General features: G+C 36.1%; 47 protein-coding genes and 2 pseudogenes (2 of these 49 running past the window's edge). 21 read left to right on the top strand and 28 right to left on the bottom strand.

The window, feature by feature from the left end; genetic code table 11:
- The 5 genes from pyrG to dgt form a co-directional block, all read right to left on the bottom strand.
- Positions 1–332 carry the beginning of a glutamine hydrolyzing CTP synthase gene (pyrG, locus tag WH390_RS00775; protein WP_032116635.1) on the bottom strand. 1,318 nt of this gene lie to the left of the window's left edge, so 332 of the gene's 1,650 nt are visible here — the first part of the coding sequence; it begins with the start codon at positions 330–332; its stop codon lies beyond the left edge, outside the window.
- 224 nt (positions 333–556) lie between these two features.
- On the bottom strand, positions 557–1,348 hold the full coding sequence (gene mazG / locus WH390_RS00770; RefSeq protein WP_032116634.1) for a nucleoside triphosphate pyrophosphohydrolase: 792 nt from the start codon (positions 1,346–1,348) through the stop codon (positions 557–559).
- Positions 1,349–1,420: 72 nt separating this feature from the next.
- Positions 1,421–3,655 (bottom strand): GTP diphosphokinase, encoded by a 2,235-nt coding sequence (gene relA / locus WH390_RS00765; protein WP_032116633.1) that lies wholly within the window; start codon positions 3,653–3,655, stop codon positions 1,421–1,423.
- Positions 3,656–3,668: 13 nt separating this feature from the next.
- On the bottom strand, positions 3,669–5,009 hold the full coding sequence (gene rlmD / locus WH390_RS00760) for a 23S rRNA (uracil(1939)-C(5))-methyltransferase RlmD (RefSeq protein WP_032116632.1): 1,341 nt from the start codon (positions 5,007–5,009) through the stop codon (positions 3,669–3,671).
- A 520-nt stretch (positions 5,010–5,529) separates the two neighbouring features.
- Positions 5,530–7,056: a dGTPase gene (gene dgt, locus WH390_RS00755; protein WP_032116631.1), complete on the bottom strand. Its 1,527-nt coding sequence runs from the start codon at positions 7,054–7,056 to the stop codon at positions 5,530–5,532.
- 123 nt (positions 7,057–7,179) lie between these two features.
- Here dgt and mtnN point away from each other — a divergent pair, with 123 nt between their 5' ends.
- A complete protein-coding gene (gene mtnN / locus WH390_RS00750; protein ID WP_032116630.1) occupies positions 7,180–7,893 on the top strand; it encodes a 5'-methylthioadenosine/S-adenosylhomocysteine nucleosidase in 714 nt (237 codons plus the stop codon).
- A 69-nt stretch (positions 7,894–7,962) separates the two neighbouring features.
- Here the strand turns inward: mtnN and erpA are convergent, their stop codons facing one another.
- Entirely contained in the window at positions 7,963–8,307 is a 345-nt protein-coding gene (gene erpA, locus WH390_RS00745; RefSeq protein WP_032116700.1) for an iron-sulfur cluster insertion protein ErpA, read from the bottom strand.
- Between the two features lie 218 nt (positions 8,308–8,525).
- Here erpA and hemL point away from each other — a divergent pair, with 218 nt between their 5' ends.
- Positions 8,526–9,809, top strand: coding sequence for a glutamate-1-semialdehyde 2,1-aminomutase (gene hemL / locus WH390_RS00740; protein ID WP_032116629.1), 1,284 nt, complete (start codon positions 8,526–8,528; stop codon positions 9,807–9,809).
- Positions 9,810–9,876: 67 nt separating this feature from the next.
- Here hemL and mrcB read toward each other — a convergent pair whose 3' ends face one another.
- Positions 9,877–12,357, bottom strand: a complete 2,481-nt coding sequence (mrcB, locus tag WH390_RS00735) for a bifunctional glycosyl transferase/transpeptidase (RefSeq protein ID WP_032116628.1) — start codon at positions 12,355–12,357, stop codon at positions 9,877–9,879.
- A 300-nt stretch (positions 12,358–12,657) separates the two neighbouring features.
- On the opposite strand from mrcB, the gene sfsA reads away from it, so the two are divergent.
- From sfsA to folK, 5 genes are all read left to right on the top strand, one after another.
- Positions 12,658–13,362 (top strand): DNA/RNA nuclease SfsA, encoded by a 705-nt coding sequence (gene sfsA / locus WH390_RS00730; RefSeq protein ID WP_032116627.1) that lies wholly within the window; start codon positions 12,658–12,660, stop codon positions 13,360–13,362.
- A 195-nt stretch (positions 13,363–13,557) separates the two neighbouring features.
- Entirely contained in the window at positions 13,558–14,013 is a 456-nt protein-coding gene (gene dksA, locus WH390_RS00725; protein ID WP_032116626.1) for an RNA polymerase-binding protein DksA, read from the top strand.
- A gap of 61 nt (positions 14,014–14,074) precedes the next feature.
- Positions 14,075–14,977 carry a tRNA glutamyl-Q(34) synthetase GluQRS gene (gluQRS, locus tag WH390_RS00720; RefSeq protein ID WP_187290975.1) on the top strand — a complete coding sequence of 301 codons (903 nt, stop codon included), beginning with the start codon at positions 14,075–14,077 and terminating at the stop codon, positions 14,975–14,977.
- 314 nt (positions 14,978–15,291) lie between these two features.
- On the top strand, positions 15,292–16,620 hold the full coding sequence (gene pcnB, locus WH390_RS00715) for a polynucleotide adenylyltransferase PcnB (protein WP_406850714.1): 1,329 nt from the start codon (positions 15,292–15,294) through the stop codon (positions 16,618–16,620).
- Between the two features lie 30 nt (positions 16,621–16,650).
- Complete coding sequence (gene folK, locus WH390_RS00710; RefSeq protein WP_032116624.1) at positions 16,651–17,130, top strand: 2-amino-4-hydroxy-6-hydroxymethyldihydropteridine diphosphokinase; 480 nt, start codon at positions 16,651–16,653, stop codon at positions 17,128–17,130.
- Positions 17,131–17,859: 729 nt separating this feature from the next.
- On the opposite strand, the gene WH390_RS00705 is transcribed toward folK, so the two are convergent.
- Entirely contained in the window at positions 17,860–18,630 is a 771-nt protein-coding gene (locus WH390_RS00705) for an ABC transporter permease (protein WP_032116623.1), read from the bottom strand.
- Complete coding sequence (locus tag WH390_RS00700) at positions 18,627–19,571, bottom strand: ABC transporter ATP-binding protein (RefSeq protein WP_032116622.1); 945 nt, start codon at positions 19,569–19,571, stop codon at positions 18,627–18,629. Before WH390_RS00700 ends, WH390_RS00705 begins: the two co-directional genes overlap by 4 nt.
- A 163-nt stretch (positions 19,572–19,734) precedes the next feature.
- On the opposite strand from WH390_RS00700, the gene can reads away from it, so the two are divergent.
- Positions 19,735–20,388, top strand: coding sequence for a carbonate dehydratase (can, locus tag WH390_RS00695; protein ID WP_032116621.1), 654 nt, complete (start codon positions 19,735–19,737; stop codon positions 20,386–20,388).
- Between the two features lie 58 nt (positions 20,389–20,446).
- On the opposite strand, the gene hpt is transcribed toward can, so the two are convergent.
- Complete coding sequence (gene hpt, locus WH390_RS00690; RefSeq protein ID WP_032116698.1) at positions 20,447–20,983, bottom strand: hypoxanthine phosphoribosyltransferase; 537 nt, start codon at positions 20,981–20,983, stop codon at positions 20,447–20,449.
- A gap of 115 nt (positions 20,984–21,098) precedes the next feature.
- Positions 21,099–22,682, bottom strand: a complete 1,584-nt coding sequence (cueO, locus tag WH390_RS00685; RefSeq protein WP_032116620.1) for a multicopper oxidase CueO — start codon at positions 22,680–22,682, stop codon at positions 21,099–21,101.
- Positions 22,683–22,908: 226 nt separating this feature from the next.
- On the opposite strand from cueO, the gene WH390_RS00680 reads away from it, so the two are divergent.
- From WH390_RS00680 to speD, 3 genes are all read left to right on the top strand, one after another.
- On the top strand, positions 22,909–23,262 hold the full coding sequence (locus WH390_RS00680) for a YacC family pilotin-like protein (RefSeq protein ID WP_032116619.1): 354 nt from the start codon (positions 22,909–22,911) through the stop codon (positions 23,260–23,262).
- A gap of 105 nt (positions 23,263–23,367) precedes the next feature.
- Positions 23,368–24,231 carry a polyamine aminopropyltransferase gene (gene speE, locus WH390_RS00675; RefSeq protein ID WP_032116618.1) on the top strand — a complete coding sequence of 288 codons (864 nt, stop codon included), beginning with the start codon at positions 23,368–23,370 and terminating at the stop codon, positions 24,229–24,231.
- A gap of 26 nt (positions 24,232–24,257) precedes the next feature.
- Positions 24,258–25,058 carry an adenosylmethionine decarboxylase gene (gene speD, locus WH390_RS00670; protein ID WP_032116617.1) on the top strand — a complete coding sequence of 267 codons (801 nt, stop codon included), beginning with the start codon at positions 24,258–24,260 and terminating at the stop codon, positions 25,056–25,058.
- A gap of 131 nt (positions 25,059–25,189) precedes the next feature.
- Here the strand turns inward: speD and WH390_RS00665 are convergent, their stop codons facing one another.
- Complete coding sequence (locus tag WH390_RS00665) at positions 25,190–25,816, bottom strand: TetR/AcrR family transcriptional regulator (RefSeq protein WP_032116616.1); 627 nt, start codon at positions 25,814–25,816, stop codon at positions 25,190–25,192.
- Positions 25,817–26,033: 217 nt separating this feature from the next.
- Between WH390_RS00665 and WH390_RS00660 the strand changes: the two genes are divergently transcribed.
- From WH390_RS00660 to WH390_RS00650, 3 genes are all read left to right on the top strand, one after another.
- Positions 26,034–27,251 (top strand): Tm-1-like ATP-binding domain-containing protein, encoded by a 1,218-nt coding sequence (locus WH390_RS00660; RefSeq protein WP_032116615.1) that lies wholly within the window; start codon positions 26,034–26,036, stop codon positions 27,249–27,251.
- A gap of 15 nt (positions 27,252–27,266) precedes the next feature.
- Positions 27,267–28,097 carry a phosphoenolpyruvate hydrolase family protein gene (locus WH390_RS00655; protein ID WP_032116614.1) on the top strand — a complete coding sequence of 277 codons (831 nt, stop codon included), beginning with the start codon at positions 27,267–27,269 and terminating at the stop codon, positions 28,095–28,097.
- A gap of 401 nt (positions 28,098–28,498) precedes the next feature.
- Positions 28,499–29,839, top strand: a complete 1,341-nt coding sequence (locus tag WH390_RS00650) for an MATE family efflux transporter (RefSeq protein WP_032116613.1) — start codon at positions 28,499–28,501, stop codon at positions 29,837–29,839.
- A 54-nt stretch (positions 29,840–29,893) separates the two neighbouring features.
- On the opposite strand, the gene yjiA is transcribed toward WH390_RS00650, so the two are convergent.
- The 3 genes and pseudogenes from yjiA to WH390_RS00635 form a co-directional block, all read right to left on the bottom strand.
- Positions 29,894–30,862 (bottom strand): GTPase, encoded by a 969-nt coding sequence (gene yjiA, locus WH390_RS00645; protein WP_032116612.1) that lies wholly within the window; start codon positions 30,860–30,862, stop codon positions 29,894–29,896.
- A gap of 35 nt (positions 30,863–30,897) precedes the next feature.
- The gene (locus WH390_RS00640; RefSeq protein WP_032116611.1) at positions 30,898–31,101 is read right to left on the bottom strand and encodes a YbdD/YjiX family protein; all 204 of its coding nucleotides are present in this window, start codon (positions 31,099–31,101) and stop codon (positions 30,898–30,900) included.
- 71 nt (positions 31,102–31,172) lie between these two features.
- A pseudogene (locus tag WH390_RS00635) lies at positions 31,173–33,326 on the bottom strand (carbon starvation CstA family protein).
- A 694-nt stretch (positions 33,327–34,020) separates the two neighbouring features.
- Here WH390_RS00635 and WH390_RS00630 point away from each other — a divergent pair.
- Positions 34,021–35,058 carry an IS5 family transposase gene (locus WH390_RS00630; RefSeq protein WP_032116610.1) on the top strand — a complete coding sequence of 346 codons (1,038 nt, stop codon included), beginning with the start codon at positions 34,021–34,023 and terminating at the stop codon, positions 35,056–35,058.
- Positions 35,059–35,140: 82 nt separating this feature from the next.
- On the opposite strand, the gene WH390_RS00625 is transcribed toward WH390_RS00630, so the two are convergent.
- The 6 genes and pseudogenes from WH390_RS00625 to WH390_RS00600 all read right to left on the bottom strand — a co-directional run bounded on the left by WH390_RS00625 (position 35,141) and on the right by WH390_RS00600 (position 42,222).
- A complete protein-coding gene (locus tag WH390_RS00625; protein ID WP_406850612.1) occupies positions 35,141–35,437 on the bottom strand; it encodes a hypothetical protein in 297 nt (98 codons plus the stop codon).
- Between the two features lie 401 nt (positions 35,438–35,838).
- Complete coding sequence (locus tag WH390_RS00620) at positions 35,839–36,900, bottom strand: hypothetical protein (RefSeq protein ID WP_406850611.1); 1,062 nt, start codon at positions 36,898–36,900, stop codon at positions 35,839–35,841.
- Positions 36,901–37,154: 254 nt separating this feature from the next.
- Entirely contained in the window at positions 37,155–38,213 is a 1,059-nt protein-coding gene (locus WH390_RS00615) for a hypothetical protein (RefSeq protein WP_406850610.1), read from the bottom strand.
- Positions 38,214–38,819: 606 nt separating this feature from the next.
- Positions 38,820–39,856: pseudogene (locus tag WH390_RS00610) on the bottom strand (IS5 family transposase).
- 5 nt (positions 39,857–39,861) lie between these two features.
- A complete protein-coding gene (locus tag WH390_RS00605; RefSeq protein WP_406850609.1) occupies positions 39,862–40,914 on the bottom strand; it encodes a hypothetical protein in 1,053 nt (350 codons plus the stop codon).
- Positions 40,915–41,925: 1,011 nt separating this feature from the next.
- A complete protein-coding gene (locus tag WH390_RS00600; RefSeq protein ID WP_032116439.1) occupies positions 41,926–42,222 on the bottom strand; it encodes a helix-turn-helix domain-containing protein in 297 nt (98 codons plus the stop codon).
- A 925-nt stretch (positions 42,223–43,147) separates the two neighbouring features.
- Here WH390_RS00600 and WH390_RS00595 point away from each other — a divergent pair.
- From WH390_RS00595 to WH390_RS00580, 4 genes are all read left to right on the top strand, one after another.
- Positions 43,148–43,930 (top strand): DUF1460 domain-containing protein, encoded by a 783-nt coding sequence (locus tag WH390_RS00595; RefSeq protein ID WP_032116440.1) that lies wholly within the window; start codon positions 43,148–43,150, stop codon positions 43,928–43,930.
- A 984-nt stretch (positions 43,931–44,914) separates the two neighbouring features.
- A complete protein-coding gene (locus tag WH390_RS00590; RefSeq protein ID WP_032116441.1) occupies positions 44,915–45,898 on the top strand; it encodes a hypothetical protein in 984 nt (327 codons plus the stop codon).
- 124 nt (positions 45,899–46,022) lie between these two features.
- Positions 46,023–47,159 (top strand): DUF4056 domain-containing protein, encoded by a 1,137-nt coding sequence (locus WH390_RS00585; protein WP_238565707.1) that lies wholly within the window; start codon positions 46,023–46,025, stop codon positions 47,157–47,159.
- 241 nt (positions 47,160–47,400) lie between these two features.
- On the top strand, positions 47,401–48,198 hold the full coding sequence (locus WH390_RS00580; protein WP_032116442.1) for a protein bax: 798 nt from the start codon (positions 47,401–47,403) through the stop codon (positions 48,196–48,198).
- Positions 48,199–48,330: 132 nt separating this feature from the next.
- Here WH390_RS00580 and gntU read toward each other — a convergent pair whose 3' ends face one another.
- Together gntU and gntK are read right to left on the bottom strand one after the other, a co-directional pair.
- Positions 48,331–49,692 carry a gluconate transporter gene (gntU, locus tag WH390_RS00575; RefSeq protein ID WP_032116443.1) on the bottom strand — a complete coding sequence of 454 codons (1,362 nt, stop codon included), beginning with the start codon at positions 49,690–49,692 and terminating at the stop codon, positions 48,331–48,333.
- Positions 49,693–50,232, bottom strand: coding sequence for a gluconokinase (gene gntK / locus WH390_RS00570; protein WP_032116444.1), 540 nt, complete (start codon positions 50,230–50,232; stop codon positions 49,693–49,695). It abuts the gene before it with no gap.
- Between the two features lie 383 nt (positions 50,233–50,615).
- On the opposite strand from gntK, the gene zur reads away from it, so the two are divergent.
- Positions 50,616–51,086 carry a zinc uptake transcriptional repressor Zur gene (gene zur / locus WH390_RS00565; RefSeq protein ID WP_032116445.1) on the top strand — a complete coding sequence of 157 codons (471 nt, stop codon included), beginning with the start codon at positions 50,616–50,618 and terminating at the stop codon, positions 51,084–51,086.
- A 204-nt stretch (positions 51,087–51,290) separates the two neighbouring features.
- Here the strand turns inward: zur and lexA are convergent, their stop codons facing one another.
- Positions 51,291–51,905 (bottom strand): transcriptional repressor LexA, encoded by a 615-nt coding sequence (gene lexA, locus WH390_RS00560; protein ID WP_032116446.1) that lies wholly within the window; start codon positions 51,903–51,905, stop codon positions 51,291–51,293.
- A gap of 101 nt (positions 51,906–52,006) precedes the next feature.
- A complete protein-coding gene (locus WH390_RS00555; protein WP_032116447.1) occupies positions 52,007–52,381 on the bottom strand; it encodes a diacylglycerol kinase in 375 nt (124 codons plus the stop codon).
- A gap of 123 nt (positions 52,382–52,504) precedes the next feature.
- Here WH390_RS00555 and plsB point away from each other — a divergent pair, with 123 nt between their 5' ends.
- A complete protein-coding gene (gene plsB / locus WH390_RS00550; protein ID WP_406850608.1) occupies positions 52,505–54,955 on the top strand; it encodes a glycerol-3-phosphate 1-O-acyltransferase PlsB in 2,451 nt (816 codons plus the stop codon).
- 93 nt (positions 54,956–55,048) lie between these two features.
- Here plsB and ubiA read toward each other — a convergent pair whose 3' ends face one another.
- The 3 genes from ubiA to pgi form a co-directional block, all read right to left on the bottom strand.
- Complete coding sequence (gene ubiA / locus WH390_RS00545) at positions 55,049–55,903, bottom strand: 4-hydroxybenzoate octaprenyltransferase (RefSeq protein WP_148305604.1); 855 nt, start codon at positions 55,901–55,903, stop codon at positions 55,049–55,051.
- A 34-nt stretch (positions 55,904–55,937) separates the two neighbouring features.
- Positions 55,938–56,468, bottom strand: coding sequence for a chorismate lyase (ubiC, locus tag WH390_RS00540; RefSeq protein WP_187290967.1), 531 nt, complete (start codon positions 56,466–56,468; stop codon positions 55,938–55,940).
- A 215-nt stretch (positions 56,469–56,683) separates the two neighbouring features.
- On the bottom strand, positions 56,684–57,671 hold the 3' portion of the coding sequence (gene pgi / locus WH390_RS00535) for a glucose-6-phosphate isomerase (RefSeq protein WP_032116450.1). The gene runs 659 nt beyond the window's last position; only the last 988 of its 1,647 coding nucleotides appear in the window; the start codon falls outside the window, past its right edge; the stop codon is at positions 56,684–56,686.

Here is a 57,671-nt window from a genome sequence, read left to right as displayed (position 1 = left end):
TCGCCCAAATAATCACCACGACGCTCTTTACGCAATACTTCAGAGTATACGCGACCGGTCGTGAAATTATTACGGCGTGTCATTTTAGTACGAATAAAACGTTCATAATGGCCCAGATCAAGATCAGTTTCTGCACCATCTTCGGTGACATAAACTTCTCCATGTTGGATTGGGCTCATCGTGCCTGGATCAACATTAATATAAGGATCCAGTTTCATAATAGTAACATTCAGTCCACGCGCTTCAAGTATAGCAGCCAAAGAAGCTGCGGCAATGCCTTTGCCCAGAGAGGATACTACCCCGCCGGTTACAAAAATATAATTTGTTTTCATGCTAAACCTGAAAATTTAGGTGTAAAAGACGATGAATATAACAGGACGGGAAAGCAGTATACCCTAACCTTAAATCTGCTACAAATGTTCTAAACCTATTAAGGTTAACTTTCATCAATAATCTTTCAATATCAAGAATTAGCTTATGCAAATTCCTGTCAATAAATAGCTGCTCGATTATAACATCCTAACTAATACTTAATCCATTCAGCTAAAAATAATAATCACTCTTTTTTAATTTGTTGCCAAAGTTTTTCCATTTCATCTAGTGTAGCATTTTCTAATGAACCGCCTTTGTTTAAGATCAGTTTTTCTACTCGGCGAAAACGGTGTTCAAATTTACGACACGCTTTTTGTAATGCTAATTCAGGTTCATGGCCAAGATGGCGCGATAAATTAACCACCGCAAAAAGTAAATCACCAATTTCTTCTTCAATATGTGATTGGCTCGGTTCAGGTTTATTTATTTCTGCCAAAACCTCTTCAATTTCTTCATGAACTTTGGCTAATACCGGGGCAAATTTGTCCCAATCAAAACCGACAGCCGCACAGCGTTTTTGCATTTTGTTGGCTTTCATTAATGCCGGCAGTACTTGTGGAATATCATCTAAAACTGAATGCTGATTTTTTGCGGCCCGTTCTTTGACTTTATTTTTTTCCCAATCATATATTGCTTTATCGCTATTAATAATCGATTGTTCAGCAAAAATATGAGGATGACGTGATATTAACTTTTGACTGACGATTTGGCAGATTTCATTAAAATCGAATAATTTTTGTTCTTTTGCAATCTGGGCATAAAAGACAATATGAAACAGTAAATCACCCAATTCTTCTTTTAAAGCAGCAAAATCTTGTCGTTCAATAGCATCAACAACTTCATAAGTTTCCTCCAGCGTATAAGGCGCTATTGTGGCAAAAGATTGCACTTTATCCCATGTACAACCATGTTCAGGATCACGTAACTGAGTCATAATCAATAACAATTGTTCTATTGCAGCTGAGTCCGTTTGCATATTATTTCCATCCGAAGTTAATAAAGTTCAAAAACCTATCAATGCGCCGCTTGCTAAAACATGATGTTATAGTTACGACTTAATATAACGTTTAGCCTCAAATACATCAGGGAGTTGATTTAATTTCGCTAAAATACGATCTAAAACAGGTAAATGATTGATTTCAATATTTAAATCGATAGTCGCCAATTGTTGTTTAACATCACTACGACTACTAACACTTAAAACATTTACTTTTTCATTAGCAAGAATAGTCGTAATATCTCTTAATAACCCACTACGATCATTAGCAATAATTCTCAATCCTAATGAATAACCACTAGCGTAGTTTTCACCCCAAATAGCATCGACAATTCTTTCTGGTGCATGCAATTGTAGCTCGATCAGTTGCTCACAATCGATACAATGGATCGAAATACCTCGACCTTTAGTAATAAAACCAACAATATCATCACCAGGAATTGGCTGACAGCAACGAGCAATGTGGTGCATCAAGTTGCCAACCCCTTCTACCACAATTCTACCGCTATCTTTCACTGGCAAGCGGATAGAGGATATTTTAGACTCCAGTGTTTTTAACGCGGCGCGGTCTGCTTCTTCGGCAGTGGTTTGGCTAAACTTATTCTGTAAAAAATTTACTAGTTGATTAATCCGAATATCACCAACACCAATACCTGCCAGCACTTCATCCAATGAGTTAACGTTGTAGCGGGTTAATAACAACTTTTCCGCCTCTTTTATACTTATCGCCAGTTGATTAAGTTCGTTATCTAATATTTGTCGCCCTGCCTGGATATTCTTATCACGATCCTGCTTACGAAACCAATTGTGGATCTTAGCGCGACCGCGGTTTGTCGTAACATAGCCTAAATTTGGATTGAGCCAGTCACGGCTAGGATTGGGATATTTTTGCGTAATAATTTCAATTTGATCTCCCATCTGTAAGTGATAACTAAAAGGAACAATCCGGCCGCTGATCTTAGCGCCAATACAGCGATGACCGACATCACTATGAATATGGTAGGCAAAATCAAGTGGGGTTGAGCCAGCAGGCAAATCAATGACATCACCTTTAGGTGTAAAAACATACACGCGATCATCAAAAACTTGGCTACGAACCTCATCAAGCATTTCCCCTGAATCAGCCATCTCTTCCTGCCAGGCTATCAATTTTCTTAACCAAACAATACGATTTTCATAGCTACTGCCTTTGCCTGTTATTACCGCGCCTTCTTTATATTTCCAATGGGCGGCAATACCTAATTCAGCATTTTCGTGCATTTGGCTGGTCCGGATTTGTACTTCAATCGCTTTACCATTTGGCCCTAACACCACAGTATGAATGGATTGATAGCCATTCGGTTTAGGGTTAGCAACATAATCATCAAATTCATCAGGTAAATGGCGAAAATGAGTGTGCACAATACCTAATGCAGCGTAACAATCCTGTAAACGTTCAACGATAATACGCACAGCGCGCACATCAAACAGTTCATCAAAGGCCAGATATTTTTTTTGCATCTTCCGCCAGATGCTATATATATGTTTCGGGCGGCCATAAATTTCTGCGGTAATACTTTCCTGTAGCATAAAATGTCGCAGTGACGAAACAAAATCATCAATATAGCGTTCACGATCGATACGACGTTCATGGAGTAATTCAGCAATCTTTTTATATTCATCCGGGTGTAAATAATGAAAACAGAAATCTTCTAGCTCCCATTTCAATTGCCCAATGCCTAAACGGTTGGCCAAAGGCGCATATATATTTAAGCACTCTTTTGCTGCTAAGACTCTTTCTTCTTCAGAGCGTTCCCTTACCTCGCGTAAATAGGCAATACGTTCTGCGATCTTAATCACCACACAACGAAAATCTTCCACCATAGCGAGCAACATCCGACGAATATTATCCACCTGAGTAGAACTTTTTTCGCCTAATTTGCTAGCATTCAATTGGCGAATGGCGTCCATCTCCATCACACCTTTAACCAATCCGTGAATCGATTTACCAAATTCAATATTAATAATTTCCTCAGTGACAATTTTGGCATCAACTAAAGGAAACAGCATTGCCGCACGCAGACTATCGAGATCCATGCTTAATGTTGACAGGATTTCTCCCATCTCGATGCCACGCCATAGCAGTAATTGACGATGTTCATGTTGCTGAACTTTGCTATAGCAGTAATGCCAAAGTTCAATTAACTTTTGTTCTGAGTCATTGTTGGTAAGTTTGAGACTGGCAACCCACTTATCAACGGCAAATTCTCCTGCAGATGTCAAATGAGCGCTTCTAATTGCAACCATAATCTTTCCTTGCCTATTTGCTTAAATCGCGACAAAAAAGTGCCATAGACTCTAGATGACTAGTATGCGGGAACATATCTAACATCCTGACACTCATAAGTTGATAACCGGCTGTAAGTAATTGTTGACTATCTTTTACTAATGTCGTTGGGTTACAGGAGATATAGACCACCCGTTCTGGTTTAAATTTGATAATATGTGGCATTACGCCCATAGCACCGGCGCGTGCAGGATCTAATAAGATTTTGTTAAAGCCCATTTTTGCCCAAGGTTGACAGTCTATGTCAAACTCGAGATCAGCTTGATAAAACTCAACGTTGGTTAATTGATTTAAACTAGCGTTAAACCGTCCTTGCGCCACCAATTCAGCGACGCCTTCAACACCAACAACAGCATTAACATGACGTGCAATAGGTAAGGTAAAATTACCCATGCCACAAAATAGATCCAAAACCCTATCTTGCGGCTCAAGCGCTAACCAATCCAACGCTTGAGCAACCATTTTTTTATTAATTTCAGGATTTACTTGAATAAAATTCTGAGGATCAAATGTCAATTTCACATTCTCAATAGAATAATAAGGCTCACTATCATTACTTGCCAAACTAACAAGTTTAAGCCGATTGGCACTATTATCAACCAAATAAACATTGAGATTATAGCGCCTGGCAAAAGCAGTTAATAATATTTTATCATTAGTAGTTAACGGCTTAAGATGACGCAAAATAACACTCACGCCGTTATCTGCATTAACAAGCTCAACATGACCTAAATGTTTAACTGCTGCCAATTTGTTTAAACAGTCAGCAACAGGAAGTAATAATTTTTCTAGTTCTGGCTGTAACACAGGACACATTTTCAGTTCCACTAACACATTTGATTGGCTCTGACGAAAACCCATGCGTAAACGACGCTCTGCATGCTGGTATTGAAGACCAAACCGCGCTCTACGGCGATATCCATACTCACTACCGGTAATAACTGGCAATGATTTTACCGCACTGCCCGTTTCACGTTGAAATAAATATTCTAACCTACTGATTTTCGCAGCACGTTGAAGAGCCGGCGTCACATGTTGTTGTTGACAACCACCACAGATGCCAAAATGACGACAAAAAGGCGCCACCCGATCAAGACTATCAGTCAATCGTTTGCTCACTTTTGCCTTGGCAAATTGCCTTTTCTCTTCTGTAAATTGAATTTGTGCTTGCTCACCAGGAAGTAAATCAGTAATAAAAATTATTTTTCCTTGATAATGCGCAACACCTTGCCCCTTAACATCAAGACTTTCAGCTATTACTGTCAAATTATCGGATTTAACTTTACGCTGCTTTGAAGAATAAAATTGTACCATATCATTAAAGGTATAAAATTTTGTTAGTCTATTAATAAAGAAACTATCATCTCATATATTATCGGAAAATTAAGTTCACTTTATTCATTTTATCAATGAGGATGAAGAATAGTATCACATCTCGAAGCAATTGATGTAGATTATCCACCACTAAATTGTTAATTATTTGTAATTTAAAGAAATAAAGTAATCGATTTATTTATTTTTGTAAAAAAATAAATATAAAAAACAATGAAATAAATTCTCAAAATCAAATAAACCAATATAATATTGCTAAATAATGTTATAACTAAATTGTTATCTAATTTCTAATAATAAATGTTATCAAAATCACTTTAATTATATAAATAGAGTAATTTAGATTACAATGGTTTTTAAATTCAAAACATTTTTCACTTATCAGACCTTAACTCGATATTTAATTAATGTGTTTATTCTAAAGCATTACTTAAAATATTTTCCAATCTATATATTTAAGTAATACTTATTTTCGTTATTTAATTTAATAACATAACATTTTTTAATTTTTCACAGTAAATTTTCGATATTCCTGATAAGCATAATGATCTGTCATACCACTAATATAGTCTTGTATAAGACGAGCGCGGTAATAAAATTCTAATATATCTTTTTCTGTCTCATCAGTAGTGCAAATTCCTTCAATGGCTTCACCATAAGCTAAACAATGTTTAGTAGATAATTTATGCAATAGACGTGTTTCAATGAAATACTTCTTGTGATACTTATCTTGATAAAGCTGGGTAAAATCAGCACGTGGCATTAATAATAATGGGCGATAAAAGTTTAACAAACCGCTAATTATTCGATAACCTTGTAATTCTAATTGTTCAACTTCCGGGTGCGTAAATACATGTTTATAGGCAACTCCTTTCAATACCTCCAAGAGATGATGTTCATCACTTTTATCTTCTAATAAGGCACTATTAAAACTTCCGGCATAAATTTCAGCTAAATGTTTAATAAAACGATGAGCACTATACGACGCCAATTTACTAATAATATTAACTCTAAGATACATAAAAAATTGATCTTGCTTGCTACGTCTTGTTTCATTGTGATTAATACTTTTGTAAGCTTTTTCTACTGTCTGTTCAAATAAATCACCTTTTGCTTTTTTACCTGTTTCCAACCAACCTTGCCGTAAATATTCCAACAGCTTATCAACACTGAAAATACCTTTTTCTACCGCATCATCCAAATCGGCAATGCAATAAGAGATATCATCTGCCGCTTCCATAATGTAGGAAAGCGGGAAACGACAATATGGCTTCATATCCAATCGACGATACAACTCTTTGATAAAACTATCTTCTGACCAATAATAGCCCGGTTTTTTAGTTAAATAATCAAAATCTTTAGGGATTTTATCCAGTTGATAAGCACCTTTAGTATATTTTAAGATTGAGCCAATTTGAGCATAAGTCAGGTTCAATTTTAATAATTGATGGATCATTCTAAGTCCCTGAGCATTACCTTCAAATTGACAAAGATCTATACGTAATTGGCGACGAAGCAAATCCTTGTTAGATTCATTTGTTAGTTGTAGAAAATTAATTTGGCATTGATCTATAGCCTTTGATTTAGTAGAAACAAATTCAGCGTCAAGTAATGTTGAAAACCAGCTCTTAATGGCGGCTTCACCAAAATGACCAAAAGGTGGGTTGCCAATATCATGCATTAAACATGCCATTTCAATCAAACTTTCAAACGCATCAAGGCGCTCAGAGAGACCATAAGTTGCCAGCAATTTCTTTTTTTTCAATTGGCTTATCACAGTCTTTGCAATAAAACGGCCAATTTGCTGCACTTCTAACGAATGCGTCAGACGACTTCGAACCGCCGCATTTTGTTCTAAAGGAAAGACTTGAGTCTTCTGTTGTAAGCGGCGTATTGCGGCAGAATTAATAATGCGCCCTCGATCACTTTCAAATTGACGATTAACTTGTTCCTCATTCTTTGCATCAACATTGTAATCACTATATTTACGAAGAAAATTGAGCTTTTGCCTAAAATCAATCTTGGACATTTCCCCTCCCGATGATGAAATATCCCCAGCTAATGGATCACAGTTAACTTTTTTTCTCTTTTCAATGTTACAATGGCACGGAACTGACAACATGTCTAATTAATCAACTATGAGTATGACACAATGAAAGTTGCAATAATAGGTGCAATGGAGCAAGAGGTGGCATTATTGCGCGAGCAAATCAATGCTCAGTTGACATTATCACGGGCTGGCTGCGAAATTTACTGCGGAAAATTTGATGATCTTGATATCGCATTATTAAAATCAGGCATTGGTAAAGTTTCTGCGGCAATCGGGACAACATTACTAATAGAACATTTTGCCCCTGAATTTATTATTAACACTGGCTCCGCCGGTGGGTTAGTACCTGTTTTGCAGGTTGGTGACATCGTGGTTTCAACTGAAGTTTGCTATCATGATGTCAATATCATCGCCTTTGGTTACCAACCAGGCCAAATGGCACAATGTCCAGCCACATTTAAAGCGGATAAAAAATTACAAGAACTGGCCGAAAAGTGTATTGAAAAATTAGATTTACATGCTGTTCGCGGTTTGATTTGTAGTGGTGATAGCTTTATTAATGGCGCGAAAGAGCTAACCTATATTCGCCAAACTTTTCCTACTGCCATCGCTGTTGAAATGGAAAGCGCCGCAATTGGTCATGTATGTTATCAATTTGATATCCCATTCGTTGTTGTGCGTGCAATTTCTGATGTCGCTGATAAAGAGTCCCATCTCTCTTTTGAGGAATTTTTGCCCGTCGCAGCTCGTCAGTCAAGCCTATTGGTGCAAACTATGCTGGCTAATTTAGCTAACTCAAGCCAAAGCCGTAAATGAGCTATTAACAACCACTTAGGCTAGATCCCTATACTAAGGGTTATTAATTACCCTTAGTAAGTTAAGCGATTAAATACTAAATGAAGAACCGCAACCACAAGTTGTTTTCGCATTTGGATTGGTTACCACAAACCGTGACCCTTCTAATCCTTCAATATAATCAACACAACCGCCAACCAGATACTGTAAACTCATAGGATCAACGATTAGTTCGACGCCTTGCTTTTCAATCGTTAAATCACCTTCATTCATTTTATCATCAAAGGTGAAACCATATTGAAAACCACTACAGCCTCCACCAGTAATATAGACGCGCAAACGCAAATTGGGATTTTCTTCATCCGCAATCAACGCTTTAACTTTATTCGCTGCAGCATCAGTAAACTGTATAGGCAGTGCAGTATCATTACTCATTTCTAACTCCAGGCCGACATGCCAATCAATAGACGCAGGAAGCATCAATACTTCACTGGACAAGGGATGATTATCTAACAGCCGGCCAATTGATTCAAGATCCAGCCGAAATTAACTGATTTAAAAAAATTCTCTCTACATTTGCTATTTGGTTTACTGCCAATACTGCTTTAAGATATGCGCAAAATTTCTGCTGGACCAATGCTTGGAGTTATTTAATGAGTCAATCTGAAACACTTTACCTAAAAGCCAAAAATTTTATTCCTGGCGGTGTCAATTCACCGGTTCGGGCGTTTAATGGTGTTGGCGGCTATCCATTATTTATTCAGCGAGCTGACGGTGCTTATATTTATGATGTTGATGGCAAAGCTTATATCGATTACGTTGGTTCTTGGGGGCCGATGATTTTAGGTCATAATCACCCCACAATTAAGCAAGCGGTCATCCAAGCGGCAGAAAATGGCCTGAGTTTTGGTGCCCCAACCGCCATTGAAGTAACAATGGCAGAAATAATTAGTCAACTTATTCCATCCATCGAAATGGTTCGTATGGTAAATTCAGGCACAGAAGCCACAATGAGTGCCATACGGCTTGCACGCGGTTATACAGGGCGTGACAAGATTATTAAATTTGAAGGCTGTTATCATGGACATGCCGACTGCCTATTAGTTAAAGCAGGCTCAGGCGCTTTAACCTTTGGTCAACCTAATTCTCCTGGCGTTCCCGCTGATGTTGCTAAACATACTCTTACCTGTACATTTAATGATTTAGATTCAGTTCGGCATACTTTTGCCCAATATCCGCAAGAAATCGCTGCTATCATTGTAGAGCCAGTAGCGGGCAATATGAATTGTATTCTACCCGAGGCTGAATTCCTGCCTGGACTACGTACATTATGCGATCAATTTGGCGCGTTATTAATTATCGACGAAGTGATGACCGGCTTTCGGGTTGCCTTAGGTGGAGCACAAGCACATTATCAAGTTAAACCTGATTTGACCTGTTTAGGTAAAATAATCGGCGGTGGTATGCCTGTTGGCGCATTCGGTGGCCGCAGCGAATTGATGGAAAAACTCGCTCCAATAGGGCCAATTTATCAAGCCGGTACCTTATCAGGCAACCCATTAGCGATGGCAGCAGGCCTTGCTTGCCTAACAGAAGTTGCTAAACCCAATACCCATAAACGCTTAGCAGAACTGACGAAAAAACTTGTTACAGGCTTACAAGAAAAAGCGCAACAAGCTGCTATTCCGTTGGTTGTTAATCATGTTGGCGGCATGTTTGGTCTATTTTTTACAGCAGCACCACAAGTTAACTGCTATCAGGATGTCATGCAATGTGATATTGAGAAATTTAAGCAATTCTTCCATTTCATGTTAGACGAAGGCGTTTATTTGGCACCTTCTGCCTTTGAGGCGGGTTTCATGTCCATTGCGCATAGTGATGAAGATATTGATCGCACAATTAAAGCAGCAGAAAATGCTTTTAATAAGATGAACTGATCATTTATTAAGCCATAAAAAAACCGGCGCTAATTTTTTACCATAGCGCTGGTTTACTAGATTTTTATTACTGTCCAAACATCTCTTTCACCCAAGCAGGTGCATCATTACTTTTGCTCTGCTGTTCATTTAAGTTCAGGTTTGGCTTCAATACTTGTACCCCTTGCTGACATAATGCTTGAGGATCCTCTGTCCATACTGGCAAAATACGATCTCCACCACCTGCGCAGTTAAAACTGCCATCGATATTCACTCGCATCTCCATAATTCCATCGGGAGAGCGATTATCCAATGCCAATGGAGTCTGATTTTCTAAATAACGACGATATAGATGTAATGCACCACTTGCACCAGTAAGATTTGTCGGACCATTATTATCACGACCAGCCCAAGCAATTGCCACTTCCTTACCATCGATACCAGCAAACCAACTATCGCGTAGATCATTTGTTGTTCCGGTCTTACCGGCTAAGTGATATTGAGCAAATTTATTCATTAATGAACGAGATGTTCCGCGCTCAACCACTTGTTGCATACCATAAAGTGTTAGATAAGCTGCCTGCGGAGATACTGCCCGCTCTGCAGATGGATAACTTTGATAAAGTTCATTGCCATCACCATCAATCACGGAGCGTAATGCCGATAATGCCGCTCGATTGCCGCCGCCACTAATGGTTTGAAACATTTGCGCCGTTTCCATCGGCGTTAAGTTCAAGGCACCTAATAACATTGCCGGCACTTTTTCTATCGCATCACTTGGCACACCAAGACTTACTAATACTTTACTAACCTGATCCAAGCCAACACTCAAGCCAACATTCACCGTCGGAATATTCAGCGAGCTGGCCAAAGCATCAATCAACATGACCTGTCCCCGAAAACGGCGATCATAATTTCTCGGTTCCCATATTTGATTATCAAATTTGACGCTAATCGGCTCGTCAGGTACCCAAGTATTTAAACGAAAACGGTCTGGTTCACTTAATGCGGTAAGATAAGTTGACGGCTTAGCCAGTGAACCAATTGAGCGGCGAGCATTTAAAGCTCGGTTAAAACCAGAATATTGTGGTTGTGAGCCACCGACCATAGCGCGCACTTCACCATTAATACGGTCAACAACTACCATCGCGCCTTCCAGATCAGGCAACTTACGTGTTTTACGTAAATCAGCTATCCCCTGTTCAACGGCATTTTCAGCCGCTTGCTGCGAGACTGGATCTAAAGTAGTAAAAATTTTAGCTCCAGAAAGGTTATTTACTCTATCGCCCAATTTTTCAACTAATTCTTGCCGAACGAGCTGCATAAAAGCGGGTTGAGGTGTCAAAACACCGCTTCTTGGTTTAACGCCTAAAGGACGAGCACTCAATATATTATACATTTCATGATCGATAATTTCGCGCGTTTCCAATAGCTTTAACACTAAATTACGACGTTCTAGCGCCAATTTAGGATTACGCCATGGGTTATATAGTGATGCTCCCTTCACCATACCAACTAATAACGCTTGTTGATCAATACTCAGCTCATCGATTGGACGACCAAAATAGTAGAGGCTAGCAAGGGGAAAACCCCGAATTTGGTCATCGCCGCTTTGTCCTAAATAAACTTCATTTAAGTAAAGTTCAAGAATACGTTCTTTGCTATAGCGAGAATCCATTAAAATCGCCATATAAGCTTCATTAGCTTTACGTATTAACGTTCTTTCATTACTTAAAAATAAGTTTTTAACTAATTGTTGAGTTAGCGTACTGCCACCCTGAACCGTCTTACCAGCCATTAAATTAGCAATAACCGCACGCCCAATAGAATAAATACTTACCCCATCATGCTCATAAAAATGTCGGTCTTCAGTTTCAAGTAATATTTTGACTAAAGAATCAGGAAAATCTTCTCTCGGCAAGACTAAGCGTTGCTCATTGTTCGCCGATTGCATCATAGTGATAAGTTTAGGATCTAGTCGAAAAAAACCAAACGAACGCCCATTTTCCATATTAGTAATATTGGTGAGCCGAGCATGATCAAAACTTAATTTAGCTAAAATCTGTTCTTCTCTTTGATCAGGAAAGGAAAATGGCCGGCGTAACATTTCTATCGTGTTATCTTTAACAATATACTCACCGGGTAAAGTAATTTTATTTACCTGGCGATATTGCATGCCATCTAATAATCGAATCATCTCTTCTTTACTGTAATTCATCCCCGGTTCAAGATTAACCATTCGGCCATAAATTGCAGCCGGTAGATCCCAAACTTTACCATCAAGACGATCACTGATTTTCTGATATAAATAGATACCATAGACACCAACTAACAATGCCAAGACTATGGCAATTTTGACAAACAACCAAAACCAACGCCATCTATCTTTAGGTGGCCGAGACTTATTGTCTTTACTTGCCATTAGTTCTTCTTCCTCGTTGTCATCAATATCTTCATACTCATAATCATAGTTATCTAACCGATTATTTTGATGAGATTTTGATTTTTTACCAGTGGGCTTTTTCTTAGATCTGCGCCCAATGGGTTCATAATTATCTTTGTCATGCATGGTATAAAATCAATCTTTATTTACTATTAGTTTATTTTTAGCCCAAGAGTTTAATCATAACTTACAGATATTTCTTTCATATATCTCATTAAAATAGCATTTTTATCATAATTAAATAATAAAAATCCGCTAAATAGCAGTTTTATACTCTGATAATAACATTATTACCACTATCTTACTAAATGAACACTATCTATCCATTAATTTATATGAAAAAGCAACAATTATTAACTTTTAGTGCCAAATATTGTAGCATTGCTTTGCCTTTAGCCGTGTCTATCACAACCGGAGTAGCTAGCAATGTATTGGTTCCCGCCACTAGAATCAGCCCAATTAGTAAAGCGTTATAAACGTTTTCTTGCTGATGTTATTACACCAGCAGGTAAATTACTAACCATTCATTGCGCCAATACAGGTGCCATGACAGGCTGTGCAACCCCCGGAGATACAATTTGGTACTCAACATCTAATAATATTAAGCGAAAATATCCACATAGCTGGGAACTGACACAAACACAAACTGGCGATTGGATTTGTGTTAATACTCATCGAGCAAATGATTTAATTAGTCAATTTATAACTGAAAATAAAATTCCGGAATTATCCGATTATGATAACATTAGCCGGGAAGTGAAATATGGCGACGAAAATAGTCGAATCGATCTCCTTCTAAAGAAAAAACAGCAAGTTAATTGCTATATTGAAGTAAAATCAGTCACCTTACTAGAAAACAATATCGGTTATTTTCCTGATGCTGTTACAATAAGAGGGCAAAAACATTTACGTGAACTATCCTTGATAGCCGAACGAGGCGAAAGAGCAGTTTTGTTCTTTGCCGTACTTCATACTGGTATAAAGAAAATGTCCGTTGCAAGCCATATTGATTGTCAATATGCTGCGCTCTTACAGCAAGCAACAAATGTTGGTATTGAAATACTCTGCTATCAGATTAAAATATCAGAAAAAGGGCTAGCAATGGATAAAAAAATACCATTTATTCAATAAACCAAGCTATTATATTCTTTTAGGCAAAATTCGTTTTACATACAAATTAAGGCAGATAACACGCGCATCACCCTGGTACAGTAAAACGAATTGTAAGAACCATTGCCAAGTTTAGAGTGTTCTGTTATTTATAGCGGCCTTAGTTTTTCCCCCTTGAGGGGTTCTTTTGAATATTGCGTGTGTAGGAGAAGCATTATGCAAGAAGGGCAAAAACCTAAAACCTCGTCCTTAAGCATTCTCGCCATCGCTGGGGTAGATCCTTACCAAGAAAAGCCTGGCGAAGAGTACATGAACGATGCCCAATTGGCACATTTTAAGCGCATTCTCGAAACATGGCGCAATCAACTCAGAGATGAAGTCGACCGCACTGTAACTCATATGCAGGATGAAGCGGCAAATTTCCCTGATCCCGTTGATAGAGCGGTACAGGAAGAGGAATTTAGCCTTGAGTTACGTAATCGCGATCGCGAACGTAAGTTGATTAAAAAAATCGAGAAGACGCTAAAAAAAGTTGATGATGAAGATTTTGGTTATTGTGAAAGCTGTGGGATTGAAATTGGTATCCGCCGCTTAGAAGCTCGTCCAACAGCTGATTTATGCATTGATTGCAAAACATTAGCTGAAATGCGTGAAAAACAGATGGCGGGTTAGCCAATAATCTTACACCATAAAAATACGGTACACAAAAGTGTACCGTATCCTTTTGAAATAAATGAGTAATTCAATAATTACTAACATTCCACCTTATATTGGACGCTTTGCTCCGTCACCCACAGGTGATCTCCATTTTGGCTCGTTAGTTACTGCGCTTGGTAGCTACCTACAAGCTAAAAAAAAGCAAGGAAAGTGGTATGTTAGGATCGATGACATCGATACCACTAGAGAAGTGCCGGGTGCAGCTTCTCACATTTTAAAAACTTTAGACCATTATGGCTTACATTGGGATGGTAAAATAATCTATCAATCACAACGCCATGATATTTACTGTGACATTTTAACTCAGCTAAAGCAGTGCCATGGCTGCTATTACTGTCGCTGTACCCGCCAACGTATTAATACTATTGGTGGTTATTACGACGCTCATTGTCGCAATCTTGGTTTATCTTGTTCTGCCGCAGCTTTGAGGATAATACAGTCAAAACCGGTGTATAGTTTTTATGATCAATTACAAGGTGACTATGTAGCGCCTTGCTCTCTGGCAGAAGAAGATTTCATTATTGTTCGAAAAGATAATTTATTTGCTTATAATCTGGTTGTCGTTATTGACGATCACGACCAAGGTATTACCGAAGTTGTTCGTGGTGCGGATCTCATTGCGCCAACCGTTAGACAAATTTCTCTCTATCGCTATCTGGCTTTTCCGCAACCCGATTATGTGCATTTACCACTAGTATTAAATCGTTCTCATAATAAACTTTCTAAACAAAATCATACCCCGCCGCTGCCGATGAACGATCCGAGGCCTATTTTAGTTGATGCACTAAATTTTTTATCACAAACAACTATTATTAATTGGCAAGACCTTAGTACTGAACAATTACTTAGCCAGGCTGTACAAAATTGGCAATTAGATAGCATCCAACCAGGCAGGAGAATTGTTACCTATTATGATTAATTAGTAATTTTTATCCTACTTAGGCATTCTCAAAAAAAATCCTATAAGATATGATTAATTATTAGTATTTATTTTTTTAACTAAAATCGCATTAGATATCGAGGTGTATTATTTTTACCCGGGTAGCCAATTTCTGTCGTAATTTATTGATACGAGAAGAAAAGAATAATCGAAGTAAACAGAAATCTTATGATAGTTCTGAGACTGACACTAGGTCCAAAACTAAGGTAAAAGCTTTACTAACAAAAAGATATCGGAGTACAAAAATCATTAAAAGTGCTCAATTAGCAGATAAACAGACACCCGATTCTGCTATAAATACTTCAATATCCATAGTTCCGCGCGATAAGCATCCTATTTCGCGAAGAGACATCAGTGACAATGCACTGAAAGTGCTTTATCGTCTAAATAATGCTGGCTATGAAGCCTATCTGGTCGGTGGTAGCGTCAGAGATTTACTATTAGGTAAAAAACCTAAAGACTTCGACGTTACTACAAATGCAACACCTGAACAAATTCGCAAATTATTTCGTAATTGTCGTCTAGTCGGACGCCGTTTTCGTTTAGCGCATATCATGTTTGGTTATGAAATCATCGAAGTTGCTACTTTTCGTGGTTCTCATGAACAAACTGATACTAATAATAAGGATATGGCTCACCAGGCACAAAGTGGTATGTTACTGCGAGATAATATTTTTGGTAACATTGAAGACGATGCCATTCGACGCGACTTTACCATCAATAGCCTATATTACCGAATTAACGATTTTACCCTACGCGATTATGTTGGTGGATTTGAGGATCTAAAAAATGGCACTATTCGCCTAATAGGTGATCCAAAAATCCGTTATCGAGAAGATCCCGTTAGGATGCTACGCGCTATTCGGTTTGCCTGCAAACTGAATATGCAAATTGATGTTGAAACTGCCAAACCTATTCCACAACTGGCATTTTTATTAAAAGACATTCCATCAGCACGTCTATTTGAAGAGTCGCTCAAATTACTTCAAACTGGTCAAGGTTATCAAACCTATCAACAATTAAGGCGTTATAGTCTCTTTCAATCATTGTTTCCGTTAGTTGAACGACACTTCACCGCCAATGATGATTCACCGATGGAACTTATCATTAATCAGGTGCTGCAAGATACTGATTATCGAATAAAAAATAATAAACGCGTTAATCCTGCATTCTTATTTGCTACCATGTTATGGTATCCACTGGTAGAACATGCCGAAAGGCTTTCTCAGGAAAGTGGCTTACCCTATTACGAAGCCTTTGCGATCGCAATGAATGATATCCTCGATGAACAATGCCGTTCTATCGCTATCCCTAAACGGCTTACTTCAACAATGCGCGATATCTGGCAGCTACAATTGCGACTACCACGGCGCCAAGGGAAAAAAGCAGATAAGCTACTTGAACATCCAAAATTTCGCGCAGCGTTTGATCTCCTGGAGCTACGCGCCAACGTAGAACAACGACGTGAATTAGAAGAACTGGCTCATTGGTGGGCTGAGTTTCAACAAGCCAATAATAACCTACAGCATGAAATGATCTCAGAGCTAGGAAGTATCCCGACTCATCGTCGTAACTGGACACGTCGTCGAAATCACACGTCGTCGAAATCACACCAATCGTAAACCAATAAAAAACAACAGAGTTAATTAAATATGCAACGTGTTTATATCGCCATTGGCAGCAATCTAGATGACCCCTTACAACAAGTACAAAGTGCCATTAGAGAATTGCAGCAATTACCAAATACCAAACCAATTGCCGTTTCTTCTTTCTATCGCTCTAAACCGATGGGGCCACAAGATCAGCCTGACTATCTCAATGCCGTTATCGCGTTAGATACTGAGTTATTGCCCGAAACCCTACTTAAACATACTCAATCGATTGAATTAATGCATGCTAGAGTGCGTAAAGCCGATCGTTGGGGGCCAAGAACCCTCGATTTAGATATTATGTTATATGGCCAACAGGTTATTCAGACAACGCATTTAACTATCCCTCATTATGGCCTTAAAGAACGAGAATTTGTGCTTTATCCCTTAGCAGAAATTGCCCCTCAGCTACGCTTTCCGGATGGTGAATTACTCAGTGATAGATTGCAGCAGGTTGCTAAAAATGAACTGACTTTATGGTAATTTAGCCAATGATTCAATTGGCTATGGGCAAGCTATATATCGATCGTAATATTTAATAACAAAATTTCATTAATAATGAAATTGTTACCGTAAATTAAACACTGCATAACTTAAAAAATAAACTTCCATTTTAAAATTGAACACGATTAGTAACCGTAGGTAATAAAACATTAGTTGTGTACAACTAATATTGTCAGAAAAAATAAATAGGTAACTAAAATGAGATTTAAATGAAAAATTTTCAAAAAAAAATGATTATTATCTGGTAACAGCAAAGGTATTAATGGTTGCCATTATACTATGCCGTTATTAAAAAAGAGTTGGAGTTAACTTATGTTGGTGTAACAATTTTAAATACTCACCAGCTGATAATAAAAAAATTAACAGCATAAAATAAAAAACAGATAGTTTTTAAAATAAAACCAATAATCGACGTTTATAAACGTTTTACAGTTAAAAAATTAAATTCAAATTATAATAAAAAACAAATTACTATGGAAATAGATAAGCTACTATCTGTTTCGACACCTTAAAATTAAACTAAATTTTTTATTATTTTTATTTACCCCTGCCACACGACTCACCATCATAAACTTTTACCATTATCTATAAAACTAACCAACATTATCAGAAAAAACAAAAACCATGACAGCAACATAAAGATAATGCAGCGGAAGCGCTAAAAAATAGCGCAATTCCTTATATATTTATCGCACTGTGCACTAGTAATTACGTTCTTAATCCTCGTCCTTTTTCAATTAAGTACCAAGTTATGGCATATAAGATAACAATGAAAATCACTAACACCGATAAGGTAATAGATAATTCAACATCGCTAATGCCAAGAAATCCATAACGTAACCCGCTGATCATATAGACAATCGGATTAAGCTTAGATACCATTTGCCAAAATTCAGGCAAAAGTGACAAAGAATAAAAAACACCACCTAAATACGTTAATGGTGTTAAGACAAAGGTAGGAATAATACTAATATCATCGAATGTTTTGGCAAATATCGCGTTCACCAATCCAGCTAATGAGAATAAAATTGCTGTCATTAATACAGTAATAATTACCACCCATAATGAATAAATATGTAATGGGACAAAAAAGAGCGAAACCAGAGTGACAAAAAGACCAACCAATACCGCTCTAGCAACCCCTCCGCCAACAAAACCAATTATCACAATATGGGTAGGAACTGGTGCAACCAGCAATTCTTCAATGCTTTTTTGGAATTTTGCACCAAAAAAAGAAGAGCAAACATTAGCATAAGCGTTAGTGATCACCGACATCATAATCAAACCAGGAACAATAAACTGCATGTAATTCACGCCATCCATATTACCAATTCTTGAACCAATTAAACTACCAAAAATAATAAAATAGAGTGACATAGTGATCACTGGTGGTAGTAAAGTTTGTACCCAAATACGCGCAAAACGTGTTATTTCTTTGATCCAGATAGTTTTCATCGCCACCCAGTAGAGCTGAGTCATCTATTTTCCCCTTGCTTTATCGATAGTGGATGCTGTTTATTCATTAAACCAACAAATAATTCCTCCAAACGATTTACCTTATTACGCATACTGGTTATCTGTATTCCTTGCTTAGAAAATTGGCTAAATAAACCATTCAGGCCTTGATCTCGAAATACATCGACTTCTAGTGTTGAAGTATCCACCAGCCTGAATTTATAACCATCTAATGTAGGAATAGGACTCTTTGGCGCCAAATCAAAAATAAACGTCTCTGACTCCAACTGATTGAGTAGTTTTTTCATACTGGTATTCTCAATCAATTCTCCATATTGAATAATACCAATATTACGACATAACATTTCTGCTTCTTCCAGATAATGGGTCGTTAAAATAATGGTGGTGCCTTGCGCATTTAAAGTCTTTAAAAAACTCCACATTGAACGGCGCAGCTCAATATCGACCCCTGCGGTTGGCTCATCCAAAATTAATAACTTTGGTTGATGCATTAATGCGCGAGCAATCATTAAACGCCGTTTCATGCCACCGGAGAGATCTCGCGCAGGCTCATTACGTTTATTCCACAAAGCCAGTTGAGAAAGATACATTTCTGCCCGAGACAAGGCTAAGGAACGCTGAACCCCATAATAACCGGCTTGATTCAGCACTATCTGTAATACCGTTTCAAACGGATTAAAATTAAACTCTTGTGGCACTAATCCCAATTGACGCTTAACATTCACCACGTCTTTATCGAGATCATAACCAAACACTCTCACTTTACCGCTCGTTTTATTGACTAACGAACTGATAATACCAATTGTCGTTGACTTACCCGCACCATTAGGTCCTAATAAGGCATAAAAATCACCTACCTCAACCTGTAAATCAATGCCGGTTAATGCTTTCACACCACCAGGATAGGTTTTTGTAAGCTGAAGCAGTTCTAAAGCATAAGTCATAAAAAACCTTTCTTATCTATTTTTATTCCATACATGATAATAAATCACACCATTAGCAATCTTTTTCAATTAAACTATAACTAACAGCTAGTAAATATTAAAAAATAAATTGATCTTGTATATGATTATTATCGCAGTTAAACATAACTAATCCACGTGAATTATGATGAAAAAAATTAAACAACTGTTTGAAAACAATCTACAGTGGTCAGAATCGGTAACCAAAGAAAATCCCTCTTTTTTTAAAGAATTAGCAAAATTTCAAAATCCACATTTTCTGTGGATAGGCTGCTCTGACAGCCGGGTTCCGGCCGAAAAATTAATTAAAGCAGCACCAGGCGATCTATTTGTCCATCGCAATGTCGCTAATTTGGTGATACATACTGATTTAAATTGCCTATCTGTTATCCAATATGCTGTTGACGTACTAAAGGTTGAACACATTATCATTTGTGGTCACTATGGTTGTGGTGGTATTGAAGCTGCAATTGATAATACTGAACAGGGCCTAATTAATAACTGGCTACTGCATGTGCGTGATATCTTGTTTAAACATAGCTCAATTTTAGGTGAACTGGCTCCGCAAGAACGGGCAAATCGTTTATGTGAACTCAATGTCATCGAGCAAGTTTATAATCTTGGTCATTCAACAATAATACAATCTGCCTGGCGACGCAGCCAAAACGTCATCATTCATGGCTGGGTCTATGGTATAAATAATGGCAGACTCAATGATCTTGATGTGACCGCTAATAGCCGTGAACAACTTGAACTCACTTATCGACAAGCTATTGCTAAATTAAACCAGCAAAAATAAACACCGCAAAAAATCGAACGTTAGTTCGATTTTTTCAGCCAATAAATAACACTACTGTTTAATCGTCTAGTAAAATAACATGCCCGATATAGGGTAAATGTCGATATTGCTGCGCATAGTCGATACCATAACCAACAACAAATTCATCTTGAATAGCATAACCAGTCCATTCAACAGGAACCTCTACTTCACGTCGAGAAGGTTTGTCTAATAACGTACAAATAGCGACAGATTTAGGACCACGTAATTCTAAAATTTCACGGACTTTTTTGAGTGTATTACCCGAATCAATAATATCCTCAACAATCAGAACATGCTTGCCGCGAATATCTTCATCCAGATCCTTAATAATTTTCACATCGCGAGTTGAAGTCATTCCATTGCCATAACTTGATACCGTCATAAAATCGACTTCATGCGGGATATCAATTTTACGACATAAATCAGCCATAAAAATAAAAGAGCCTTTCAAAAGACCAACCAACACCAACTCATCTTGCAATGGTTTATAATGTTTAACAATCTCTTTTGCCATCTCATCAATACGTTGTTTAACATCCGCTTCTGAGATCATGACTTCTACAATTTGTTTCATAACTTTAGGCATTCATGGAAGTAAAAACCGTAGATTCTAACATAAGGACAATAAAGACGCGATAAAATGCCCTCACTCAATATTGATTAACAACATAAATAAAATAGTTAATATCTTAGCTAACCGAGAAACTGACCATCATGCCGGTATCTTCATGCTCTAACAAATGACAATGTGCCATATAAGGATGTGCTTGGGTTGCTACATGATCAAATTTTACTAGCACCTCACTGATATCGCCATCAACTCGTACAGTATCTTTCCACCCTTGTCGGTGAGGAGCCACTGCTTGACCATTCTCGCTAAGGATCCGAAATTGGGTTCCATGAATATGAAAAGGATGTAACATCATGTCACCACGACCAGAAATGAGCCAGCGTTCATATTGACCTTTAACAACATTAAATGCCAATTCATGCATTGAAAAAGGTCGGCCATTAATACTGTTGGCATGCTGAAAATCGAAGGGTTGATTCATGACTTTGCCTTTCTGATGACTATTATGCATAGGATGATCGCCGTTGCTATTCATCATATTGTGATGGCCATGCATATTCATACCCGCCAAAGCCTGCTCACCATACTGTTTTCTAAGCGCCATCATCCCTTGCATATCTAAACGGGCATCCATCATTAAATGCAATTGACGCTGTTTAATACCAGCCAAATCAGGCAATGAGGCAATAGAAGCTAAGCTATCAGGTAAAAAAGTGGCTCTCGCGTTCAATCCGGGCTCAATATGCAATAAGGCCAGCGGTTGATCAAAAGGTGCGAGTGTCATAGCCATTTGTTTGACTGGCAATGTAACAATATCAAACGCTTTACCATTTGAGGCATCTATCAATACCTCAAAGCGTTCGGCACTTATCATCGGTAATTGATCGACTGCAACAGGTTCATTTAACAATCCACCATCACTAGCAATAACATACATTTTACGTCCATCACTAGTTGCCAAATTTAAACTTCTGGCATTACAACCATTAAGAAAACGTAAACGTAACCAACCCTTAGGGGCTGAATGTCTAGGTAATACAACGCCATTAGTCAACATAGTGTTACCAAACCAGCCAACAGCGGCACTCATTACATCAAGCTGATAATCTATCTGCCCTGCGCTATTTAAACGTTTATCCTGCAAAATGACCGGAATATCGTCAATGCCCCATTGATTTGGCAATTTGAGTGATTGGCTGTTCTCATCCTCAATTAATACTAAACCCGCCAACCCCATGGCAACTTTATAACCCGTTTTGCCATGAGGATGCGGATGAAACCAACAAGTTGCCTCAGGCTGGTTAACCATAAAATTAACCCTCCTCACCGCATTTGGTTTAATTATTGAATGAGGGCCACCATCAACCTCGCCGGGGATCTTTAGTCCGTGCCAATGCAATGCGGTAGCCTCGGATAACTGATTATCAATATCAATAGTGACACGCTGGCCTGATTTAAGCTTAATAGCTGGTCCTAATAACGATCCATTATAACCCCATGTTAGCGCTGATTTTGCTGGTAAAAATTGCGTTTTACCTTGCGTAACCCGGATCTTAATTTTGCCATGATTATCAGGCCATAATAATGGTGGAATAGGTAAAGAAGGATATTGAGTTGCAGATAATGCAGCGCGACTCCAGGTTGGTAATAAGCTTACTGAACCGATTGCCGCTGCCAGTTTCATAAAATCCCGACGCAACATAGCTTGCTCCTTTATTATTAGACCCTAATAAGATAAGGTATAGAAGTGAAATGGTAGAAAATAGATAATTTCACTAAAATATAGAGGTTCCACTTACTGGAAGGTCAAGCCAATATTTTTATCTACTATGACAATATATTTATCTAGTTTTGCTAAAAAAAGTATACTTAATAGTGCTATAACTATTAATAGAATAAATTGATATTTAAATTATACAAATAACTGAATGCGTAAAATTATTTTTATTTCACATATAACTCTGCTTTTTTGGTTTGCTTTTTCAACCAAAGCATTTTCCCTATCAATCAATGAAACAGAAAATCTAGCTGATTTAACAGCTGTTTATATATTTTTAAAGCATGATTGTGGTTACTCACAAATTCCTGATCGTGAAATTGAAAGAGCAATCTTCTATTTTGCCCAGAGTAATCATTGGGATATAAGTAATTACGACAAAAGTGCCATGGCAAAATTAAATGAAGAGCGTTATGATGACTTAAAAAAAATCCCTATCCCTCGTAAAAAGAAATGCCGGGTGCTTGCCAATGACGCTTTAGCACTATTTGCCTATGTAAAATAAATACTTTCTTTCGTCCATTTAGATAAGAAATTTCTAGCTGACCATTGAAACGAAACAAATTATTAGCTGCGCTTTTTTAACTCTGTTAGAAAGGAAAAGACAAGTATGTCAAAAAAAGAAATTTGGCTCGAAACACTCCACCAAAATGTAGGTCAATATTTTACTATCGATAATATACTGTACCATAATAAAACAGCTCACCAAAATCTGATTATTTTTGAGAATGCTGAGATGGGGCGGATTATGGCTCTTGATGGCGTAGTACAAACAACTGAACGGGATGAATTTATATATCACGAAATGATGACTCATGTCCCTCTATTTGCCCATGGCTGCGCTAAAAAAGTACTAATAATTGGCGGTGGTGATGGAGGAATGTTACGTGAAGTATGTCGCCATCAATATTTAGAAAACATTACTATGGTTGAAATTGATGCGGGTGTAGTGGAATTTTGTCGCCAATATCTACCCAATCATAATGCAGGTGCTTATAACGATCCGCGTTTTAAATTGGTCATTGATGATGGCGTCAATTTCGTTAAGACAACCCAGCAAAAATTTGACCTTATTATTTCTGATTGCACCGATCCTATCGGACCAGGAGAAGGGCTATTTACCTCAGATTTTTACCAAGGATGTGTCAACTGCCTGAATGAAAATGGCATTTTAGTTGCGCAAAATGGTGTTTGTTTCTTGCAACAAGATGAAGTAATTAATAGTCATCAAAAACTATCTAATTACTTTAATGATTGCAGCTTTTATCAAGCCGCTATACCGTCTTACTATGGCGGCATGATGACCTTTGCCTGGGCAAGTCAAACAACAAAATTACGTCAAATACCCTTGCAAATATTGGAAAACCGTTTTAAAAAAGCAGAAATTATTTGTCGCTATTATACACCAGCACTGCATCTTGCCAGCTTCGCTTTACCACAGTACTTACTGGATTTACTCGCTAAAAAAGTTTAGTTTTACTCAATAGGAGGTGAAATAAATTGCAAAAATTGAAATTACATGGCTTTAACAATTTAACTAAAAGCCTAAGTTTCTGTATATATGATATCTGTTATGCCAAAACAGCAGCAGATCGCCATAGTTATTTGGCTTATATTGATGAACAATATAATGCAACACGCCTGACTGAAATCCTTACCGAAACCTGCTCTATCATTGACGCCAATATCTTGAATATTGCCCGACAAGATTATGAGCCTCAAGGTGCCAGCGTTACCATTTTGATCAGTGAAAATTCAACCAATCCCAAAGATGTAGACAACACCGAAAATCCGGGGCCATTACCCGATTCTATTGTTGCTCATCTGGATAAAAGTCATATTTGTGTTCACACTTACCCAGAAAGCCATCCAGAGGATGGTATATGCACTTTTAGAGCGGATATCGAAGTTTCCACTTGTGGCGTAATTTCGCCATTAAAAACTCTTAACTATCTTATCCATCAACTTGAATCAGATATTGTTACTATTGATTATCGTGTTCGTGGTTTTACGCGCGATGTTAATGGCATCAAACTCTATATTGATCACGAAATCAATTCCATCCAAAATTATATGCCAGAAGAATTTCAGTCTCAGTACCATATGATAGATGTTAACCTCTATCAGGAAAATCTTTTCCATACTAAAATGATGCTAAAAAACTTTGAGCTTAATCTGAATAACTATTTGTTTAATACAACCGCAGAACAGCTGGCTGTTGAGGAAAAAAAACAGATTACTTATCTGTTGAAAAAAGAGATGCAAGAGATTTATTACGGCCGTAATTTGCCAGAATTATAATTTATAACGATTAGTGGATCGAAAGTAGATTCTTATCCACTAATCATACGACTCCATTCAGTGTTGATATCAATTTTTTACTTTAGCAACTTATGGCACACTAAATGAATATTACTGGCTAACAAACAGACCTATTGGCTTTTTTCATTATCTTTTATGGCTTGATTATAAATCGCTGTTGCTATCCATTGGTTAATTTTTATTACCTCCGCATTGTCCATATTCCAGATATCTTTCATTACCAAAAAGACTTCAGAACCATAAATAAGGGAAAACGATCTCTTCACTTTCTCAATAATTTCAGGGGAAAAATCATCCTTCATAGGTTCAACAATCATCGCCAAAATATCTTTCCGATGTCCCCGAACTAAACGTTTTTCTACTTTTACTGTTGATGAGCGAGCTGCCGCCCATTGCTGCAAAGATACTTGTAATGCTGCCCTAAGCGCCCCTTCATATTGAAACATCCTCGGATAGGCAAATAACAATAATTCTTGGATCCGTTCTTCAGTTTTTTGGCTATCAGGCAACCAAGTTAAAATAGGCCCCAAGCTTTCACTCACAATGGCGGAAACTAGATCACTGTGAGTTGGAAAATAACGATAAGCTGTCGCTCTCGAAACATCAGCATGCGAGGCAACTTCAGAAACAGAAGGCAATTTTCCATCTTCAAACAAGCTCAATGCGGTAGAAATTAATCGGTTAAAAGTTCGTTTCCTGGTGCCAGTATATTGTGAAGTAAAATCAATTGACGTCATAAAATTTATCCTTTATTACTAACCAAAATGGATTTAAACGTCACCTTTACGATAACTTTTATAATTAGAATTTACTGCATAAAAAAACAATATAATGCTAAAGAGTTAAAAATAAATTGAGACTAATATCTCAATTTATAAAAAGCATAAATGATCGCTTACTTTTTTTGCGCCTATAATACTCCCATCCAAGTCAGCAAACAATCAAGGATTTATGATGAAGGAACAGCAAAGCTATATCTACATTGCCGCAACACTCGATACCAAGGCAATCGAAACTTATTATGTTAGTCAACTTATAAAAAAAACTGGCTTAGCGGTACGTATTATTGATTTAAGTACTAATCCTAACAATTTGAATAATAAAACGGATATTAGTGCTGAAACTATTGCCAGCTATCATCCTTTAGGAAGAGAAGCTATCTTTAGCCAAGATAGAGGAAAAGCTATCGCAGCTATGGCAATCGCATTTGAGAAATATCTCTCACAACAAAAAGATGTTTTAGCTATTCTTGGATTAGGTGGTTCAGGTGGAACAGCACTTATTACACCCGCAATGCAGTCTCTTGCCATCGGTATTCCAAAGTTAATGCTCTCGACGATGGCATCTGGTGATGTTTCAGGCTATATCGGTGCCAGTGATATCTCCATAATGTACTCAGTTACAGATATTTCTGGCCTGAATACTATCTCCCGTAAAATTTTAAAAAATGCCGCTGCGCAAATCGCAGGTGCGGTACTTTTTAATTCTGCTGATGAAGATGAAAACAAAAATAAACCAACTCTGGCGCTAACTATGTTTGGGGTAACAACACCCTGTGTCCAACAGTTAACCCAAAAATTAGATAACCATTATGATTGTTTAGTGTTTCATGCTACCGGAAGTGGTGGCAAAGCAATGGAAAAACTAGTTGATAGCCAATTATTGGATTGCGTGCTTGATATAACAACCACGGAAGTTTGTGATTACCTTTTTGACGGCATACTTGCCTGTGATGAAGATCGCTTTGGTGCCATCATGCGTACCAAAACACCCTGTATCATCTCTTGCGGTGCATTAGATATGGTTAACTTTGGTCGTCCAACCTCCATCCCTGACAAATATAAAGATCGTCATTTTTATCATCATAATAGCCAAGTTACATTAATGCGCACCACAGCCGAGGAAAATTATCAGATGGGAGTCTGGATTGCGCATAAGCTGAATCAATGTCAAGGCGATGTTACTTTTATCATTCCAACCGGGGGATTTTCCGCCTTAGATATTGAAGATGGCGTTTTTTGGTCACCACAAGCCAACCAAGCCTTCATTGATGCGTTTAAATCAAACTACCAAACCACAGCTAACAGAAAACTGATAATCACTCCTTATCATATCAATTCAGCAGAATTTGGTCATCAAGTGATAGAATTGCACCAAGAACTAATGAATTAATTTGGAGTTATGAAAATGAAACAAACACGCGCATCATTATTAGCAAAATTCCAAATGATGATCTCACATGGTCAACCAATTATCGGTGGCGGTGCCGGCACAGGTTTATCAGCAAGATGTGAAGAAAAAGGAGGGATTGATCTGATTGTGATTTATAATTCTGGCCGCTATCGCATGGCTGGTAGAGGTTCATTGGCGGGTTTACTTGCTTATGGTAACGCCAACGATATTGTTATGGAAATGGCAAAAGAAGTTTTACCCGTGGTTAAAAATACTCCGGTATTAGCGGGTGTTAATGGTACCGACCCATTTTGCCAATTCGATACCTATCTTGACTCTTTAAAAATAATGGGATTTGCCGGTATACAAAATTTTCCTACTGTTGGTTTGATCGATGGTAATTTCCGAGCTAACCTTGAAGAAACAGGCATGGGATATGCGTTAGAAGTTGATGTGATCCGTCAAGCCCATAAAAAAGATTTATTAACAACGCCTTACGTTTTTAGTGCCATCGATGCGAAAAACATGACAGAAGCTGGTGCTGATATTATCGTCACGCATATGGGATTAACAACAGGTGGTGATATTGGTGCCAAAACAACTCACACGTTAGAGGATTGCGTAAAACTGATTAACGATTGGGCGGCAGCGGCAAAGTCTGTTCGTAAAGATATTATTGTACTTTGCCATGGCGGTCCTATTGCGACACCTGAAGATGCAAAATATATTTTACAAAATTGCCCTGATTGCCACGGTTTTTATGGAGCAAGTTCTATGGAACGTTTACCGGCAGAAACTGCCATTACTGAAACTACAAAAATATTTAAAACGATAAAACGAAAATAATTTTTAATCCATTTTAGGTTGTAAAATCAACCAAACTTTTGATCGCTAACGCCAGGAGCCTGTGGTATTTACCACAGGCTTATTTTTATTAATTATTATTTAATTAATACCCAGCCTATAAAATGAACTCTTGCAACAAATTAATGATTGTTAATAATAAGTTACTATAGATTTGTTAATATTAATATCATCACTTAATTTGTTAATGCAAAACAACAAATTATAAAATAAAGAAAATTCTTAAGCATTCTATTTAATCTAACTAATAAAATTTAAATAAAAAAGACCGATATATAATAAATAGTTAATCATCTATCATACAAAAATAAAATGTGTAAAATATTTAACTGTTTTTTGTCTATTTTGCCAAAAATCTTCTTGTATATTTAAAAAGGTGCATAATGCATTCATCTGATGTTACCAATCGTTCACTTTACTCGCTAAGTTGGCCCATTTTTATTGATGTTTTGCTACATTTTGCGACATTACTTATCAATACTTATATGGTTAGTCACGTCTCCACCGCTTATCTAGCCGCAATGGGAGTAGGCAACCAAGTTTTTGATCTTTTTATCACCATATTTAACTTTATCAGTGTAGGATGCAGCGTTGTTATCGCCCAATATTTAGGGGCAGGTAAAAAAGAAAAGGCTAGTCATGCCATTCATATCTCTATTGCTTTTAATTTCCTATTAGGCTTTATCAGTGCCGCCATTATTCTACTCTTTGGCTATAAGATACTTGGTATCATGAATACACCAGCACATTTGCTGGATTATGGTTACGCTTATTTACATATTCTTGGTTTATGCTTAATACCAGAAGCAATTTCAATCATATTAGCGGCTTGCTTGCGTGTTTATGGCAAATCACAACCGGCAATGTGGGTAACATTTATTGCCAATCTGATCACCATCCTCGGTAATATGATCGTTTTATATGGTTTTTTTGGTTTACCACAATATGGCTTAACTGGCGTTGCCTGGTCTACAGCGATCGGTCGTATAGTCGCTATAATATTACTTTTCTTCTTATTATTCAGTGGGCTAAGGATCAAATTTGTACCCTCTTTGCTGTTACACTGGTCAAAAAATACGTTGAATAAAATATTACATATCGGACTTCCTTCTGCAGGCGAAAATTTAGTCTGGATCTTACACTATATGGTTGCTTCTGCTTTCATCGGTTTAATGGGAGAAACCTCTCTTGCTGCTCAAACCCTCTATTTCCAACTTTCACTATTTATTATGCTATTTGGTATTTCTCTTAGTATTGGTAATGAAATCATGGTGGGTCATTTAGTCGGTGCCAAGCGTTTTGAAGATGCATACCAACGAGGTTTGAAAAGCTTAAAATGGGGATTTTTTATTACCATTGGTATTGTATTTTGCTTCTGGTTATTTCGTATACCTCTATTGGATGCAATTACTGAAGATCACAATATTATAAAGTTATTACTTCCGCTGTTCTTGCTTTCTGTTTTTCTCGAGCCTGGCAGAACACTAAATATTGTCATGGTGAATGCCTTACGTGCTGCTGGCGATGCCCGCTTTCCCTTTTGCACCGCACTTATTTCTATGTGGGGTATTGCGCTGCCAATCAGCTATTTTTTAGGTTTAAAAATGGAAATGGGATTATTAGGAATATGGCTTGGATTTCTATGTGATGAATGGCTACGAGGTTTAACCAATGCCTGGCGTTGGCACTCTAAGCGTTGGCAAACCAAACGGCTCGATATCTAATATTATTGCTACCTTTGTTGTCTTTAAGTAACGAAGGTAGCCCAAAATAACTGATCAATTAACGCGTTCGGTTAATAATGCAAATTGTTGCCGAATTTCCTCTTCAGGTAAATGTAAACCAATAAAAACCATTACCCCTTGACGCGCCTCGCCATTTTGCCACTCACGATCCCAATCAGCACTATATAAACGCTGAACTCCTTGAAATATTAATCGGCAGGGCTGATGTTTAATCGCCAATATTCCTTTATAACGTAAGAGATTATCAACATGGCGACATAATAACTTCTCCATCACTTTTGATAGTTCCGACAATTCAACTAATTGATCAAGATAGACAACGATTGATTGAATGGCATTTTGGGTGCTGGACATAAAACGAAAAATAGGCTTTGAAATAGTTAACTTATCGTTAAGCATAAATCCATTTATGTTAAATAATGACTGTATCGCCATATCACCATGGGTGACTTGATAAATAGGTGCTCGGGCATTAATACGCTGTAAACGGGCTATTAATGCGGTATTATTTGCTTGAATATCGGTTTTAGTTAGCAAGATACAATCCGCATAACCAATCTGCACTTGAGCAATAATAAATTGATTTAGCTGTTTCTCAGCATGTACCGCATCCACAACCGCAATAATGCCATCTAACAAAAAACGTTGGCATAAAACTTTATGTGAAAAGAAAGTTTGCGTAATAGGGCCAGGATCAGCCATTCCAGTACACTCAATAATCAGGCGATCAAAAGCTAATTGCTTGTTATCTATAGCATTAAGTAAATCTAATAGCGTATTTTCCAATTCATTCGAACGATTACAACAAATACAACCATTGCTTAAAGTTGTTATCTGAGTGGCATTATCACCGATAAGCTCACTATCAATCGACTCTGCTCCAAATTCATTTTCAATAACTGCAATTTTATAACCATGTTCTGCATTGAGAATATGACGAAGCAATGTTGTTTTGCCTGCTCCCAGAAAGCCGGTCAATATTGTTACTGATATTGATGTCATGCTAAGCCTCAGTTATCACATCCATTGAATAATGGCTAGCAACAGCGAAAACCGCCGTTATCACTACTAGCATAGCGCGCTGCCTGACGTTGGCGAAAAAATTCTTCATAACTCATGATAGATTGCTCAGGATGAGTATTACGCATATGCTGAACATAATTATCATAGTCAGGAATACCGATTAGCATAAGTGCCGCCTGCCCCAAATATTTACCTACTTGTCCAAGATTATTAAACATATTTATTACCTCAAAAATACCCCACCTAAGCTTATAACCTACTTTGTGGAGAACAATGGATTTAATATTAATTAATGTGAGGAGGAAATTTTAATATCACTTTCAGCGACAGAAACATATGGTGTTTCAATATCTGAACGTTTAGCTGTTCTCCAGGCTTTTATCGCTATTTTAAGCCCATAGAATATAATGCTATACACCACTAGTAAGAATAAAATACTTAATCCTGCATTGGTGTAGTTATTGATCACAATATGATGCATATCAGACAGTTTTTGAGCTGTTGTTACCGCAGTTGCCGTTGCTATTTTGTCTTGATATGAATGAGCCAAATAGATAAACCCTTCCAGCTGAGGATCAGAGCTAAACAACTTCAAACCTAACGCCCATGTCGTACATATTAATAGCCATATTGCTGGGACAAGCGTTACCCAAATATACTTAGTGCGCTTCATTTTAATCAAAATAACGCTACTTAATACTAACGCAACAGCGGCCAACATTTGATTAGAGATACCAAATAATGGCCATAAACTTTTAACCCCGCCTAGCGGGTCAACAACCCCTTGATAAAGTAGATATCCCCATAAACCAACACAACCAGCAGTAGCAATACAGCCAGCAATTAATGAATCTGTTTTTTTCAATACAGGAATAAAATTAGCCAAAAGATCTTGTAACATGAATCGACCAGAACGTGTGCCAGCATCCAAAGCAGTCAAAATAAATAAAGCTTCAAAAAGAATACCAAAGTGATACCAAAATCCCATATCAGCGGCAGGAATAATTTGCTGGAACACATAAGCAATACCTACCGCAAGTGTAGGCGCGCCACCGGCACGATTCAAAATAGAAGGTTCACCGATATCTTTAGCTGTTTGTAAGATTTCCGCTGGCGAAATAATAAATCCCCAAGAGCTGACTGTTGCCGCAGCATGTACTGTAACTGCTTTCAATTGCGCCATAATCATAGCTGCATCGGAGCCACTTAATTCATGCAAATTAGGCATGGTAAAACCTAACGCTGCCGGTGGAGTATTCATGGCAAAATAGAGGCCAGGTTCAATGATAGAGGCAGCAACTAGTGCCATGATAGCCACAAATGATTCCATTAACATAGCGCCATAACCGATGTAACGCGCATCGGTTTCATTGGCTAATAATTTAGGCGTTGTTCCCGAAGCAATTAAAGCATGAAAACCAGACACGGCACCGCAAGCAATAGTAATAAATAGAAAAGGAAATAATGTCCCTTTCCAAACCGGACCCGTTCCATCAACAAATTGGGTTACCGCTGGCATTTTTAAATCTGGATTAAGAATAATAATACCGATTGCTAAACCAACAATGACGCCTATTTTCAAAAAGGTCGCCAAATAATCTCGTGGCGCTAAAATCAACCACACTGGCAATAACGCTGAAATAAAAGCATAACCAATTAAGACATAAGTAATGGTGGTATCTTTAAAGGTTAACGCTGGTCCCCAATAAGGATCATGAGCAATCACACCACCAAATCAAATAGCCGCAATTAGCAGAATAACACCGATAATCGAGACTTCTGCAACACAACCAGGCCGAATATAGCGCATGTAAATACCCATAAAAAATGCAATCGGTACTGTTGAACAGACGGTAAACACTCCCCATGGACTTTCGGCCAATGCTTTTACTACAATTAACGCCAATACGGCTAATATGATAATCATAATCAAAAAGCAGCCGAATAATGCAATTGAACCTGGCACCACGCCCATCTCTTTTTTTACGATTTCCCCCAAAGAAATCGCATTGCGGCGCGATGAAATAAATAACACCATAAAATCCTGTACAGCACCGGCCAGCACCACCCCCGCTAACAGCCAAAGTGTACCGGGCAAATAACCAACCTGTGCCGCCAATACGGGCCCTACTAATGGGCCAGCGCCGGCAATGGCGGCAAAATGATGGCCAAATAAAACATTGCGATTGGTTGGCACATAATTTAATCCATCATTATTAAGTACTGCGGGTGTTGAGCGAGTTGGGTCAAGCTGTAATACTTTTTTGGCAATATACAAGCTGTAATAACGATATGAAATTAAATAAACGGCAATGGAAGCAACAATGATCCATAAAGCGCTAATATGTTCTCCACGTCTAAGGGCAACGACACCTAAACAAATAGCACCAATGATCCCTAATATTAGCCAAGGGATATGCCTTAATATATTATTCTTATTCATTTAAGAAACTCTTCCTAGGTTAAATAAATATGTCAAATGAGAATGATTTTTATTTATTCTTTTTAGCATTTGTTTTTTAATTCATGACAGTTAAAAATATCCTTTGTCATGCTCAATATAATAAATCGGAAGAGGTAGTGGTTGATTTTGTTCTATGTAAACGGTCAAGTAAAATATTAAACGGTTAAATAAATCCAATGAGTGGTTATAAATAAAAAAAGAGCTATTTTTTTGTGACAAAGCTAACAACACAATTGTTAACTATTAATATGTAATTTATTGTCAACAGGTTAAAAATGTTATTATTGTAAAATGATAAAAATTATTAATGTTAGTAAAAATAAAATATTACTGTTTAATAAAATTAAAGTGAAGTTAATATTTTAATTTATTGTTGAAATAAATATATAAAACGCTAAAAAATCAAATAATCACCCTATCTTATCGATATATTAATATCTTTAATAAGAAAAATATATTATTTATAATCAATAGTAAATGTTGCTGTTGCATTAACCGTTCCGGCAGAAACACTATTATCAGTTTGATAAAATTTTGCACTATAAGTTAATTGCTTTGAAAAATTTATGTTTAATTTTTTATTGAAATATATAGGTGGGCACCTCGAAAAACCTAACCAGAGTTTGATTTCGCAGATAAAATTATCGAAAACTGACCTATTGCCCTGACCACCATGCAGAAAAGAAACGCCATTAAGTATGACCTCCTTGCAGACCGGTATCACCTACAGACGATTGACCAGTTGGTCGACCCTCTGGTCAAGATCGAAACCTGTATAGACTTTGCGCATCTGGCAGCGGAAATCGACCATGTGGTACCACGCCCTGTCAGCAAAAAAGGAGGACGTCCACCATTTCCAACCGAGACCATGGTTCGCATTTTAGTTCTAAAGCGTATCTACAACCTGTCTGACGAGCAGATGGAGTACCAGCTTTTGGACAGAATGAGCTTCAAGCGTTTCTGTGGGTTGCTCCATGCCATCAATATACCTGACCGTACCACTGTGTGGACGTTCGAGAACAGGATCGGTGAAGCTGGTGCTAAAGCCATTTTCGATGGTGTAACCTCACAGCTTTTGAAGAAAGGCTTTATAGCTCGGGGAGGCCAAATCATCGATGCCACCTTGGTACCTGCTCCGAAGCAGTCGTTCACGAAGGACGAAAAGGAGCAACTCAAGCAGGAAGCGATACCTGCTCATTGGAAACCAACCAAGCGGCGGCAAAAAGATTTAGACGCCACGTGGACTAAAAAACACGGTAAGAGCCATTATGGCTATAAGCTTTCTGTGAACATGGACAAGAAGTACAAGTTCATCAGAAAAATCGTCACCGATACGGCCAGCACTCACGACAGTCAGCATTTCGAGAGGGTCATCGACAAGGCCAACACCAACCGTAATATCTACGCCGACCGAGGCTATCCCTCTGCGGAACGGGAAGCTTGGCTCAAGGCAAACGGCTATAGGAGCCAGATTCAGCGTAAAGGCCATCGAAATAAACCGTTGTCCAAGACTCAGCAAGGGCGCAACCACCGGATTGCAAAGATTAGGGCACGGGTTGAACATGCATTCGCGGCGATGGAACAAATGGGTAGAAAACTGATCCGTACCATTGGGCAAGTGCGCGCTAATTTTGCCATGACGATGATGGCAGCATGTTACAACCTAAAGCGGTTGGCGTACTTCCAGCGTACCGGCATCTTAGCTTTTTAACGCCCAGAATGGACAAAATGACACTGTCCATGGCAATGGACGGTAGGATTAGTAGCGGGGGGATCAAAAAACATCTAATTATTTAGAGACAAGCCGGAGAGCCATTGAAGATTTCGAGTTTTTCGAGGTGCCCGTATGTCGCGAATTCACCATGTACTCTAGCACCAGTAATTATATTTTTTACATTAGCACACTGATAAGTTTTAATTACATCAGTTGTGAACGTACCTAATAATGTGCCTACCGGCATATTATTCTTCACAATAATATCTCTTCCATCCACCTTTATTTGCCCACCAACCTCAATACATTGAGCAAAAACAGATGGGGTATAATTCAAACTACAAATAAACAGCATAATTAAAGATAAATTTCTCATAAGTATATTCCTTTCTAAAATTGCTTTTACATAATCATTACTCATCCTTGGTAAATTATTTTTTTAAAATAAAAATATATATTCCCTAAAAAGAATTATTATAGAAATTAACTTGTCAATTTTATTTCTATTCAATAAAAAATATTAAATCATACAATTTTTCAGAATGGGAAAATTGTTATCAATATCTTTAAAATATTGTTCAACAACAACTCTATCAGACTAAATTTAATTTTACCCACCAATTAACTCAATATTTAATATAAGAAAAATTACAACTGAAAATTTTATTTAAACTATTTTATATACTAATGATAAAATATCGTACTGCATAATTTAGATGAGTATAAAGTTTTATAACTAATACACTTATATTTATTTTAATAACCATTATTGCAAAATTAAAAATTATTACTATTGGGGTTATTATTTCCACCATTAGGCCATACATGGTTACGACCATTATCTTGGTTATTATTATCCCACTGATTATTATTATTGTTTTGATTACTGTTATTGCCGCCTGGATAGCCGTTATGGTTACTACCTTGGTTGCCATTATTGCCGCCCGGATAGCCGCTATTGTTATTACCTTGGTTGCCATTATTGCCGCCTGGATAGCCGTTATGGTTACTACCTTGGTTGCCGTTATTGCCGCCGGGATAGCTGTTATTGTTATTACCTTGGTTGCCGTTATTGCCGCCTGGATAGCCGTTATGGTTACTACCTTGGTTGCCATTATTGCTGCCCGGATAGCCGTTATGGTTACTACCTTGGTTGCCATTATTGCCGCCTTGATGGCCGTTATTATTACCCTGGTTGCTATTATTACCGCCCTGATTGCCATTATTATTACCTTGGTTGCTATTATTACCGTCCTGATTATTATTACCTACTGTTTTAACATCAAAAGCATTTAAAAATACTGGGTTTTCCTTCGCCCAAATATTAGTGTTGTTGTAAGACAAAATAGTAGCGCCAATTTGTTTCTTGGCAACAGTTCCACTTTCGGTAGGTCCTATTTTATAGATCCTGACATCAAAATTATGGTTTATCCGGTTCCAGGTATGGCTATGCCAACAAACCGAAATATTATTTAGATTATTTTTCCAACCTGTAGCCGGAAAATATACATCGCCACACATGCTCTGAACACCAAGTGAATAACCAATTCCGGCAATATTGGTTTTATACACTCTAATACCATTTATAGATGTAGCAAATTCACCATATATTTTTCCTCCAGTAGTCATGTTGTTAGTATTATTATTATCGCAGCTATAAGTTTGCATTGAGCCTAGGGAAAAAGTGGCTAATAAAGTACCAACAGGCGTATCATTATTGACTACAATATCTTTTCCATTTATTGTTAATGGCCCACCAATAGCATTACATCCCGCAAAGGATAAAGTACTATAAGCTAAATTAAATAAAACAGAAGGTATTAATAATATATTCTTCATATGCACCTCATTTATTAAGGTAAATTTTGAGTGATTGATTTTTAATACTTATAAATAAATTTACTAAAATATATTTTTTAAAAATAAATTTGTTAGTTGAAATTTAGCAAGAAATAATATTAAATTTCATTAGTTAATCTATGAATGCAGAGTAGAAACAATATAAAAATGGAGTAATTAAAAAATATTTTTCTTAGCTATTAGATAGAAATTTGAAAATTATAAACCCCTATGACAAAATATCGTCATTTGTATTAAAAATTGTTTTTTGCATTATTTTGAGAGTTGTTACCATTATTATTAGTGTTGTTATTGACATTGTTATTAGTGTTTTTATTAGCATTATCATTGGTGTTTTTATTAGCATTTTCATTGGTGTTTTTATTGGCATTATCATTGGTGTTTTTATTAGCATTATCATTGGTGTTTTTACTGGTATTATCATTGGTGTTTTTACTGGCATTATCATTAGTGTTTTTACTGGTATTATCATTGGCATTATTATTGCCATTGTTATTGGCATTATTATTCAAGTTATTATTGGCATTATTATTTTTATTAAAATCTATACTGTTATCATTAGGCCAATTATATTGATGAGTGTGTTGATGATTGTGTTGATGTTGATGTTGATGTTGATGTTGATGATTGTGTTGATTATGATGTTGAATACAGCTATTTAGCTTATCTCCATTATCTACCTTTGTTACTCTAAAACTATTCAAAAACACTGGATTTTCATTAGCCCATAAACTGGTATCTTTATATGCTAAAATGGTTGCGCCAATTTGTTTTTTTTCAACTACTCCATTTTCAATAGCGCCTATTTTATAGATTCCGACCTCAAAATTATGATTTATTCGCTCCCAACCCTTATTCGACAAACAAACATCTATATTATCTATTTGATCTTTCCAACCTTTAGTTGGGAAAGCCATATTTTGACACATTGATTGAACACCAAGAGTATAACCAATCCCTGCGATATTGGTCTTATATACTCGGATACCATTTATAAGTGTTGCAAATTCACCATAGAGCTTGCCACCGCTGACCATATTTTTAACATTTTCATCACAACGATAAGTGTTAAATGAACTTGATGTGAAGGTAGCTAACAAAGTACCAACAGGCGTATCATTTGGAACAATAATATCTCTTCCATTTATTGTCAGCGGTCCACTAATAGCATTGCAAACATTAGAATCAGCGCTAGAACCACCGAAGGGATCAAAACCAAGTAAACCATTAATATTAGCAAAACCAAGAGTTATATAGCTAAGGTTTAAAATAATTATCAATATAATCCTCATAATTTTCTCCTTTATTAAAATAGATTTATAAGATTTAAAATAAAAATATCACAACATAATTAAACTTTTAATTAATAATTATATAAAATTAGATTCTATCAAAACAGATAACTTTATAACGATTAACAAACAATATAATTGTAATATTAGAAATATTATTTAATTATATAATTGACAAAATGGATTTCATTTTTCAACAATAAAATAAAGTTAAATTAATCAACCTACCTATATATTTTATATAGTCATAAAAATCATCATAAATTTTTATAAATAAATATTTATCAGCAGTGTGATATTGTTTTTAATAACTATAATGATGGTGAAATCTAATATTATTGTTATTGCCACTTTTATTTATATTGCTGCTTTTATTAGTATTACTACTTTTATTACTATTAGTGCTACTATTATTATTAGCGCTACTGTTAGTATTAGTGCTGTTATTAGTATTAATGCTACTATTCATATTAGGGCACCTCGAAAAACTCGAAATCTTCAATGGCTCTCCGGCTTGTCTCTAAATAATTAGATGTTTTTTGATCCCCCCGCTACTAATCCTACCGTCCATTGCCATGGACAGTGTCATTTTGTCCATTCTGGGCGTTAAAAAGCTAAGATGCCGGTACGCTGGAAGTACGCCAACCGCTTTAGGTTGTAACATGCTGCCATCATCGTCATGGCAAAATTAGCGCGCACTTGCCCAATGGTACGGATCAGTTTTCTACCCATTTGTTCCATCGCCGCGAATGCATGTTCAACCCGTGCCCTAATCTTTGCAATCCGGTGGTTGCGCCCTTGCTGAGTCTTGGACAACGGTTTATTTCGATGGCCTTTACGCTGAATCTGGCTCCTATAGCCGTTTGCCTTGAGCCAAGCTTCCCGTTCCGCAGAGGGATAGCCTCGGTCGGCGTAGATATTACGGTTGGTGTTGGCCTTGTCGATGACCCTCTCGAAATGCTGACTGTCGTGAGTGCTGGCCGTATCGGTGACGATTTTTCTGATGAACTTGTACTTCTTGTCCATGTTCACAGAAAGCTTATAGCCATAATGGCTCTTACCGTGTTTTTAGTCCACGTGGCGTCTAAATCTTTTTGCCGCCGCTTGGTTGGTTTCCAATGAGCAGGTATCGCTTCCTGCTTGAGTTGCTCCTTTTCGTCCTTCGTGAACGACTGCTTCGGAGCAGGTACCAAGGTGGCATCGATGATTTGGCCTCCCCGAGCTATAAAGCCTTTCTTCAAAAGCTGTGAGGTTACACCATCGAAAATGGCTTTAGCACCAGCTTCACCGATCCTGTTCTCGAACGTCCACACAGTGGTACGGTCAGGTATATTGATGGCATGGAGCAACCCACAGAAACGCTTGAAGCTCATTCTGTCCAAAAGCTGGTACTCCATCTGCTCGTCAGACAGGTTGTAGATACGCTTTAGAACTAAAATGCGAACCATGGTCTCGGTTGGAAATGGTGGACGTCCTCCTTTTTTGCTGACAGGGCGTGGTACCACATGGTCGATTTCCGCTGCCAGATGCGCAAAGTCTATACAGGTTTCGATCTTGACCAGAGGGTCGACCAACTGGTCAATCGTCTGTAGGTGATACTGGTCTGCAAGGAGGTCATACTTAATGGCGTTTCTTTTCTGCATGGTGGTCAGGGCAATAGGTCAGTTTTCGATAATTTTATCTGCGAAATCAAACTCTGGTTAGGTTTTTCGAGGTGCCCATTAGTACTTTCATTGGCATTAGCACTCTCATTGGCATTAGAGCTTTCATTAGCATTAATGCTCTCATTAGCATTAATACTCTCATTAGCATTAGTGCTCTCATTAATATTAGTACTATTATTGATATTGTTATTACCTTCCTGCCCAGTGTTACCACTTTGACCTCCACTATTATCTAATGAGCCATTATTATTGCTTTGGCCACCATTAGTATTTTGCTGCCCATTATTACCACTTTGACCTCCACTATTATCTAATGAGCCATTATTATTTCCTTGGCCACCACCAGTATTTTGCTGCCCACTATTACCACTTTGACCACCACTATTATCTAATGAGCCATTATCATTGCCCTGGCCACTATTATTATCAATTGAACCATTGTTATTCGGTTTATTATCATTATTATTCAAGGTCACAACTCTGAAATTACTTAATAAAACTGAATTTTCATGTGCCATCATATTTTGGTTATTAAACGCCAAAATAGTAGCGCCAATTTTTTTCTTTTCAACAATACCACTTCCTGTAGGGCCTATCTTATAGATCCTAACATCAAAATTATGTGTTATCTGGTTCCAAATATCTTCATTCCAACAAGTCGCGATATTATCTAAATTATCTCTCCAGCCGCTAGAAGGAAATGACATATCACCACACATCGATTGCACACCAAATGAATAACCAATACCTTCGATATTAGTCTTATATACTCTAATTCCATCTATATAAGTAGCAAAATCACCATAAGCCTTTCCACCTGTTCGCATATTTGCTGTATTATTATCATCACAACGATAAGTTTGAAAAGAACCTAATGAAAAGGTATCTAATAAAGTAAAAACAGGGGTTTCATTGTCTACCACAATATCTCGTCCATTTATTGTAAGTAGTCCAGCTACAGCGTTACATTTAGCAAGGGCTAAATTTACACAATAAAAATTACAAATAATAAAATTAATTAACAACATGATCTTCATATGTATTTTCCTTTTTAAAATTAATTTAAAATTATTAATATCCATAAAAAAATTATCAAAATACATAAATTAAATTACACATTTTAAATCAACTATTATATTAAAAATGAATCTATTAACTTAAGTGTAATTAAATTAAAAATACTAAGTATTATATACCTACAAATAAAATATTAAATATAATAAAAAACCATTCAATTGTTAGAACAACTAAGTTAATTTAGTTTCATGACAATTAAAAGCATTATTAAAATAATTATAGTAATTCCGCATCTTTCAATAATAAATTTTCTATGCGATATGTTTATACAAAAATCAATTATCTTAACACCATTAAAACAATGACAAATCTATTAAATAAGAGGAATTATTACTTATTAAAACTATTCTTATTCTAACTACGGCCTAAGATATCTTATTTATGCTAGTAACAAAAGTACTATCTGACAATTACCTAAAAATATTATTTGCAACAATGAATTATACAAATTTACTTTTAAATCATAGTATTATGTTATCATGATCAATCGTTGATAATAGTATCATGCCTTATCTACATTAGTTAAGTATTGTTATTTAGTGAATAAATATATTCCAGATGTATAAAATACTAATAACCCAATATTTATATATTAAGATTATTTTATTTCTCAGATTCTGAAATAAATAAAAACATACCAAAAAATGTATTATCTTATTTTTAGCATACAAAACTTTAATTTATCATGCTTGATATTAAATTATCATAAAAATTGAACAAAATTTCACACAATACAAAATTATTAAAATAATAATCAACTGCCATGTTACAATTAGATATTGCTTAATATGATTTCTTGCATGAATATTTGCATTAACACAAAGTCATTCGATATAGTATTATAATTACATTTATATCATTAAATAATAGAATTATTGGCTAGTCTAAAAATTAATTGATAAAAATATAATAATTTAAAAAATTTAAGTATTTTAAATAAAAATACAAAACTAAATATAATCTATATCTAATTATTCTAAAATAACACTTTCTGCTAACAATGAAAATTCGTCGGCCGGGCTATTTTTCTGCTTAATTTTCGATTGTTCTTCTATTAGTTCTGCAAAAAATGAATCTATTGGTATATTTAACACTTGAGTAATTGAATATAATGTATTTACTTTAATGTCATTGACACCACGTTCATAACGTGAGAGCTGTTGTTGGCTGACTCCTATTTTTTCAGCTAATAATTCTCCAGATAATCCCTTTTCTTTTCGTTTAAATTTAATCATTTTTCCTATATTTACATTGATATTGATACTCATATATTATCCTTGTATAGATATAAAAATTATTACCAGTAAGCAATGCTTAGTCTAAATAATAAATAATGTTATTATTTATTTTTCTTAATATAGAAAAATTAACTACAATTTACCACCTCTTGACTAATAAACCATTAACTTTAAGAGTATTAATAGTTATTTTATTTTCAATGCTCTAATATGAAATTTTATTCAATGATTTTCAATAAACAATCATCAATAAAAAAACATGATATTTAATATATATTTATCGTATAAAAATAAAATTTTCCACTTATTATATAGCTAAGATTATTGTCATTTTATAACTAACTAATAAATATACATTAACAATGTCTAACCAATCACATTGTTATTTATGCTCACTAATTATGAGTTTATTAATGAACTATCTATTAAACAGCAATACAATAGATTTATAAAACTATACCTAAATTACATTAATAACTATCAATATGCCATTAATTGCATAATAATCTCATCGCATAATAAAATCATACTATTAATTAAATTAATATAAAATCATTATCAAATTTATAAAATAAACTGCTAACTATAAAAAAATCAATATAATAATATCAAAATATAGCCAAATTAAAACTCATCCTTATTTATCTAAATTAATAAATATTTTAAAAAATTAACATTATTTATTATTCCAATTTATTTTAATCAACTAACAATACTGAAAATAAATATAGTATATATAAAATAATTAACAATATAAAACTATCTAAGGTTGTCTTCACTTCAAATAAAATCATATTCTTCATTAATTTCATATGGATATAATTTTATTATTTTTTATATCATAAAATTATATAATAAAACTAAAAATTATTAATCAAATAAAACAATGTTTTTATCAATTTTATAAAAATCTGATATTATCTATGATCCATACAATGGCAATAAGGAAGTTTTTATGTACAAATCCATAATTTTGTTCTTAACTTTATTTTTATCCAGTCACGCTGTAGCCTATAACATCGAAATTGATAAAAAAACCGAACAAGAATTGGATAAAATAATCACTACCAAAGTTATTCCCAATCAACATGCTGAAAGAAGTATTTTATTAAATGAAATATCAGCATCTTTCCTAGATACACCTTATAAAGCTAATACACTTATTGGCTCACCAACTATAGCTGAAGCTCTGGTTATCAATTTCAACGGCGTTGATTGTTTCACTTTACTTGATTATATACACGCCATTAGCCATTCAACCAATAAACAAACATTTTTAGAAAACTTGGTAAAAACCCGCTATATAGATAGCAATGTTAGTTACTTAAAAAGAAAGCATTTCTTCTCTGATTGGTTTGCTAATTCTCCCAAAAATGCCAATGATATTACGAATAAAATAAGTGATAGCTATATTACCGTAACCAAACATCTTAACCTTAAATCCGATGGTGGCAAATTTATTCCTGATTTAAACATCATCGAGCGTAAAATAAATTATATTCCATCAGACAAAGTAAACTCACACACATTACAAAAATTAAAAACTGGAGATTACATAGGAATTTATTCAAAACTGGATGGATTGGATGTTTCTCATGTCGGCATGGTTATTAAAAAAGGAGACCAAATTTATTATCGGAATGCATCATCACTTTCAAAAAACATGAAAGTTGTTGATACACCTCTGCTCGATTATATTCGCTCACGACCAGGTATTATTGTTTTACGTTCCATTTAGCAGTTTAAATTTTGATAGATGCTCTTTGAATTTATTAGGTTAAAGAGCATCTAGCTTTTTAAGACCGTAGTAAAAAACTATACATCAAAATAAATCCATTTATTCCTGTTAGCAACTCCAGCATCAACTCTCAATAATTGCAAATTTAAAATTAGCAAAATCAATTAACAATAATATAAACAAGAAAATCAAAAATAAGAAAAAAAGCTTCCTATTCAATAAAAACAATTACTTATATAGTAAAAAGCAGCAACTGAATAAAATTTTTACTATAACAAAACAGGATAAAACATCTAATATTAGATAAGTTAAAGGTATTCTGTATTAAATGAAATAATCGCAACGAAAAAAGCAACCCAAGTAACTATCAAGAAGATAACTAATTAAGCAGTCGAGGCAAAGAATTGAGACACCAGTCGTAGCTATTATTACTTAATGAATTCAATCTACTGGTGGTGATTAATCTAACAAAAAATTTTAAACAACATTTATTCGAATAACTTTAACGTAAACCACAAAAATACACAATCTATACTACAATCAACTTAATTAAGTAAATTAACGTTCATTTTTTTTACATTCGTATCGCACATTTAAACAAGTTTTATATATTTCAGCTAATTAAAATTAAAAGAATCGATAATCGTAAATTCAAGTTAGTTTTGAGATAAGTATAACCACTCAATCAGAATTATATTTTTCGTAAAAAAAAATTAATAGGATTTTCATGAAAAAATAAAATATTTTGACTTTCCATATTGAAAATACAATCTGAATGCTTTTAACTACAAAAACTAACACTAATTAATAAATACTCGACAATAATTTATATTTCTAGAAATTTACAGGATATGCAATGTAACTAACAAAAATATTTAATAAATAACAACATAGCTACATCACTCACTTAATCAAAGTCAGCTATTTCCGTTTGCTTACTCTGTTTTTTTAAGTATTTTACATATTAAATGGTGTTTTTAATCAATGAAATCTATTCACCTATATAAATTATTGTTACTGATAACAACTTTTGCTCTTCCATATTCGGGTTTTGCACAAGAGCGGCCATTATTATCAATTACGGTAAATGAGTCGTCTTACCAACAGCAACGCGATGACGATCTATCTCGGCCAGCGGTACAGAGCGAGTCCCGTATTTTGCCAATTTGGGGTAATGAAGCTCGTGCTCGTGGTTATGCTCTACCTGAACCATTTGGTATTGGCTACGGCTATATGAATTTACGACAGGACGTAGTAGTAGATAAAATTAATTTTATCTCACCGAAAATCCCACAACTATCTAACTTAGTAACAATAGATGCCGGCCATACCCGCGAGAAAAATGAATCGCATATGTTAAAATTAGATACTTGGGTATTCCCCTTTTTAAATATTTATGGCGTTTATGGCAAAACCAAGGGTTCCTCGAAAACCAAATTAGCTAGCGTTTATTTCGGGGACGCTGAACTAGATTTCGCACGAAATATGCCTTTCGTATTAGATTTTGAAGGAAAAACCTACGGTGGTGGAGCTGTTCTTGCCGGTGGCTATAAGCAATTCTTTGCTACCTTAGATGCAAATTATACGCGCACTAACCTTGATATTTTAGATGGTGATATCAGTGCATTAGTTATCACTCCGCGCATTGGTTACGAGTTTACTTTTCAGCCCTTATTATCAGGTCAAGGTAATACCAAAGTACAAGTGTGGGTAGGTGCAATGTATCAGGATATCACTCAACGCTTTAAAGGTAATATTAATAACCTGAATTTACCTGAAGAATTCGCCGAATTAATCAAATTGCTTGATGATCCTAATATGAAATTTGATGTTAAACAACATTTAGCACACAAATGGAACAGCACGATAGGCGCTAGAATAGAAATTACTCGTAATTTTAATATCTTATCTGAAGTGGGATTTAATAATCGCAATAGTTTCTATATCTCGGGCGAATTACGTTTTTAAATAAAATAGCATTATCCATTAAGTTGATTAATTTATGTACTTCTGGCCTATACCATCAATTTTAAAAAAAGTTAGTTCAGCTAAACGGTACGGATTACAGTATGTGAAAGGCTGGAGGTTGAATTTGAAATTTTTTATTAAGATCTTCAGTCTTTGCCTTTTCTTAATTAGTTGCAAAGAAAATACAGCAACTTCAATAACCATTGAACCGGTACTCACAACAGAAACTCACGAAGAGGCGCAAAGGGTTTGGCCTGTTATGCAATCAATAGCACCACCGCAAGGCTTAAGACCGTGTTGTGCTTTTGGTTATAATCTCAAAGTTAAGCTTTGGCAAATACCAATCCCTTTTTATCAAATTGATAATATTGTTGAAGCCAACAAACTAGGTGAACATCATTATAATGATAGTTTTTGGGCAATATTGACAGTACTTAGCGGGTTGAGTAAAGAAAAATTAGGCCTTATTTATACTGAAAAAGGCGGGTTTATTGACATTGCTCATGTAAAAGATACTGCAGATTATACCCTATATCTTTTTACTGAAATTTTTGCTCATCTGGGAGAAAATTATCAAATTCAACTAGATGATGAATTAGCTGCCCGAAAAATACAACTTTTTGCGGTTAACCCATCAATACCCTATATTGAACGTTATACATTAAGTGCTTATCTGGCCGCTGAATTAGCTTTTGAATTAGCTGCCTGGCACGAAATCGCTCAAAGTTATGGCTATGAATCTGTACCTGGTATTTCTGAAGGTATTTCCGCTTTTTCTCCTGAAGATCTCTATTCCAACCTGTTAGGTGCCCGTCTTGCCCTTACATTAATTTTACAAGGTCAGGCCAGTTCAGTGACTCAATTTAGTGTAGCCATGGCTAAAACATTACCATTAGCATTAAAAGAATTAGGCGCTTACGCTAAAAACGAAACCAAACAAATGTTCGATCAAATAGATAATCTATGGTGGAATAGCAAAATGCAGGTCCCTGAAAAATTTCTGGTCCTAAAACGAGACTATGAAACCAGTAGTACACGTATGCCAGTCATGCCGCCAAAAAATATCCAACACGGACACAAATTGTCCCTTCCTCAGAATTATAAACACTATAAGCTATCCCAATTTGCGCAACTACAGCTGTGGCCAACAAAATATTCTACTGCCTTACCAGCTAAAAATGGTTATTGGACACGTGAAGACTTTCCACAAATAGCAAAATTTACTGAAATTCGCGATAATTTGGAATTAAATCAGCAATAAAATCATTAATTTTTGCTAAAAATATAGTAGCCCCATATGTAATTAATTAAATAAGTTTAACTATATCAATATCGATCAAAATATAACTTATTGTAAAATAATGATAAATGTTTTTTTAATTAAAATTAACAAATTTAAACTAAAATTTAATTAATAAATAGCCAATAATAAGTAGCACTTGTTAAATTTATCTGCTAGGATTTGTGCAATTTTTGTTCAACTTGAAACGAGGAGAAGCGCCATGCCCTCTCGAACGATGGGGACTAACGCCGTCTTCGCTTTCTTAGTGTTATTGTTTTCAACTAGTTTTAGTTATTCATCAACCAGTACGAGTTTGTCTCTAAAAGAGTATTATCACAAACCTGTGCAGACAAAAGAACTAACTCGTCTGCCTGATATGCGAAAATACCCATCAGGAGCTACTCGCAAGAAAGCGTTTTTAAAAGCGATTGTCCCAATAATTGAAAAGTACAACTACAAGATCATGCAAGATCGCCAGTGGTTATTATCCAAACGTTACAATAAAAATTGGAACGCTGCTGATAAACAACGATTAAACCAAATTTGCACCAGTTATAATATACCATGCAGTTCACCTGCTAGTTTAAACTGGAACAAGTTGCTAAGTCGTGTTGATATTATTCCTACCCATTTAGTTGTTACCCAAGCAGCAACAGAATCAGGTTGGGGAGCTTCTGGCTTAGCCCAGAAAAATAATAATTTGTTTGGTATGAAATGCGGTCGTAAATGTACCTACAGTCCAGGTACCATCAAAGGCTATGCGGTTTATTCATCTGTCGATGCATCTGTCAATGCATACTTAAGAAATTTGAATACCAATAATGCCTATCAATTATTACGCAATTCACGTGCACAGCAGCGTAGTACTCAGAATTCATTAAGTACCAGTGTATTAATTGATAATCTGAAAAACTACTCACAACTTGGAGATAAATATAATCGTTATTTACAAAATATGTTCTCAAGTAACGAAGAGTTAATCACCCAAGTTCAGCAGAATATGCCAAAGCATATTTAATCAACTTGCTGTAATAATTGCTAAAAATAAAATCCATACATAATAAATGTGTGGATTTTATTATTTTTAAAATATTAACATCCTAATTCCTAACACAATAGCATCATTTAAAATTCATTTGATTCACTAACTTCAAAGAAAAATAAAAAATAGCATACCTATAATCGCCCCAACAGTCCCTAAAATAGTTTCCATCAAAGTCCAAGTTTTTAATGTCTGCCCCTCGGTAGCACCAGTAAATTTACTAAACAACCAAAATCCAGAGTCATTTACATGGCTTAGTACTATTGAGCCGCCAGATATACAAACTGCCAAAGCGGCTAATTGCGCGCCAGAATAACCTAACTCATTGATCACCGGCAATATAAGTCCAATAGTCGTTAAACAAGCTACCGTCGCTGAACCTTGAATAATACGTACAGCAGCAGCTAATACAAAACAAGCCAATGCAATTGGTAAGCCTGTATTCATTAACGCATTACCTAATACTGGCCCAACACCTGAATTGACTAAAACTTGCTTAAAAACGCCCCCTGCACCTGTAATAAGTAAAATAATTCCTGCTGGCTGAATCGCTGCTGAACAGATCTCCATCACTTTTTCTCTATTCATACCATAGCGAAGCCCTAAACCATAAATAGCCAGTAGACAAGCTAACAGCAATGCGATAAATGGGTGGCCAATAAATTCTAACCAATGCTCTGCATCAGAACCCTTTACCAAAAAATAACTACTTAATGTTTTCAATCCTACTAACGCTAAAGGAAACAGTACGATCAATAGGCTGAACATAAAACTTGGCATTTTATCTTTTTTGCTCTCATTACCTTGATAATTTTCAGGTAACGCAATAAAAACATGCTGGCTAATAAAATTACCAAATAATGGTCCGGCGATAAGCATTGCTGGAATAGCTGCACATACGCCAATCAAAATCATCCAACCAAAATCAGCATTCATCTGAGATGCAACTAACATTGGCGTTGGACCCGGAAGTAAAAAAGCAGCAGCAGCGGCTACACCGGCAAACAGGGGAATAGCTGTTTTAACAACATTGCCACCTAAACGGTTAGTAATGGTGAAAACAATACCAATTAACAATACTATTGCGACATCAAAAAAAAGCGGCAATGCGCAAATCAATCCTGTAATACCAATGGCTAAATTAGTCCGTTTTTCACCAAAACAATTGATTAATTTGATCGCAATTTGCTCTAATGCGCCTGTTTCATGGAGTATCCGTCCAAACATTGCGCCTAATGCCACAACAATTGCTAAGAATCCTAATGTTCCTGCCATACCTTCTTGCATTGTTTCTATGATTTTTTTAACCGGCATGCCAGAAAATAATCCCGCTAAAATAGAAACCACCATCAACGCAATGAACGCATGTAATCTTGCATACATAACCAAAAACAACAATAAAAAGACAGCCCCTGCGGCAGTCAATGTCAATACAAGCATATTTAATGTTTCAGGTATAGGCGTGTTCATCTATTTTTCCTTAGTAATAATTTCATCAATTAATTTTACTGTATTATCAATAACTTCAGCTAATGGTGGCTTAATATCGATGACATACACATCTTTTTCATCATTACTAGGTACTTCCAAAGTATCAAACTGCGAGACCAACATATTTGGTTTGAAAAAATGATTTTTACGCTTTTTTAATCGGTCTTCTATTAATTTAAAGTCTCCTTCAAGGTAAAGAAATGACAAATGTTGGTTTCCGTCTCTTAAAATATCTCGATATTTTTTTTTCAACGCGGAACAAACAATCAAAGAAACCTTATTTGTTCTCTGCATAGCAAAAATAGCATCACTCAATGCCTTAAGCCAAGGCAGTCGATCAGAATCATTCAACGCATAGCCATCCGACATCTTTCTAATATTGGCACGTGGATGCAAAAAATCACCATCTAAAAACGCAGCTCCTATTTTTTGAGCGATCCCACTCGCAACTGCTGATTTACCACTACCTGACACCCCCATAAGTATAAAAACATGGTGTATTTTTTTACTATCACGCATTATTAACTCCTTTAAAAATCAAGCAATATATAAAATGTTACTGATAATTTTCAGTTATAAAAAATAATATAATAGAATTGTGATAAGAATCTCAGTAAAGAGGGAGGCGTGAGCGCAAGTAAAATTTGTTATCCATTTTATAACCCTTAATTTAAATAGAAATAACTTCTATTAATTCACTAGATAATCAAAATTAATAATCTTAATTTCTACTCAATATTTATTCCATTTTCCAATTAAGTATCAGTTTATCGCAACAGGAAATAAAAAAGCATTATTACAAAATAGTAAAAGATATTATTTATTTTAGAACTATGGTAGATATCAAAAAGTATAAATATGATAATATCATTATTATAATGATCTTCACCTTAGGATAATTCATGACAAAGCAAGATCAGGAAAAAATACTGTCCCAGGCAAAAAAAATATGTCAAGCGCGTAATGTACGTTTAACACCCCAAAGAGAAGAGGTATTACGCCTTATAGCAGCCCAACCTTGTGCTATTAGTGCTTATGATTTGCTTGATTTACTTAGAATTTCTGAACCTCAAGCTAAACCGCCGACTATTTATCGTGGCCTGGAGTTTCTCTTAGAACAAGGTTTTATACACAAGATAGAATCAACAAATAGCTATGTTATTTGTCATCATTTTGAGGATCCTAAACATACCTCAGTTATGCTAATTTGTGATAATTGCGGTAGTGTTGCCGAAAGTAATGGCCAAGCGGTAGAAACTGCTATTTTAAAATTAGCCAAACAGACTGGTTTCCAGTTGTCCCATACCGTTGTTGAAAGCCATGGGTTATGTTTACCCTGCAACAAAATTGAGAAAAAACAGTGTCAAAGCTAAGGTATTATTAGGCTTAAATAGTGATATAAAAGCCGGCGGCTTATATAACCGGCCTTTATTAAAAAAGCAATAAAAATTTAAAAATAGTTTGCTTAATACCCATCAATCAAAAAATCAAACAAACTAGGAAATAATATTATATTCAATAAATTAAGCTGAATTTACTTAAAAAATTAATTAGAGATAAAAGAGCTAAAAGTTTGACTAAAATGAGTTACTACTACGAATAATACCAACAGCTAGTCCTTCAATAGTTAAGGTTTGTGTCCGCAAATCCACAATAATTGGCTCAAATTCAGGATTTTCAGCAATTAATTCAACTTTACTACCCACTTGCTTGAAGCGTTTAACCGTCACTTCATCATCAATCCGCGCTACAACGATTTGTCCATTATGTACCTGCTGGGTTTTATGTACAGCAAGTAAATCCCCATCAATAATTCCAATATTTTTCATGGACATGCCATTAACACGCAATAAAAAATCAGCACTAGGTCTAAAAATAGTAGCATCAATCCGATAATGACTCTCGATATGTTCTTGAGCAAGTAAGGGTTCTCCTGCCGCCACCCGACCAATAAGTGGTAATCCTTCATCCTCATGTTCTTCTTGCAGTAGCCGGATACCGCGAGACGCGCCAGAAACAATTTCTATCACCCCTTTACGCGCCAACGCCTTTAAGTGTTCCTCTGCTGCATTTGGTGAACGAAAACCTAAACTTGATGCAATTTCAGCGCGTGTCGGCGGCATACCCGTTTGCGAAATGTGTTCACGCACTAGATCATAGACCTGCTGCTGCCTCAACGTTAATTCTTTCATTTCGCCCCCTATTTATTCGCATCCACACATTGTCACTGTAAGTATATACAGGTATATTAAGATTTAAAACCAATAAATGTGTAAAACCCTATTTTTTATAACTAGCTCACGAAATAATGATTACCAATTACAACTGACCAAATAAAAATTGCTAAACAAATTGAAATAAAAACCGCCGCCGAGCCGATATCTTTCGCTTTAGCAGAAAGCTCATGCAATTCTGTACCAATTCGATCAACCACTGCTTCAATCGCACTATTTAATAATTCAACAATAGCTATCAATACCATTGAGCTAATAAGTAATAACCGTTCAATCCATTGCACATCAAGTAAAAAAGCCACAATAATGGCAATAATCACCATAATTGCTTCTTGTCTAAAAGCGGCTTCACTCTTCCAGGCTGCTCTTAACCCTTTCAGCGAATAACCAGTTGCTTTAATAATTCGGGTTAAGCCGGTTGTTTGATTTGCCATAAAATTTACTCTCTAGGTTTAGATAAATGTGGGATTTAATATAATTATTATCTTTTAAACAGATATTAATTACTATTTCTGATATGCTTTGGTAGGATTCAAACAAGAGGCTATCGCTCATCTATGTCATTTTGGCGTAAAATTTACTATAATCTATTAGATTTACCAATGAAATTGTTGGTAAAAAGTAAGCTCATACCAGCAGATCCAATTAAAGAATTGCATCTTGATACGACACATCCTTTTCTATATGTATTACCTTATCATTCTAAAACAGATTTATTGACCTTACGGCAACAATGTTGTTCTATTGGCTTACCAGATCCACTCGATCCGATTGAAATAGACGAAATTAAATTACCTGCCTATGTCTTTATCGATGATGGCCCGCGCGTATTTCGTTATTATTCGCCAGATCCACGTAAAGATTCAGTAAAAACATTTACTGCTTATCTTGATCTTCATTGCCATAATCCCGAGCTAAACATTCAGATGCTACCCGTATCAGTAATGTTCGGTCGAGCGCCTGGTCGAGAAGGCCACTCGCCAGCACCTCCGTTACGTTTACTGAATGGTATCCAAAAATTCTTTGCCGTTATCTGGCTAGGACGTGACAGTTTTGTTCGTTTTTCTCCCACTGTCTCTTTACGCCAAATGGCTGGCGAATATGGTACTGATAAAATTATCGCCAATAAACTTGCCCGAGTAGCTCGAATTCACTATTCACGGCAACGATTAGCTGCGGTTGGCCCCAAACTCCCTGTACGCCACGATCTATTCAATAAACTGTTAACTGCAAAAGCGATAGAAAAAGCAGTTGAAGATGAAGCTAAAGCAAAAAAAATCTCCCTTGAGAAGGCAAAACATAATGCGATTGCCATGATGGAAGAAATTGCCGCTAATTTTTCCTATGAAGCGATCCGCATTACTGACCGCGTACTTAGTTGGACATGGAATCGACTCTATCAAGGAATTAATGTGCAACACTCCGAACGTGTGCGCCAATTAGCACAAGATGGCCATGAAATTGTCTATATTCCTTCTCATCGTAGTCACATGGATTATCTATTATTATCTTATGTGCTTTATCATCAAGGTTTAGTTCCGCCTCATATCGCTGCAGGTATCAACCTTAATTTTTGGCCGGCTGGGCCAATTTTTCGTCGCTTAGGTGCTTTTTTCATTCGTCGCTCTTTCAAAGGCAATAAACTTTACTCGACCATATTTCGTGAATATCTCAGCGAATTATTTGCGCGTGGTTACTCAATTGAATATTTTGTTGAAGGTGGCCGCTCTCGAACAGGCCGACTACTGGAACCAAAGACTGGTACGCTGTCAATGACCCTGCAAGCAATGCTACGAGGTGATTCACGTCCAATTACCATTGTTCCAATCTACATAGGTTATGAACATGTATTAGAAGTTGCGACCTACGCTAAGGAACTAAAAGGGGCAGCAAAAGAGAAAGAAGGGTTTTTCGCAATGTTAAGAGGTCTACGCAAATTGCGTAAACTAGGCCAAGGTTATGTTAACTTTGGTCAACCGATTGCACTAACTCAATATTTAAACAAACATGTTCCCGAGTGGCGTCAATCTATCGATGCTATTGAGCCCCAGCGTCCAACTTGGTTAAATTCAACCGTGACTCGGTTAGCTCATAAAATCATGGTTAGAATTAACAACGCTGCTGCGGCTAATGCAGTCAATTTATGTTCAACTGCTTTGTTAGCTTCGCGCCAACGTGCATTAACCCGTGAACAATTAATTGAACAAATCGAATGTTACCTCCAACTATTAAGAAATGTGCCTTATAGCGATGATAGCACGACACCCAGCAAAACTGCTGAGCAACTATTAGAAGACGCCTTACAATTGGATAAGTTTGAAGTCGAGCATGACAGCATGGGCGATATTGTAGTATTACCTCGAGAAAATGCTGTATTGATGACTTATTATCGAAATAATATTATGCATTTGTTGGTTTTGCCTTCTTTGGTAGCCAATATCGTATTACATAATGAAAGTGTTCAACACCAGGAAATTGGTGATCAAATTGCACTCATTTATCCATTCTTAAAAGCAGAGCTGTTCATGCGATATAGCATAGAAGAATTACCTGAATCTATCGATATTCTGCTGAATGAATTGGCGCGTCAACAACTAATATTATTAACAGTAGAGGGTGTTGTAACTATCAATCCAGCTCGTATTCGCCCTCTTCAGCTTTTAGCTGCTGGTATCAAAGAAACTCTACAACGCTATGCAATTACACTTTCACTACTGAGTACGATACCTGAAATTAGCCGAGGAATATTAGAAAAAGAGAGCCGTATTCTTGCTCAACGTCTATCTGTACTACATGGTATCAACGCGCCTGAATTCTTTGATAAGGCGGTTTTCTCCACACTGGTAAATACATTAAAGCAGGAATGTTATATTAATAGAGAAGAAGATACGATTATCATCGCCAATGCACAACGGCTTTATCGTATTATCGCTAAATTAATATCTCCAGAAGTGTGCTTAACTATTGATAGTGTCAAACACGTTACTGAAAAGCCATTACCTAAATAAATCATCTTTATATTAGTATAGTAACGCAAAACGGATTTAGACTAAAATCGACCAACATTATAAAGGATAATCATTCGAGATTATCCTTTATAATTAAAAATAATTTAATAAGATGCCAATAAATAAAACCAACCCCACATAATTGTTATTCATAAATGCTTTAAAACATAATATTGGTTGTCGATTGGCTATTAGTTTTTGTTGATAGGTAAATAAGCCTAATACCAATATTAAACTAACAAAATAAAACCCACCCAAATCTAGCAGTTGCCCTATATAAAATAACACCAGCACCATAGCTAATTGTAAAATGCCAATAATTAATTTATCAAAACCGGCAAAAATAATTGCGGTTGATTTTACACCAATTTTTATATCATCATTGCGATCAACCATCGCATACTGGGTATCATAAACAATAGACCAAATAATATTAACCAGAAATAATAACCAACATTCTAAAGGTAAGGACTCACTAACTGCTGCATATGCCATTGGAATTGACCAACCAAACGCAGCACCCAATACAATCTGCGGAAAATGGCTAAATCGTTTGATAAATGGATAAATCCAAGCTAATAACAACCCAATCACCGATAACCAAATTGCCATTTTATTTAAGGTCAACACTAATATAAAAGCGATGACGATCAATGAAAAAAATAGTGTCTTAGCTTCTTTTTCTGTTACATCACCATTTGGCAGGGGACGTTCCTTGGTTCTTGCAACATAACCATCAAATTTTCGATCCGCAAAATCATTGATAACACAACCAGCTGCACGCATCAAAAAAACACCCGCAGTAAAAATTAATAAAATAAAAAGATCTGGTAACCCCCGGCTTGCTAACCATAATGCCCAATAAGTAGGCCATAGTAATAATAAAATACCTATCGGTTTATCAATTCGCATTAAACGAAAATAGGCGCGCCATTTATTCAATTTCAACGTTGTTTGCCCTGCCAATCTATTTATCTCCCTATTATTTTGTATAGATAGGTGAATCTGGCAAAAAAAGTTCTGTTAATAATAAAGGTTTAGCCGATAATCTTAACAATGAACGCCTTACCCAACAATTATTCTGTATACCTAGATTAATATAATCACGAGTCAAATTATTTCCACTAAATAGGTATTTTCCCAATGGCACACTGCCTAAATTTATTAGCTCACTTTCAGGGCCAGTTAATGTCTCTTCTGGAATAACCGTCCGCCCATATAACCATGGACAACCATCGCCCAAAAGCACCACTTCACGTAACCAATAACGTTGACTATTAGGCAAAAGTTTAGCTTCTTCGTCCTGACTATCTAACAGAATAAAACCTTCTTGATACAGTTTTACGGTGACTTGCTGGCAATAACGCGCAAGACGCTCAGTCATTGAACCTAATTCGGTTAACCAATTATATATTGGATTCGGTACGGTAACTTCTTGCGTCGAAAACCAATGAATCGGTTGATTGCAGAAAAGTGACTGATTGATATGGCTTATCTTTACAGTTACGCCCATAGAATACTTCTCTCACTCTATCTTGAGATTTAAAATACAAGATAGCATGCTAATAATGAATGGAATGATAGGATCTGCTAATTTATATAAAAAGTTATCTCTGATTGCAAAATTTTTATTAATTTTGCAATCTTTATATTAGCAAGAAGTGATCTATCTGGCAGGTTATTCATTGTCACCAAAACCTGCTGTTACAAGCTTTGGTGATAAAATTATTATCGCCAGCTTTTAAAACAATTAATTAAGCCATTGGTAGAGGTGTCATGGCTGTTAATTTGATCTTCAGTTGCCAGCTCGGGCAGAATGCGACCAGCTAATTGCTTACCAAGTTCGACCCCCCATTGGTCAAAACTAAAAATATTCAATATAGCACCTTGCACAAAAATCTTGTGTTCATACATCGCAATCAAAGCGCCTAGCGTATATGGCGTAATTTGATCAACAAGGATAGAGTTAGTTGGGCGATTACCTTGGAAAACTTTATAAAGTGCCACATTAGCCATTTTAGCCGGATCTTGACCTGCCGCTTTAAATTCTTCGTCCACTTCAAGCCGATTTTTACCAAATGCTAACGCTTCTGTTTGGGCAAAAAAATTAGACATTAATTTATTATGGTGATCACTTAATGGATTATGACTTATCGCTGGTGCAATGAAATCACAAGGGATAAGTTTGGTACCCTGATGGATTAATTGATAAAATGCATGCTGACCATTAGTACCTGGTTCACCCCAAATAATGGGCCCAGTTTGATAATTCACTTTTTCGCCATTACGATCAACATACTTGCCATTTGATTCCATGTTACCTTGTTGAAAATAAGCCGCAAATCGATGTAAATATTGATCATAAGGTAAAATGGCTTCAGTCTCAGTAGCAAAAAAATTATTATACCAAATCCCGATTAACGCCAATATCACCGGAATATTATGCTCAAAAGGTGTCTGTGCAAAATGTTGATCCATTGCATGAGCACCACTTAGTAATTGTTCAAAATTATTAAATCCGATGGATAAAACAATCGACAGGCCAATAGCTGACCACAATGAATAACGACCGCCAACCCAATCCCAGAATTCGAACATATTTTGTGTATCGATGCCAAATTTGGCCACTTGTTGCTCATTGGTTGATAAAGCGACAAAATGTTTGGCAATCTGTGTTTCATCCGCGGCAGCAGCTAAAAACCATTTTCTGGCTGTG

It is taken from the genome of Candidatus Arsenophonus nilaparvatae, assembly GCF_045346035.1.
GTDB lineage: Bacteria > Pseudomonadota > Gammaproteobacteria > Enterobacterales > Enterobacteriaceae > Arsenophonus > Arsenophonus nilaparvatae.
Note: the sequence above shows the minus strand (reverse complement) of the source record. Positions and strands in the feature narration are given on the sequence as shown.

Excerpts from the sequence above, each read along its gene's own strand:
- mrcB (WP_032116628.1), bottom strand. The coding sequence starts at position 12,357 with ATGCATGACAAAGATAATTATGAACCCATTGGGCGCAGATCTAAGAAA.
- plsB (WP_406850608.1), top strand. The coding sequence starts at position 52,505 with ATGTCATTTTGGCGTAAAATTTACTATAATCTATTAGATTTACCAATG.
- sfsA (WP_032116627.1), top strand. The coding sequence starts at position 12,658 with ATGTATTGGTTCCCGCCACTAGAATCAGCCCAATTAGTAAAGCGTTAT.
- WH390_RS00700 (WP_032116622.1), bottom strand. The coding sequence starts at position 19,571 with ATGACTTATGCTTTAGAACTGCTTCAGCTTACAAAAACCTATCCTGGT.
- WH390_RS00595 (WP_032116440.1), top strand. The coding sequence starts at position 43,148 with ATGTACAAATCCATAATTTTGTTCTTAACTTTATTTTTATCCAGTCAC.
- ubiC (WP_187290967.1), bottom strand. The coding sequence starts at position 56,468 with ATGGGCGTAACTGTAAAGATAAGCCATATCAATCAGTCACTTTTCTGC.
- WH390_RS00615 (WP_406850610.1), bottom strand. The coding sequence starts at position 38,213 with ATGAGGATTATATTGATAATTATTTTAAACCTTAGCTATATAACTCTT.
- hpt (WP_032116698.1), bottom strand. The coding sequence starts at position 20,983 with ATGAAACAAATTGTAGAAGTCATGATCTCAGAAGCGGATGTTAAACAA.
- rlmD (WP_032116632.1), bottom strand. The coding sequence starts at position 5,009 with ATGGTACAATTTTATTCTTCAAAGCAGCGTAAAGTTAAATCCGATAAT.
- WH390_RS00605 (WP_406850609.1), bottom strand. The coding sequence starts at position 40,914 with ATGAAGATCATGTTGTTAATTAATTTTATTATTTGTAATTTTTATTGT.
- WH390_RS00705 (WP_032116623.1), bottom strand. The coding sequence starts at position 18,630 with ATGACTCAGCTCTACTGGGTGGCGATGAAAACTATCTGGATCAAAGAA.
- gntU (WP_032116443.1), bottom strand. The coding sequence starts at position 49,692 with ATGAACACGCCTATACCTGAAACATTAAATATGCTTGTATTGACATTG.
- lexA (WP_032116446.1), bottom strand. The coding sequence starts at position 51,905 with ATGAAAGAATTAACGTTGAGGCAGCAGCAGGTCTATGATCTAGTGCGT.
- WH390_RS00630 (WP_032116610.1), top strand. The coding sequence starts at position 34,021 with ATGCAGAAAAGAAACGCCATTAAGTATGACCTCCTTGCAGACCGGTAT.
- speE (WP_032116618.1), top strand. The coding sequence starts at position 23,368 with ATGTCAAAAAAAGAAATTTGGCTCGAAACACTCCACCAAAATGTAGGT.
- WH390_RS00640 (WP_032116611.1), bottom strand. The coding sequence starts at position 31,101 with ATGTTTAATAATCTTGGACAAGTAGGTAAATATTTGGGGCAGGCGGCA.
- mtnN (WP_032116630.1), top strand. The coding sequence starts at position 7,180 with ATGAAAGTTGCAATAATAGGTGCAATGGAGCAAGAGGTGGCATTATTG.
- gntK (WP_032116444.1), bottom strand. The coding sequence starts at position 50,232 with ATGCGTGATAGTAAAAAAATACACCATGTTTTTATACTTATGGGGGTG.
- can (WP_032116621.1), top strand. The coding sequence starts at position 19,735 with ATGATGAAAAAAATTAAACAACTGTTTGAAAACAATCTACAGTGGTCA.
- zur (WP_032116445.1), top strand. The coding sequence starts at position 50,616 with ATGACAAAGCAAGATCAGGAAAAAATACTGTCCCAGGCAAAAAAAATA.
- WH390_RS00555 (WP_032116447.1), bottom strand. The coding sequence starts at position 52,381 with ATGGCAAATCAAACAACCGGCTTAACCCGAATTATTAAAGCAACTGGT.
- cueO (WP_032116620.1), bottom strand. The coding sequence starts at position 22,682 with ATGTTGCGTCGGGATTTTATGAAACTGGCAGCGGCAATCGGTTCAGTA.
- WH390_RS00600 (WP_032116439.1), bottom strand. The coding sequence starts at position 42,222 with ATGAGTATCAATATCAATGTAAATATAGGAAAAATGATTAAATTTAAA.
- dksA (WP_032116626.1), top strand. The coding sequence starts at position 13,558 with ATGCAAGAAGGGCAAAAACCTAAAACCTCGTCCTTAAGCATTCTCGCC.
- WH390_RS00650 (WP_032116613.1), top strand. The coding sequence starts at position 28,499 with ATGCATTCATCTGATGTTACCAATCGTTCACTTTACTCGCTAAGTTGG.
- WH390_RS00655 (WP_032116614.1), top strand. The coding sequence starts at position 27,267 with ATGAAACAAACACGCGCATCATTATTAGCAAAATTCCAAATGATGATC.
- relA (WP_032116633.1), bottom strand. The coding sequence starts at position 3,655 with ATGGTTGCAATTAGAAGCGCTCATTTGACATCTGCAGGAGAATTTGCC.
- WH390_RS00580 (WP_032116442.1), top strand. The coding sequence starts at position 47,401 with ATGCCCTCTCGAACGATGGGGACTAACGCCGTCTTCGCTTTCTTAGTG.
- WH390_RS00680 (WP_032116619.1), top strand. The coding sequence starts at position 22,909 with ATGCGTAAAATTATTTTTATTTCACATATAACTCTGCTTTTTTGGTTT.
- yjiA (WP_032116612.1), bottom strand. The coding sequence starts at position 30,862 with ATGACATCAATATCAGTAACAATATTGACCGGCTTTCTGGGAGCAGGC.
- dgt (WP_032116631.1), bottom strand. The coding sequence starts at position 7,056 with ATGTCCAAGATTGATTTTAGGCAAAAGCTCAATTTTCTTCGTAAATAT.
- WH390_RS00590 (WP_032116441.1), top strand. The coding sequence starts at position 44,915 with ATGAAATCTATTCACCTATATAAATTATTGTTACTGATAACAACTTTT.
- mazG (WP_032116634.1), bottom strand. The coding sequence starts at position 1,348 with ATGCAAACGGACTCAGCTGCAATAGAACAATTGTTATTGATTATGACT.
- folK (WP_032116624.1), top strand. The coding sequence starts at position 16,651 with ATGCAACGTGTTTATATCGCCATTGGCAGCAATCTAGATGACCCCTTA.
- WH390_RS00625 (WP_406850612.1), bottom strand. The coding sequence starts at position 35,437 with ATGAGAAATTTATCTTTAATTATGCTGTTTATTTGTAGTTTGAATTAT.
- WH390_RS00660 (WP_032116615.1), top strand. The coding sequence starts at position 26,034 with ATGAAGGAACAGCAAAGCTATATCTACATTGCCGCAACACTCGATACC.
- WH390_RS00665 (WP_032116616.1), bottom strand. The coding sequence starts at position 25,816 with ATGACGTCAATTGATTTTACTTCACAATATACTGGCACCAGGAAACGA.
- hemL (WP_032116629.1), top strand. The coding sequence starts at position 8,526 with ATGAGTCAATCTGAAACACTTTACCTAAAAGCCAAAAATTTTATTCCT.
- WH390_RS00620 (WP_406850611.1), bottom strand. The coding sequence starts at position 36,900 with ATGAAGAATATATTATTAATACCTTCTGTTTTATTTAATTTAGCTTAT.
- gluQRS (WP_187290975.1), top strand. The coding sequence starts at position 14,075 with ATGAGTAATTCAATAATTACTAACATTCCACCTTATATTGGACGCTTT.
- erpA (WP_032116700.1), bottom strand. The coding sequence starts at position 8,307 with ATGAGTAATGATACTGCACTGCCTATACAGTTTACTGATGCTGCAGCG.